This is a genomic window from Rhodococcus quanlei (assembly GCF_055231015.1).
Window position 1 is genome coordinate 1 of the sequence record NZ_JBUYWD010000023.1, and the last position, 57,317, is coordinate 57,317.

57 protein-coding genes and 1 pseudogene (1 of these 58 running past the window's edge) are annotated in these 57,317 nt (G+C 64.1%); 29 read left to right on the forward strand and 29 right to left on the reverse strand.

The window, feature by feature from the left end; genetic code table 11:
• Window positions 1–127: 127 nt before the first annotated feature.
• Window positions 128–256, reverse strand: a pseudogene (locus tag ACZI8Q_RS16585) (restriction endonuclease); the annotation flags it as partial.
• Window positions 257–377: 121 nt separating this feature from the next.
• Window positions 378–590: a hypothetical protein gene (locus ACZI8Q_RS16590; protein WP_463374664.1), complete on the reverse strand. Its 213-nt coding sequence runs from the start codon at window positions 588–590 to the stop codon at window positions 378–380.
• 71 nt (window positions 591–661) lie between these two features.
• Here ACZI8Q_RS16590 and ACZI8Q_RS16595 point away from each other — a divergent pair, with 71 nt between their 5' ends.
• Both ACZI8Q_RS16595 and ACZI8Q_RS16600 read left to right on the forward strand, forming a co-directional pair.
• Window positions 662–1,099, forward strand: a complete 438-nt coding sequence (locus tag ACZI8Q_RS16595; protein WP_463374665.1) for a DNA glycosylase AlkZ-like family protein — start codon at window positions 662–664, stop codon at window positions 1,097–1,099.
• Window positions 1,100–1,462: 363 nt separating this feature from the next.
• Entirely contained in the window at window positions 1,463–1,810 is a 348-nt protein-coding gene (locus ACZI8Q_RS16600) for a hypothetical protein (protein ID WP_463374666.1), read from the forward strand.
• A gap of 5 nt (window positions 1,811–1,815) precedes the next feature.
• On the opposite strand, the gene ACZI8Q_RS16605 is transcribed toward ACZI8Q_RS16600, so the two are convergent.
• Both ACZI8Q_RS16605 and ACZI8Q_RS16610 read right to left on the reverse strand, forming a co-directional pair.
• Window positions 1,816–2,121, reverse strand: a complete 306-nt coding sequence (locus ACZI8Q_RS16605; protein ID WP_463374667.1) for a type II toxin-antitoxin system PemK/MazF family toxin — start codon at window positions 2,119–2,121, stop codon at window positions 1,816–1,818.
• The gene (locus tag ACZI8Q_RS16610) at window positions 2,111–2,233 is read right to left on the reverse strand and encodes a hypothetical protein (protein ID WP_463374668.1); all 123 of its coding nucleotides are present in this window, start codon (window positions 2,231–2,233) and stop codon (window positions 2,111–2,113) included. Before ACZI8Q_RS16610 ends, ACZI8Q_RS16605 begins: the two co-directional genes overlap by 11 nt.
• Window positions 2,234–2,319: 86 nt before the next feature.
• On the opposite strand from ACZI8Q_RS16610, the gene ACZI8Q_RS16615 reads away from it, so the two are divergent.
• Both ACZI8Q_RS16615 and ACZI8Q_RS16620 read left to right on the forward strand, forming a co-directional pair.
• Window positions 2,320–2,571, forward strand: a complete 252-nt coding sequence (locus ACZI8Q_RS16615; protein ID WP_463374669.1) for a type II toxin-antitoxin system Phd/YefM family antitoxin — start codon at window positions 2,320–2,322, stop codon at window positions 2,569–2,571.
• Window positions 2,572–2,826: a Txe/YoeB family addiction module toxin gene (locus ACZI8Q_RS16620; protein WP_463374670.1), complete on the forward strand. Its 255-nt coding sequence runs from the start codon at window positions 2,572–2,574 to the stop codon at window positions 2,824–2,826.
• Window positions 2,827–2,841: 15 nt separating this feature from the next.
• On the opposite strand, the gene ACZI8Q_RS16625 is transcribed toward ACZI8Q_RS16620, so the two are convergent.
• Window positions 2,842–3,447, reverse strand: coding sequence for a YqgE/AlgH family protein (locus ACZI8Q_RS16625; RefSeq protein ID WP_463374671.1), 606 nt, complete (start codon window positions 3,445–3,447; stop codon window positions 2,842–2,844).
• A 7-nt stretch (window positions 3,448–3,454) separates the two neighbouring features.
• The gene (locus ACZI8Q_RS16630) at window positions 3,455–4,195 is read right to left on the reverse strand and encodes a TetR/AcrR family transcriptional regulator (RefSeq protein ID WP_463374672.1); all 741 of its coding nucleotides are present in this window, start codon (window positions 4,193–4,195) and stop codon (window positions 3,455–3,457) included.
• 134 nt (window positions 4,196–4,329) lie between these two features.
• On the opposite strand from ACZI8Q_RS16630, the gene ACZI8Q_RS16635 reads away from it, so the two are divergent.
• Entirely contained in the window at window positions 4,330–5,283 is a 954-nt protein-coding gene (locus ACZI8Q_RS16635; RefSeq protein WP_463374673.1) for an NAD-dependent epimerase/dehydratase family protein, read from the forward strand.
• Between the two features lie 21 nt (window positions 5,284–5,304).
• Entirely contained in the window at window positions 5,305–6,600 is a 1,296-nt protein-coding gene (locus ACZI8Q_RS16640) for an MFS transporter (protein ID WP_463374674.1), read from the forward strand.
• On the opposite strand, the gene ACZI8Q_RS16645 is transcribed toward ACZI8Q_RS16640, so the two are convergent.
• A complete protein-coding gene (locus ACZI8Q_RS16645) occupies window positions 6,517–7,074 on the reverse strand; it encodes a hypothetical protein (RefSeq protein ID WP_463374675.1) in 558 nt (185 codons plus the stop codon). The two genes, ACZI8Q_RS16640 and ACZI8Q_RS16645, sit on opposite strands and share 84 nt — an antisense overlap.
• Before the next feature lie 143 nt (window positions 7,075–7,217).
• Here ACZI8Q_RS16645 and ACZI8Q_RS16650 point away from each other — a divergent pair, with 143 nt between their 5' ends.
• Entirely contained in the window at window positions 7,218–8,720 is a 1,503-nt protein-coding gene (locus ACZI8Q_RS16650) for a DUF4185 domain-containing protein (protein ID WP_463374676.1), read from the forward strand.
• A gap of 17 nt (window positions 8,721–8,737) precedes the next feature.
• Here ACZI8Q_RS16650 and ACZI8Q_RS16655 read toward each other — a convergent pair whose 3' ends face one another.
• The 11 genes from ACZI8Q_RS16655 to ACZI8Q_RS16705 form a co-directional block, all read right to left on the reverse strand.
• Window positions 8,738–9,808: a sulfate/molybdate ABC transporter ATP-binding protein gene (locus tag ACZI8Q_RS16655; RefSeq protein ID WP_463374677.1), complete on the reverse strand. Its 1,071-nt coding sequence runs from the start codon at window positions 9,806–9,808 to the stop codon at window positions 8,738–8,740.
• Window positions 9,805–10,611 (reverse strand): ABC transporter permease, encoded by an 807-nt coding sequence (locus ACZI8Q_RS16660; RefSeq protein ID WP_463374678.1) that lies wholly within the window; start codon window positions 10,609–10,611, stop codon window positions 9,805–9,807. Before ACZI8Q_RS16660 ends, ACZI8Q_RS16655 begins: the two co-directional genes overlap by 4 nt.
• Window positions 10,608–11,366, reverse strand: a complete 759-nt coding sequence (gene modA / locus ACZI8Q_RS16665; protein WP_463374679.1) for a molybdate ABC transporter substrate-binding protein — start codon at window positions 11,364–11,366, stop codon at window positions 10,608–10,610. Before modA ends, ACZI8Q_RS16660 begins: the two co-directional genes overlap by 4 nt.
• Window positions 11,363–11,767, reverse strand: coding sequence for a TOBE domain-containing protein (locus tag ACZI8Q_RS16670; protein ID WP_463374680.1), 405 nt, complete (start codon window positions 11,765–11,767; stop codon window positions 11,363–11,365). Before ACZI8Q_RS16670 ends, modA begins: the two co-directional genes overlap by 4 nt.
• Before the next feature lie 94 nt (window positions 11,768–11,861).
• Entirely contained in the window at window positions 11,862–15,977 is a 4,116-nt protein-coding gene (locus ACZI8Q_RS16675) for a molybdopterin-dependent oxidoreductase (RefSeq protein WP_463374681.1), read from the reverse strand.
• A gap of 150 nt (window positions 15,978–16,127) precedes the next feature.
• Window positions 16,128–16,892 carry a VOC family protein gene (locus tag ACZI8Q_RS16680; RefSeq protein ID WP_463374682.1) on the reverse strand — a complete coding sequence of 255 codons (765 nt, stop codon included), beginning with the start codon at window positions 16,890–16,892 and terminating at the stop codon, window positions 16,128–16,130.
• Between the two features lie 103 nt (window positions 16,893–16,995).
• Window positions 16,996–17,676 carry an RES domain-containing protein gene (locus tag ACZI8Q_RS16685; protein WP_463374683.1) on the reverse strand — a complete coding sequence of 227 codons (681 nt, stop codon included), beginning with the start codon at window positions 17,674–17,676 and terminating at the stop codon, window positions 16,996–16,998.
• A 68-nt stretch (window positions 17,677–17,744) separates the two neighbouring features.
• A complete protein-coding gene (locus ACZI8Q_RS16690) occupies window positions 17,745–18,137 on the reverse strand; it encodes a hypothetical protein (RefSeq protein ID WP_463374684.1) in 393 nt (130 codons plus the stop codon).
• Window positions 18,138–18,539: 402 nt separating this feature from the next.
• Window positions 18,540–19,934, reverse strand: coding sequence for an HNH endonuclease signature motif containing protein (locus tag ACZI8Q_RS16695; RefSeq protein WP_463374780.1), 1,395 nt, complete (start codon window positions 19,932–19,934; stop codon window positions 18,540–18,542).
• Window positions 19,935–20,237: 303 nt separating this feature from the next.
• Window positions 20,238–20,882 carry a response regulator gene (locus ACZI8Q_RS16700; protein ID WP_463374685.1) on the reverse strand — a complete coding sequence of 215 codons (645 nt, stop codon included), beginning with the start codon at window positions 20,880–20,882 and terminating at the stop codon, window positions 20,238–20,240.
• Window positions 20,879–22,117 carry a sensor histidine kinase gene (locus ACZI8Q_RS16705; RefSeq protein WP_463374686.1) on the reverse strand — a complete coding sequence of 413 codons (1,239 nt, stop codon included), beginning with the start codon at window positions 22,115–22,117 and terminating at the stop codon, window positions 20,879–20,881. Before ACZI8Q_RS16705 ends, ACZI8Q_RS16700 begins: the two co-directional genes overlap by 4 nt.
• Before the next feature lie 120 nt (window positions 22,118–22,237).
• On the opposite strand from ACZI8Q_RS16705, the gene ACZI8Q_RS16710 reads away from it, so the two are divergent.
• Window positions 22,238–23,290 carry a hypothetical protein gene (locus tag ACZI8Q_RS16710; protein WP_463374687.1) on the forward strand — a complete coding sequence of 351 codons (1,053 nt, stop codon included), beginning with the start codon at window positions 22,238–22,240 and terminating at the stop codon, window positions 23,288–23,290.
• Here ACZI8Q_RS16710 and ACZI8Q_RS16715 read toward each other — a convergent pair.
• The gene (locus tag ACZI8Q_RS16715; RefSeq protein WP_463374688.1) at window positions 23,229–24,776 is read right to left on the reverse strand and encodes a CCA tRNA nucleotidyltransferase; all 1,548 of its coding nucleotides are present in this window, start codon (window positions 24,774–24,776) and stop codon (window positions 23,229–23,231) included. The two genes, ACZI8Q_RS16710 and ACZI8Q_RS16715, sit on opposite strands and share 62 nt — an antisense overlap.
• A gap of 51 nt (window positions 24,777–24,827) precedes the next feature.
• Between ACZI8Q_RS16715 and ACZI8Q_RS16720 the strand changes: the two genes are divergently transcribed.
• From ACZI8Q_RS16720 to ACZI8Q_RS16745, 6 genes are all read left to right on the forward strand, one after another.
• On the forward strand, window positions 24,828–25,364 hold the full coding sequence (locus tag ACZI8Q_RS16720; RefSeq protein WP_463374689.1) for an NUDIX hydrolase: 537 nt from the start codon (window positions 24,828–24,830) through the stop codon (window positions 25,362–25,364).
• Window positions 25,361–27,793 (forward strand): glycoprotein, encoded by a 2,433-nt coding sequence (locus ACZI8Q_RS16725; protein WP_463374690.1) that lies wholly within the window; start codon window positions 25,361–25,363, stop codon window positions 27,791–27,793. The genes ACZI8Q_RS16720 and ACZI8Q_RS16725 overlap by 4 nt, the downstream gene beginning before the upstream one ends.
• Window positions 27,790–31,722 carry a murein biosynthesis integral membrane protein MurJ gene (gene murJ, locus ACZI8Q_RS16730; protein ID WP_463374691.1) on the forward strand — a complete coding sequence of 1,311 codons (3,933 nt, stop codon included), beginning with the start codon at window positions 27,790–27,792 and terminating at the stop codon, window positions 31,720–31,722. The genes ACZI8Q_RS16725 and murJ overlap by 4 nt, the downstream gene beginning before the upstream one ends.
• A gap of 434 nt (window positions 31,723–32,156) precedes the next feature.
• The gene (locus ACZI8Q_RS16735; protein ID WP_463374692.1) at window positions 32,157–32,450 is read left to right on the forward strand and encodes a hypothetical protein; all 294 of its coding nucleotides are present in this window, start codon (window positions 32,157–32,159) and stop codon (window positions 32,448–32,450) included.
• A gap of 93 nt (window positions 32,451–32,543) precedes the next feature.
• Complete coding sequence (gene sigM, locus ACZI8Q_RS16740) at window positions 32,544–33,128, forward strand: RNA polymerase sigma factor SigM (RefSeq protein WP_463374693.1); 585 nt, start codon at window positions 32,544–32,546, stop codon at window positions 33,126–33,128.
• Window positions 33,129–33,207: 79 nt separating this feature from the next.
• On the forward strand, window positions 33,208–33,990 hold the full coding sequence (locus ACZI8Q_RS16745) for a hypothetical protein (protein WP_463374694.1): 783 nt from the start codon (window positions 33,208–33,210) through the stop codon (window positions 33,988–33,990).
• 5 nt (window positions 33,991–33,995) lie between these two features.
• Here the strand turns inward: ACZI8Q_RS16745 and ACZI8Q_RS16750 are convergent, their stop codons facing one another.
• Window positions 33,996–34,556, reverse strand: coding sequence for a TetR family transcriptional regulator (locus ACZI8Q_RS16750; protein WP_463374695.1), 561 nt, complete (start codon window positions 34,554–34,556; stop codon window positions 33,996–33,998).
• A 100-nt stretch (window positions 34,557–34,656) separates the two neighbouring features.
• On the opposite strand from ACZI8Q_RS16750, the gene ACZI8Q_RS16755 reads away from it, so the two are divergent.
• From ACZI8Q_RS16755 to ACZI8Q_RS16775, 5 genes are all read left to right on the forward strand, one after another.
• Window positions 34,657–35,649: an SDR family NAD(P)-dependent oxidoreductase gene (locus ACZI8Q_RS16755; RefSeq protein ID WP_463374696.1), complete on the forward strand. Its 993-nt coding sequence runs from the start codon at window positions 34,657–34,659 to the stop codon at window positions 35,647–35,649.
• Complete coding sequence (locus ACZI8Q_RS16760) at window positions 35,646–36,827, forward strand: NADH:flavin oxidoreductase (protein WP_463374697.1); 1,182 nt, start codon at window positions 35,646–35,648, stop codon at window positions 36,825–36,827. Before ACZI8Q_RS16755 ends, ACZI8Q_RS16760 begins: the two co-directional genes overlap by 4 nt.
• Before the next feature lie 68 nt (window positions 36,828–36,895).
• Entirely contained in the window at window positions 36,896–37,879 is a 984-nt protein-coding gene (gene trxB / locus ACZI8Q_RS16765) for a thioredoxin-disulfide reductase (RefSeq protein ID WP_463374698.1), read from the forward strand.
• Window positions 37,880–37,918: 39 nt separating this feature from the next.
• Complete coding sequence (gene trxA / locus ACZI8Q_RS16770; RefSeq protein WP_463374699.1) at window positions 37,919–38,242, forward strand: thioredoxin; 324 nt, start codon at window positions 37,919–37,921, stop codon at window positions 38,240–38,242.
• A 162-nt stretch (window positions 38,243–38,404) separates the two neighbouring features.
• Window positions 38,405–39,604 (forward strand): N-acetylmuramoyl-L-alanine amidase, encoded by a 1,200-nt coding sequence (locus tag ACZI8Q_RS16775; RefSeq protein WP_463374700.1) that lies wholly within the window; start codon window positions 38,405–38,407, stop codon window positions 39,602–39,604.
• Here ACZI8Q_RS16775 and ACZI8Q_RS16780 read toward each other — a convergent pair.
• From ACZI8Q_RS16780 to rsmG, 4 genes are all read right to left on the reverse strand, one after another.
• Window positions 39,550–40,314: a GNAT family N-acetyltransferase gene (locus tag ACZI8Q_RS16780; protein ID WP_463374701.1), complete on the reverse strand. Its 765-nt coding sequence runs from the start codon at window positions 40,312–40,314 to the stop codon at window positions 39,550–39,552. The two genes, ACZI8Q_RS16775 and ACZI8Q_RS16780, sit on opposite strands and share 55 nt — an antisense overlap.
• Window positions 40,314–41,438 carry a ParB/RepB/Spo0J family partition protein gene (locus tag ACZI8Q_RS16785; protein WP_463374702.1) on the reverse strand — a complete coding sequence of 375 codons (1,125 nt, stop codon included), beginning with the start codon at window positions 41,436–41,438 and terminating at the stop codon, window positions 40,314–40,316. The genes ACZI8Q_RS16780 and ACZI8Q_RS16785 overlap by 1 nt, the downstream gene beginning before the upstream one ends.
• Window positions 41,435–42,439, reverse strand: a complete 1,005-nt coding sequence (locus ACZI8Q_RS16790) for a ParA family protein (protein WP_463374703.1) — start codon at window positions 42,437–42,439, stop codon at window positions 41,435–41,437. The genes ACZI8Q_RS16785 and ACZI8Q_RS16790 overlap by 4 nt, the downstream gene beginning before the upstream one ends.
• 66 nt (window positions 42,440–42,505) lie before the next feature.
• Complete coding sequence (rsmG, locus tag ACZI8Q_RS16795; RefSeq protein WP_463374704.1) at window positions 42,506–43,192, reverse strand: 16S rRNA (guanine(527)-N(7))-methyltransferase RsmG; 687 nt, start codon at window positions 43,190–43,192, stop codon at window positions 42,506–42,508.
• Between the two features lie 928 nt (window positions 43,193–44,120).
• Here rsmG and ACZI8Q_RS16800 point away from each other — a divergent pair.
• On the forward strand, window positions 44,121–44,453 hold the full coding sequence (locus ACZI8Q_RS16800; RefSeq protein WP_463374705.1) for a hypothetical protein: 333 nt from the start codon (window positions 44,121–44,123) through the stop codon (window positions 44,451–44,453).
• Window positions 44,454–44,687: 234 nt separating this feature from the next.
• Complete coding sequence (locus ACZI8Q_RS16805) at window positions 44,688–45,026, forward strand: hypothetical protein (RefSeq protein ID WP_463374706.1); 339 nt, start codon at window positions 44,688–44,690, stop codon at window positions 45,024–45,026.
• Between the two features lie 439 nt (window positions 45,027–45,465).
• Here ACZI8Q_RS16805 and ACZI8Q_RS16810 read toward each other — a convergent pair whose 3' ends face one another.
• Genes ACZI8Q_RS16810 through rpmH form a run of 5 tightly spaced genes read right to left on the reverse strand, consistent with a single transcriptional unit; the run spans window position 45,466 to window position 48,045 of the window.
• Window positions 45,466–45,996 (reverse strand): Jag family protein, encoded by a 531-nt coding sequence (locus ACZI8Q_RS16810; protein WP_463374707.1) that lies wholly within the window; start codon window positions 45,994–45,996, stop codon window positions 45,466–45,468.
• 20 nt (window positions 45,997–46,016) lie between these two features.
• Window positions 46,017–47,165, reverse strand: a complete 1,149-nt coding sequence (gene yidC / locus ACZI8Q_RS16815) for a membrane protein insertase YidC (RefSeq protein WP_463374709.1) — start codon at window positions 47,163–47,165, stop codon at window positions 46,017–46,019.
• A 4-nt stretch (window positions 47,166–47,169) separates the two neighbouring features.
• On the reverse strand, window positions 47,170–47,487 hold the full coding sequence (gene yidD / locus ACZI8Q_RS16820; RefSeq protein ID WP_463374710.1) for a membrane protein insertion efficiency factor YidD: 318 nt from the start codon (window positions 47,485–47,487) through the stop codon (window positions 47,170–47,172).
• Between the two features lie 18 nt (window positions 47,488–47,505).
• Window positions 47,506–47,874 carry a ribonuclease P protein component gene (gene rnpA / locus ACZI8Q_RS16825; protein ID WP_463374711.1) on the reverse strand — a complete coding sequence of 123 codons (369 nt, stop codon included), beginning with the start codon at window positions 47,872–47,874 and terminating at the stop codon, window positions 47,506–47,508.
• A 27-nt stretch (window positions 47,875–47,901) separates the two neighbouring features.
• Window positions 47,902–48,045: a 50S ribosomal protein L34 gene (gene rpmH, locus ACZI8Q_RS16830; protein WP_077116220.1), complete on the reverse strand. Its 144-nt coding sequence runs from the start codon at window positions 48,043–48,045 to the stop codon at window positions 47,902–47,904.
• Between the two features lie 713 nt (window positions 48,046–48,758).
• On the opposite strand from rpmH, the gene dnaA reads away from it, so the two are divergent.
• The 8 genes from dnaA to ACZI8Q_RS16870 all read left to right on the forward strand — a co-directional run.
• Complete coding sequence (gene dnaA, locus ACZI8Q_RS16835; protein WP_463374712.1) at window positions 48,759–50,465, forward strand: chromosomal replication initiator protein DnaA; 1,707 nt, start codon at window positions 48,759–48,761, stop codon at window positions 50,463–50,465.
• A gap of 576 nt (window positions 50,466–51,041) precedes the next feature.
• A complete protein-coding gene (gene dnaN, locus ACZI8Q_RS16840) occupies window positions 51,042–52,226 on the forward strand; it encodes a DNA polymerase III subunit beta (protein WP_463374713.1) in 1,185 nt (394 codons plus the stop codon).
• A 58-nt stretch (window positions 52,227–52,284) separates the two neighbouring features.
• A complete protein-coding gene (gene gnd, locus ACZI8Q_RS16845) occupies window positions 52,285–53,172 on the forward strand; it encodes a phosphogluconate dehydrogenase (NAD(+)-dependent, decarboxylating) (protein ID WP_463374714.1) in 888 nt (295 codons plus the stop codon).
• A 10-nt stretch (window positions 53,173–53,182) separates the two neighbouring features.
• Window positions 53,183–54,427 carry a DNA replication/repair protein RecF gene (gene recF / locus ACZI8Q_RS16850; RefSeq protein WP_463374715.1) on the forward strand — a complete coding sequence of 415 codons (1,245 nt, stop codon included), beginning with the start codon at window positions 53,183–53,185 and terminating at the stop codon, window positions 54,425–54,427.
• Window positions 54,417–54,962, forward strand: a complete 546-nt coding sequence (locus tag ACZI8Q_RS16855; protein ID WP_463374716.1) for a DUF721 family protein — start codon at window positions 54,417–54,419, stop codon at window positions 54,960–54,962. The genes recF and ACZI8Q_RS16855 overlap by 11 nt, the downstream gene beginning before the upstream one ends.
• A gap of 100 nt (window positions 54,963–55,062) precedes the next feature.
• Entirely contained in the window at window positions 55,063–55,977 is a 915-nt protein-coding gene (locus ACZI8Q_RS16860; RefSeq protein ID WP_463374717.1) for a metal-dependent hydrolase, read from the forward strand.
• Entirely contained in the window at window positions 55,974–57,104 is a 1,131-nt protein-coding gene (locus tag ACZI8Q_RS16865) for a PDR/VanB family oxidoreductase (protein ID WP_463374718.1), read from the forward strand. Before ACZI8Q_RS16860 ends, ACZI8Q_RS16865 begins: the two co-directional genes overlap by 4 nt.
• A gap of 23 nt (window positions 57,105–57,127) precedes the next feature.
• Window positions 57,128–57,317, forward strand: partial view of an alpha/beta fold hydrolase gene (locus ACZI8Q_RS16870; RefSeq protein ID WP_463374719.1) — the beginning only. 695 nt of this gene lie beyond the right edge of the window; 190 of the gene's 885 nt are visible here — the first part of the coding sequence; its start codon is at window positions 57,128–57,130; its stop codon lies off the right edge, out of view.

Below are 57,317 nucleotides of genomic sequence, written 5' to 3' on the forward strand. Positions count from 1 at the left end.
CTGGTGTAGGAACTTGAATCATGACCGAAACGGTCGTGCCCGCCCCAATCCGCACTCTCCGTCGAGCCTCATCACGCACCGAAACAACAGTTCAGCAGGCATCACTCACGACTTTGCCGGGGCCCTGGTCATACCCCAATACCGACGAGATGAAGGGCATGATGAACGCATTCTTCGTCGCCTCCTCGGTTGCGATTGTCGACTTCGCCTCGCGAACCTTGTCCGCCAAGGCGTTGATGTTGTCGGCGAATCCCACGCCAGACCCCTCTCCTAGTTGGATGGCTATTGAACCACCCAACTCCGACAAAGGAAGCAAATCGAGACGAGTTGGATTCCCTTCGTTCCCGAGCGGGTTGGCACGATCGTCGTAACGACCGTCAGGAGGCGCGGCGGTACGCCGCGGCCAGCATTTCTGCACATCCGCAACCGATGAGGTCGGCGCAGTCGACGATCAGTTGGTGGCGGGCCTCGATCTCACGCAGGCACAATTCGTCCGTGCACTCGGCGGAGCCGTCGGTGTGCAGGATCAGCGTGCCGTGGCAGTGGTCGAGAGCCTCGGCTTCGCTGCAACGCTCGCATTCTCTGTTCACAACCCTCTTGGTACCACCGCTCACCGACACGTTCGGGGACGCGCGGGGGTGCGTCCCCTAGTGTCGGCTGCATGAGCGACACAGTCAGCGTCGACAGGGACCAGTGGCCCGGGTACCGCTGGCAAGGGCACGGCCTGGCCGAGCGCGCCGACGAAGGCTTCCTCGACGACCTGCTCGTACTCGGGCTGCAGGGCAGCCGCCAGTCGAGCGGGGAGCATGAGGCGTTCTTCAGGGTGAACGGACCCACGACCAAGACGCTGTACCGCGACTGGCAGGGAGCTGGCACCACCGGGATCAACGCTCTGTGGCACGAGTTCGGCGACAAGCTCGTCGAGGTCGGGATCGAGTCGAAGCGGTACGAACTGCCCGAGTCGCTGCTCGACGGGCTACGGACGGCGAAGCGCCCCAAGGGGGTCGCACTTGTGCCGCCGAATGACCCCTACCTCCGTCAGGTCGACCGCACACTCCTGGTGCCCGACTCGGTGCGTCGCTCCACGTCGACGGGGTGACTCGAGAGTCTGACGGGGCAGACGTTTTCACGTGAGACGAGTGCACAAGACCCATTGGTGTAGTAGATTCGTAGTTGTAACGGTATCGGTGGACTGGACGCACGGTGCTGGCCACATGTGGACCAGACACAACGTTGCCGTCGTCGAGGCCAACGAGGCGGTCCGAGACATCGATGCCCTGTGGTTCGACCCCGACCCTCGCAGCCAATCCGGTCGTGGAGTGCGGGTAATCGGCTACAGCCACAGCCGTCGTGCGATTATCACGGTAATTCTCGTGCACAACGGTGCCGACAGCTTTTGCGGCGCAAACGGTTGGGAGTCGAACGGCCCCGACCGGAGACGTTACGAAAGGGGCGAGTGAAGATGGGTGCCGAACGCGACGTACAGACGGTGCAGGACGAATCGGAGGCCACTTATGATCAGCCGCTTCCCGAGAGCGCCACGGGCGAGCGGCGGGGTCGGTCGATCGTGCAATCCGTGCGTCTTCACGAGGACGATTTCGCCGATATCGAACGCCTGGCCAGCGAGGCCGGCGTACCGGTCAGCGCACTCATTCGTGGGTGGGTCCTGGAGGGTCTGACCGCCGAACGGGGCACCTCACTACGGGATGCAATCGACCACCTCGCCAGTGAGGCGGAACGGCTCCGCCGGCTCGCGGCCCGACGTCGCGTGACCTCCGGAGCAACGGGCATAGCCAAAGGCTCGATGTAGTCGAGCTATAGATCTAGAACCAAGGCGAGGGCCTCGTCGACTCGCTGCATCTCGTCGATGGTGAGGAACCCGACGGGATCTGTGAGGCGGCCCAGGTCCACGGTCGCGAGTTGGTCACACATCACCAGCGTCTGTCGACCGGCGATGAGCGCTGGCGGCCGGAAGCTGGTCTCTCGTGCGCTGGTGCTCGTGAACGCGACGATCCAGGTACTGAGTGTGAGCCAGTCAGGCTGCACTACGACGGCGTACCGCCGACCCCTCTGCCCATGACCCTTGCCTCGCGCAGGCAGCCTGTAGACCTCACCCCTCATGCAGCGCGGCCATGTCCTCCTGGATGACCCGGACTTCGGCCACGTCAGCCGGATCGTCCTTGACTGCGCGCGCCTCTGCTGCAGCGATCCGGCGGCGTTCGTCGCGGCCCATCGCGGCCAGCGCAAATGGCAGCCATGCGGGAGGACTCCTGAATGGTACCGTTACCTCGTACCACTCCTTCGGAAGAGGTCGTCATCATGTCCATCAGCGCCAGTGAAGCGCGCAAGACGCTGTTCCCGCTCATCGAGCGCGTGAACGAGGACCGCACCGCTGTCGAGATCGTCTCCCGCAAAGGTAACGCCGTCCTCATGCCGGCCGACGAGTACGCGGCGTGGCAGGAGACCGCCTACCTGCTCCGATCACCCGCCAATGCCCGCCGGCTGCTCGATGCCTACGAGCGCGCCCGCGCAGGGAAGACCGAGACGCACGACCTCGACCGGGAGGAGTGAGTGCGGCTGGTCTGGGATGCGTCCGCCTGGGAGGACTACAAGCACTGGCAGACGACGGACCGCAAGATCCTCAAACGGATCAACACGCTCATCGACGCCTGCCTTCGCGATCCGTTCGCCGGAATCGGCAAGCCCGAGCAGCTGAAATACGGCGCGCAAGGAGCGTGGTCGCGACGCATCACCGAGGAGCACCGGCTCGTGTACCTCGTCGACGATGACGACCTGATCATCCTCCAGGCGCGCTACCACTACTGAGGACCTCAGACCGAATCAGTTGCGCTCCACGTCGATGGGGTGCGTGGCGAGCATGGCGAGCGGTAGGGGTTGACGACGCAGCACCTGCGCCCAGACATCCACGCGCGGCGGCGCCAACACGTCCGAGGCCAGCGCCGAAATGACCATCCAGTCCCCGCGCTGCAACTCGGAGTCGAGCTGGCCGTACGTCCATCCCGAGTATCCGGCGAACACACGGACACCCTCGACGAACGGTGCGACGACGTCGGGCTCGGAGTCGAGATCGACCATCACCACACGCCCGTGGACGCGTCGCAAACCCGGCACGCCTGTGGCGTCGGCACCGGTGCGCAGCGTCGCCAGACACAGTGCTGAATCGCGCTTGACCGGACCGCCGACGAACAACACCTCCGGCCGGGCAGCATACGAGTTCCACTGCGGAAGCACGTCGTGCAGCGTGGTCTGACTGGGCCGGTTCACGACGACACCGAGGCTGCCGTTCTCGTTGTGTTCGATCATGTAGATGACGGTGCGCCGAAAAGCAGGTTCGACCAGGTCCGTGGAAGAGACCAACAAACTTCCGGGGCGAACGGCCGGTTCGGCTGATGCTGTTCGGTCCTCGGGCTCTTCTGCGTACTCCACGGAAACATCATTCCACCGCGCTCCGGCCGATGGGGCACCCGACGCGACCGAAGTTTCGGACGGGATCGAATCCGGCGATCCCAGCGAGGACGCGAAGCTGGTGTTCGTACAGTTCGGAGGGATCGGTGAAGGTGTCGGAACCGTACTGTCCGAAAACCTCGAAGTTCACGGCCCCGAACAGCGACGACCACACCAGGACTCCGCGGGCGAGAAGCGGTGTCGGCAGGTCCAGGCCGATCTCGACTCGGATGCGCTCCAAGTCGGTACCCAGCGCGGGCGCCAGGTCGGCGTTGTCGATCGACAGTCCGCCTTCGCTGTGCGCCCGGCCGAGGATCTGAACCAAGGCCACCACAACACGTGTTCCTGGGCCGGTGGTCTGCTCACCGGGCGCGTCGTATCCGGGAACGGGGCTGCCGAACAGCAGCCCGTACCGGGCGGGTTCACGAAGCGCCCACGTCCGCACGGCTCGCGCGAGTGCGAAGAACTGGTCCACAGGCTCCGACGCCGCAGCCACCGCCGCCTCCACCTCGCAACCCAGTTCGTCGTATCCGTCCACGACCAGCAGGGTCAGGAGTTCGTCGCGACTCTTGACGTAGCGGTACACCGCCGACGAGACGACGCCGAGGTCACGGGCCACGGCGCGTAGCGACAGGGCGGCGGCTCCGACTTTCTCGAGATGCTCGCGTCCGATTCGGGTGATGTCGTGCAGCGTCTGTTCGCGGGCGCGTTCACGTGGAGTACCTGACACGTCTACAGAATGCCCCCTGTCCGAGAGCGGTGTCAACAAATGTGAGCACTGCTCTTGACACCACATCGGAGGGCGCGCATTCTGACTATCGAGAGCGCTGCTCTCATAACCCTCTTCACAGAAACGAGCGACTCATGACCAACCTCGAAATCGTCACCGGAGCCGGCCCCGTCGGCTGGACCATCGCCGAACAACTCGCCGAACAAGGCCACCACGTCCGCATCCTCACCCGCTCAGGAAGCGGACCGAAGCACCCCTCGATCGAACACCTGCAGGTCGACGTGTCCGATCCGAGCGCCGTCGCCGCCGCCTTCGCGGGCGCCACCACCGTCTACCACTGCATCCACGGCGACAGCTACAGCACAGCAGTATGGGAACAAACGCTGCCCGCAGCCGAGCGGACAGTGCTCGAGGCCGCAAGCCGCATCGGCGCCGTCGTCGTGTTCCCCGAAAGCCTGTACTCGTACGACGCGCGCATCCAGCCGATGACCGAGACGAACCCACGCAATGCGACCACCGGGAAACCCGGAGTACGCGCCCGCCTACTGGAAACGCGCGCAGAATCGACCACCCACACCGTCAGCGTCGTCGCATCGGACTTCTTCGGTCCGCAGGTTCGCACTGCCGCCGCGGGAGAGAGGATGGTGCCCACCATCCTCGACGGAAAGACCCAACGCGTACTCGGGTCTGCGGACGTCGCGCACTCGTTCACCTATGTACCCGACTTGGCCGCAGCAATGATCGCCGCTGCACACAATCCGTCCGCCTGGGACCGAGTCCTACACGCACCGACCGCGCCGGCATTGACGCAACGCCAACTGGTCGAGACGTTCGCCGCCGCGGGAGGTGTCACAACACCGAAGGTCTCCGCGCTACCCGGATGGGTGCTGCGGGGAATCGGTCGAATCCACGGCGGCACCCGAGAGATCGCCGAGATGATGTACCAGTTCGAGAAGCCCTTCGTCATGGACTCCAGCGCGAGCGAAGCGCTCCTCGGACTCTCACCCACACCCCTCGCCGACGCCGCCTCGGCGACCGTCCGCTGGTGGCGCGACCGGGAAGAGACCGCCCTACACGCAAGCGCCTGACCGCCCGATACAGTCGGCGGTGTGGAGCAACGGGCGGGTGGACGCGGAGCGGCCTGGCGCACCACCGTCGAGGCGCTGCGGCACTCACCGGGGCTGTACCGGCTCGTCACCGTCCGCTTCGCCAGCCAGTTCGGGGACGGCATGTTCCAGGCCGCCCTGGGCGGTGCCATTCTCTTCAATCCCGAGCGGCATACCGATCCCGCCGCCATCGCCGCCGGATTCGCGGTGCTCCTGCTGCCGTATTCGGTCCTCGGACCGTTCGCCGGGGCCCTGCTCGACCGATGGGACCGGCGGGCCGTGCTGCTGTGGGCGAACGTTCTGCGTGGCGCGTTGATCCTCGCCGTCGCCGCCCTACTCATCGGGGGCGTCGACGAATCTGCCCTGTTCCTGCTGGCACTGGCCGCGGTTGGCGTGAGCCGGTTCGTCCTGGCCGGCGTTTCGGCATCACTGCCGCGCGTCGTTCCCCGGAAATGGCTCGTACCCACCAACTCCGTACTCGCCACCGCCGGTTCGGCTGTCGCGGCGCTCGGAGCAGTCAGCGCGGTCACCGTCATCGGGATCGTCGGCGCAGGAGATCTCGGATCGGGAACAGCAGTAGCCGTGTCGGTGTCCGGCTCGGTGATCGCCGCGATCGCGGCCGGGGGATTTCGGCGAGGACTTCTCGGACCACATCACACCGAATCCGCTGCACCCAATGCGGTACGGGCCGTCGTTTCCGGATTGCAGACCGGTGCGCTCGCGGTCTGGCACCGGCCCGGAGTGACCACCGCGATGACCGGCATCGGCGCTCACCGCATCGTCTTCGGCGTCGACACCCTGATCATGCTTCTGGTCCTACGAGATACGGATCGTCACAGTTCGCTACCCGGCGGTTTCGCGGGCTTCGGTGTCGCACTCGCCGCCACCGCGGCCGGGATGCTGATCGCCGCCATCACTACACCACTCGTCATCCCTCGAATCGGACGCTCGCGCACGGTGGTCGGTGGCCTGATCGTCGCGTTCGCCGTGCAAGCCACCTTCGTTGCGACACTCACCCAGGCATCCCTGCTGGTCGGGGCGTTCCTCCTGGGGTTCGCCGGGCAATCGATCAAACTCACCGGTGACGCCGCCATGCAGATCGAAATAGACGACGACCGGCGCGGCCAGGTGTTCGCCCTGCAGGACACCGTGTTCAACATCGCGTTCATCGCAGCGATCGCGGTTGCGGCAACCGTGATCCCGCCGGACGGACGATCAGTGAGCCTGGCGTTGGGAGGGTCCGCCGTCTACGCCGCCGGCCTGATCGCCGTCGCAATCAACAGCCGGCGAAAAGTCTGAGTCCACAACAAAAATCGGTCGGTCCACCTTCACGGTGCTCGACGCGATGGACTCCGTCGACACCGGACGGACACCGAGACCCCCGGCCGGGTAGGCCGTGGTTCCCGGTTGTGCGGTATCCGGGCGTACGGTCTCGGGTGTCGATGTCCCCGGCTGCGGCATTTCCGGACGCGGCATCTGCGTGCTCAACTTTTCTGGACGGCGGTCCTCGGGATCCGGCACCTCCTGATTCCAGGTGCCCTCACCGGACGGATCGGTGAAGTACCTCGCCTCGTCGCCGACATCGAGGACGGAATGGTCCGCGACACCGTCGCCGTCGAAGTCCCACATCGCATCGTCTCGCCATCCGTCTCCGTCGAAGTCCAGTGCGACGGCGTCGAGCGACCCCGCGGTGCCCACACTCAGATCGGCGAGAGAGGTCCACGTGGTGGGGGCATCCACACCCGTACCGAACGAATACTCCAGAGGGTCCATACCGGTGTATGACGCGGGAAAGCCCAGGTCGGTTCCATCCCGGCCCGCGTCCGACTCGGGTGTTATCTTCTGTGCGGTCGACCGGTCACGTCTGGGCGGTCGCCGGAAACGGAGGGACAACAGTGGTCACGCGGCGGAAATCCATGAGAACGGCTGCCGGTTCGGCTTCGTGTGTGATCACAGTTCTCGCAGCATCCGTCGGCTTCGGGGCCGCCGGCGCGCAGGCCCTGCCTCCGGACTGGCTTCCCGTCAACTCCTGCGGCGAGGTCGGGTTCAACCCGGCCAAGGAACCACCCAGCGAGGGCGGACCCGTGCTTCCGACCATCCCGGAGACGATCAGGATTCCCCTCCCGTATCCGGAGTTCGTGCCGGTCCCTGAGCCGGGGCCGCCCGTCGACAACACCCGCGTTCCGCAAACACCGCTCCCCGAGAACCCCTGCGACAATCCCTGCCCGGACATCACCGACGTGCCGGACCAGGAAGGCGACCCCGGCTCGTCGGGATCATCGGGATCATCGGGGCTGCCGTTCCCGCGCATCGAGATCGAGCCGCAGCCCGAGACCATCCCGATTCCGATCCCTGGCGGTCCGGGACCGGAGCCGCAGCCGGCCCCCGTCCCCGACGTTCATCCGGCAGAGCCCGGCGTCCTCACCCCCGCCGTGGCGAGCCCCACGATCAACGATGTTCGGCTCGTCGAGCAGCTCACCGGACATGGATCGGAGAACCGCACCGACAAGCGGTGGCAGGTCGACGGCACGGACCTGGGGATCATGTGGGAGTCCGAGCCGGGTGAGATAGCCGTCGCCTTCGGCGACACCTTCGGCAACGACTGGAATCCGCCCGGCGCCAACGGCGAGGACTGGCGGTCCAACGTGCTCGGCTTCAGCTCGGATACCGACCTGTCCGACGGCATGACCATCGACAGCATGGTGCAGGACAGCCGGTGCCACGCCGCGGAGGTCATCGCCAGCCGCCACATCGAGAATTACGAAACCACCACCATTCCGACGTCCGGTTTCACGATCGGTGACCGCCAGTTCATGACGTACATGTCGGTCAAGCGCTGGAGCCTGATTCCGGGCATGTGGTACACGAACTACGGCGGCATCGCCTACTCCGACGACGACGGTCAGACCTGGACCAAGTCGCAGCACGCCAAGTGGGAGAACTCGTTCGGAGCCCGTTTCCAGGTGTCGGCGATGGTCCCGCACGGCGACTACGTCTACCTGTTCGGCACCCCCAACGGGCGGGTCGGCACCATCGGCCTCGGCCGGGTGCCCACGGATCAGGTGCTCAACCCGACGGCGTACCAGTATTGGTCCAACGGCACGTGGACCCCGGGTTCGCACAACCAGGCGACGCCGATCATGTCGGGTACCGCGAGTGAGCTGTCGGTCCGCTACGACGAGGTCGCGGGCATCTGGCAGATGGCCTACCTCGATCCGGCGCGCGGCGCCATCGTGCTGCGCGAGTCCCAAAGCCCGCAGGGGGCGTGGTCCGAGGGGTCGGAGCTGATCGACACGTCCGATTACCCGAAGGCGTACGGCGGATTCATCCACCCGTGGTCCACGTCCGAGGATCTTTACTTCACGATGTCGGAGTGGGACAGCTACAACGTCTACCTGATGCACGCCAGCCTGGGCTGACCTGACTACCCGGCACTTCAGTGTGCCGGGTGCAGGGCCACCTCGGTGGACTTCACCACGAAGTAGGCCGACATCCCCGGTTCGAGGTCCAGAGCGGCAACCGATGCCGCCGTCACGTCGGCGCTCAGATCCAGCCGGCTGTCCGTCTCTCCGCGCACCCGAATCACCGCTCCACGTGCCTCGAGTTCTCCGAGCGTCACGGGAAATACGTTGCGTGGACTACCTTCCGGGCTTCTCAGGTGGATCGCCACCGCACTCGGCGTGAACACGGCAACCCCCGACGATTCCGTATCGGCGGCATCTCCGGCCGTACCGGTCACGCAGGTGCCACCCACTGTTTTCAGCGTGTCGCCGTGTATGCGCCCTTCGATCAAGTTCAGGCCCGCCAGTCGGGCGGCGAACCCGCTCCTCGGCTTCGCCAGAACCTCGTGCACCGGACCGGATTCCACGATCTGGCCACCGTCGACCACCGCTGCACGATCGGCGAGCGCCAACGCGTCGAGGACGTCGTGCGTGACGATCACAGCGGTGCACTTCGACTCACGGAGCACCCGGCGCAGTAGCACCCGCAAGGCGGGTGCCGCGGTGACATCCAAAGCCGACATGGGTTCGTCCAGCAGCAGAAGTTGCGGGTCCGCAGCGAGCGCCCGGGCAACGGCGATACGCTGCGCCTGCCCACCCGAGAGTTGACGGGGGCGACGGTGTGCGAGATCTCCGGCATCGACTGCATGCAACCATCTCTGTGCGATCCGCATCGACTCGGTGCGACCGCGTCCCGCACTGCGCGGCGCGAACGCGACGTTGGCGACAGCGGTGAGGTGAGGAAACAGCAGTGCGTCCTGCGCCAGCATCGCCACTCCGCGTCGATGCGCTGCGATCGATACCCCTGCATTCGTGTCGGTGAGGGTGCGCCCGTCGAGCTCGATCCGTCCCTCATCGGGTGAGAGCAGCCCCGCGATCATCGACAATACGGTGGACTTGCCGGCTCCATTGGGTCCCAGCATTGCCAGTACCTCGCCCGGGGCGATCTCGAACCCCAGGTCGACCCCTCGTTTGTCGTGACGCACGTGTGCCGCCAGGCCGTTCATACCGCCGACCTCGCAACCCAGGACCGGGAGAGCACCACGATGGCTACGGCAACCACTACGAGCACGAGCGACAGCGCCACCGCCGCATCCGGATCGGTTTCACGTTGGAGATAGATCTCCAAGGGCAGCGTGCGTGTCACACCCTGCAAGCTGCCGGCGAAGGTCAGTGTCGCACCGAACTCACCGAGCGCACGGGCGAACGAGAGCACCGCACCGGAGACCAGGCCGGGTATCACCAGAGGCAAGGTCACCCGACGAAATACGGTGGTCGGCCCGGCGCCCAAGGTGGTGGCCACATCCTCATAGCGTCGACCGGCGGTGCGGAGGGCACCCTCGAGACTGACCACCAGGAACGGCAGCGCGACAAAGGTTTGCGCCAGAACGACGGCAGCGGTGGAGAACGCGATGTCCATGCCGGCGACCTCGAGGTATTCGCCGACCAACCCCTGTCGACCGAAGGTGTAGAGCAACGCAATACCCCCCACCACCGGAGGGAGGACAAGGGGCAGCAGGACCAACGACCGGATGATGTTCATCCCACGAAAGGATGTACGCGCCAGCACGATCGCCATGGGCACACCGACGACGATGCACACGAATGTGCTGGCAGTCGCCGTCTTCAAACTCAAAGACAATGCCGCCGTGGACGACTCGGAGGTGATCAGCTCGCCGAACCGAGACCAATCCACGACCAGCAGCATCGCCACCAACGGCAACACCACGAAAAGGCTGCCCGCGGCGGCCGGTATGTATATCCAGGCAGGAAGTCCCGCCCGAACACCGCCGCGAGACACGCCCGTCACGGCTTCTCGAAGCCCGCCTCGGCCAACACCGCCTGCCCTTCCGGACTCAGGACCAGATCGACGAAATTCTGCGCGGATTCCGCGTCGTCGGTGTTCTCGAGAACGGAGATGGGATAGGTGTTGACCGCGGATGCCGATTCCGGGAACGGAACCGCGGTCACGTCGTCTCCCGCACCCGCAGCGTCGGTGACGTACACCAGTCCGGCGTCGGCCTGCCCGGACGTCACCTTGGCGAGTACGTCCGTCACCGAAGACTCTTCACTGACCGGAGAGATGTCGACCCCGGAGGATTCCTCGACTCTCTGTGTCGCCGACCCGCACGGCACCTGCGGAGCACACATCACCACAAGGAGATCTTCGCGAGTCAAATCTTGGAAAGACTCGACCTGCTTCGGATTGCCCGGTGCTGTCACGATCGTCAAGGTGTTGGAGGCAAAGGTGCTCGGCGCGTCCTCACCCACCACTCCCGCATCGACCGCCTTGTCCATGTTCTTGATATCCGCCGAGGCGAACACATCCGCGTCCGCACCCTGATCCAGGCGCGCAACCAAGGTCGACGATCCGGCGAAGTCGAAGATCACGGACTCGCCGGGATTCTGCTCCTCGTACAGCTCCCCGATTTCGGTGAAGGGCTTGGTCAAGGAGGCTGCGGCGAAAACGGTTACCGGCTCGGACTGATCGCGTCCCGAACTGCAACCGGAAAGTGCGGCAACAGCAACCGCCGCGACCACGGCCAGGCTTCGATAGTGCTTCACTTGTTCCCCCCTGGGGTTTCGACGACGACCGTTGTCGATTTGACGACGGCCACGGCAACGCTGCCCGGTTCGAGTTCCAGTTCCCGGACAGCTTCGGTACTCATGAGCGACACGACCCGGAAAGGGCCGCACTGCATTTCGACCTGCGACATCACCTTGTCGCTGGTCACCTCGGTGACGATGCCGACGAAGCGATTTCGGGCCGAAGAATCCGAGACGAGCAGATCCGGGGACGGGCCGGAGTTCGAGCGTGCGAATGCCGCCAGGTCCCGACCATCGACCACCTTGCGACCAGAAGCGTCCTTGTCCACGGGAAGGCTGCCATTGTCTATCCACCGCCGGACGGTGTCATCACTGACGCCCAGCAGATCGGCGGCGTCACGAATCCGAAAAACGGTCACATTGGGATGATATGTCCGAAATTGCGGCTATATCAAGTTCTCACATCCGTGTTCACGGATTGTAAGATCGGTGGTCACCGATTTCGTTTCGTCCTCAGTACACGTCCCGTACGTAACGCTTGTCCGCCTGCAGCTGCTTCATGAACAGCTCGGTGTCCTCCTCGTCGAGGCGCCCGTGGGTGCGCACCACCTCACGTAGGGTGGCGTCGACATCCTTCGCCATCCGGCTGGCGTCGCCGCACACGTAGAAGTGTGCGCCCGCCTCCAGCCAGCTCCACACTCTTGCGCCGTGCTCACGAATACGATCCTGCACGTAGATCTTCTGTCGCTGATCCCGAGAGAAGGCGACGTCGAGCCGGGTCAGGAACCCGTCGTCCCGCATCGCTTCCATCTCGTCGCGGTAGTAGAAGTCGGTTTCCTCGTGCTGTTCTCCGAAGAACAGCCAGTTCTGGCCGGTGTGGCCGAGTTCCCTTCTCTCGTGCAGGAACCCACGGAAGGGGGCGATACCGGTGCCGGGGCCGACCATGATCATTGGTGTATCCGAGCGCGACGGTGGCCGGAAATGCACCGACTTCTGCACGAAGATCGGGATCTCGGCCTCCTCGCAATGGTCGGCGAGGAATGTCGAGCACACGCCCGTTCGGCTGTGTCCTTCGTGTTCGTAGCGGACAGCCGAGACGGTCAGCTGCACCTCACCGGCATCCGTCTTCGGGCTGGACGAGATCGAGTAGAGCCGCGGCTGCAACCGTTTGAGGACGCCCATCCATTCGTGAGCGTGCGCTTTCACCCCGAACTCGGAAATGACGTCCATCGCCTGCCGCCCCCACATCCATTGCTGCAGTGCAATTTTGTTGTTCGGCCGCAGTAACCTGGCAAGCTCGGTGTCGTGTGTCCGGTCAAGCAGGAACTTGAGTAGCTCAGGGGTGACCTTCACGATCTCGAGCTTGGTACGTAGCGCCTCCCGCAACGACATATCGGGGAGTTCGTCCGCAGATACGACGATATCGGCGTCGAGTCCGGTGGCCGCCAACCACTCGTCGACCACGGCGTCGCTGTTGACCGGCCACACGCCCAACGCGTCCCCGGCCTCGTAGACGAAGTTCGGGTCGCTCAGTTCGAAGCCGAACTGCCGCACATCCTTCGATGATCCCTCAGCACTGAGCTTCACGTTCTTGAGCAGGCGGCTGACCAGGGGCGCCTTCCGCGTGAACGCCGGTGCAGACTTCTTCATCGCAACCGTTGGTGTGGCGATCGGCGCCGCCGGAGATGCGTCACCGCCGTCGCTCAGCAGGTCCTGCACGGTGTCGAGCCACTGGCCCGCGGTCTCCTCGTAGTCGGGTTCGCAGTCGACGCGTGCGGTGATGCGGGTGGCCCCCAATTGCTCGAACCGGGCATCGAGGCGTTTGCCGTGCCCACAGAAGTCGTCGTAGTTGGAGTCCCCGAACGCCAGGACGGCGAACCTGGTGTCGGGGAGTTTCGGTGCGGCGTCACTGCCCAGCACGCTCCAGAAGGTGGCGCCGTTGTCGGGAGAATCGCCGTCGCCGAACGTGCTGGTGACCACGAGCAGAGTCCGAACGTCGGCGAGGGCGGCAACCTCGAAGTCGTCCATGTCGATGACCTTCGCGGCACGTCCCGACGATTCCAGTTGCTGGGCGCACGTGGTCGCGAATTCCTCGGCGTTACCCGTCTGGGAGGCCCGCAAGATGATGACCGGAGGCACCGCATCTGGCGCCTGCTGGTCCGCGCCGGGCTCCGGTGAACCTGCGCCGCCCGGTGTCCGCGAGAACAGACCGGCCATGAGTCCGTCGAGCCACACACGTTTCGCGCCCGAGATCGGGGCCGAACGCGGAAGCACCGGAACGCCCTCGATCTCCGTGGACTGCAAACCGGACAACATGCCCTCGATGTAGGTCCGCTCGTGCTCGTCGAACGTGGGTGAGGCCGAGCTCCCGAGTCCCAGAATCCGGCTCATCTCCGCGGCCGGCGTACCTGCCTTCACGGCAACGGTGTCCGAATCCTTCTTCGCCGAAGCAACTTTCGTCAGCGACACGGCGCATACCTTGAACTCGGGCTGAAACGACGTGTCGTCGACAGCATCGTTGGTGACTGCGTTGATGGACAGGTACTCACCGAAGCTGTCATTCCAATGAAACGGGGCAAAACAGTCGCCGACGCGGACCCGATCGGTGACGACCGCCGGCAGTACTGCCCGTCCACGCCGCGAGGCGACCTCGACCTGATCGCCCTCCTCGATTCCGGCGCCGTCGGCATCCTGCGGGTTGACCTCGACGAACGGACCGGAATCGAGCTTGTTCAGCTTGGTGACCTTGCCGGTTTTCGTCATCGTGTGCCACTGGTGCTGGAGGCGACCGGTGTTCAGGATCATGGGGTAGTCGTCGTCCGGCATTTCCGCGGCGGGCATGTGTGGGCGCGGGAAGAACGCCGCCTTGCCGGACGGTGTGGCGAAAGCCAGACGGGGCTGCGCGCCGTCGACTCCGGTCAGCAGGTTCTGGCTGACCCCGTCGTTGAGGTAGCGGATGGGGTTCCGGTCGGTGGTATCGCCGGGTGGGCTCGGCCACTGAACAGGGGTTTCGCGCAGGCGCTCGTAGCTGATGCCGCGCAGGTCGTAACCGGTCTTGGGATTCGACGCACGCTTGATCTCCTCGAATACTTCCTCGGCGGAGGAGTAGTCGAAAGCCTCGGCGTACCCCATCTCGGATGCCACTCGGGCGATGATCTGCCAGTCCGGCATCGCATCGCCGACGGGATCGGTGGCCTGTTGCAGGAGGGTGAGGTTGCGTTCGGAGTTGACCATCACCGACTCGGACTCGGCCCACAGCGCGCCGGGCAGCATGATGTCCGCGTACCCGTTGGTTTCGGTGTCGACGAAGACGTCCTGTGTGACAACGAGGTCAGCGGCCTCGAGCCCCTCGATCACCGTGCGCCGATTCGGCACCGTGGCAACGGGATTGGTGCAGATGATCCAGCAGGCCTTGACGTTTCCGGCCACCATCTGCTCGAACATGTCGATGGTTCCGGTGCCGACGTCGGTGCGCAACGTTCCGGCGGGAAGTTTCCAGAGGTCTTCGACGAACGCGCGGTCCTCGTCGACCAGCACCGAACGCTGACCCGGCAGGCCCGGACCCATGTAGCCCATCTCGCGACCACCCATGGCGTTCGGTTGGCCCGTCAGCGAGAACGGGCCGCTGCCCGGTCGGCAGATGGCGCCCGTGGCGAGGTGCAGGTTGCAAATGGCGTTGGTGTTCCAGGTGCCGTGAGTGCTTTGGTTGAGTCCCATCGTCCAGCAACTCATCCAGTCGGCGGCCTCACCGATCCACCGGGCGGCCTGCCGGATGTCGTCGGCGGCGAGCCCGGTGATGGCCGAAACGGCGTCGGGGGAGTAGTCCTCGAGGAACTCCGGCATCACCTCCCAGCCCTCGGTGAACTCGGCGATGAACTCGGGATCGGTGTGCCCGTTCTTCACCAGTTCGTGCAGCAGGCCGTTGAGCAACGCCAGGTCTGTGCCCGGGTTGATCTGCATGAAGAGGTCGGCCTTGTCGGCGGTGGCGTTACGACGGGGGTCGACGACGATCAGCTTCGCACCCGCCTTCACCCGGTCGAGCAGTCGGAGGAAAAGGATGGGGTGACAGTCGGCCATGTTCGCGCCGATGACGAAGAAGACGTCCGCCTTGTCGAAGTCCTGGTACGAACCAGGCGGGCCGTCGGCACCGAGGGACTGCTTGTAACCGGCTCCGGCGCTGGCCATACACAGACGCGAGTTGGACTCGATCTGATTGGTGCCGACGAACCCCTTGGCCAGCTTGTTGGCCAGGTATTGCGCCTCGATCGACATCTGCCCCGACACGTAGAAGGACAGTGCGTCCGGGCCGTGCTCGTCGAGCAGCGCCTTCAGCCGGGCCGCTGTTTCGCGGATCGCCTCGTCCACACCGACCTGAGTGGGTGCTGCGCCACGCTCGGTGCGCAGGTAGCCGGACTCCATCCGGCCGTCCGCTGCGAGCATCTCCGCGCTGGTCGAGCCCTTGGTGCACAGCCGACCGAAGTTGGTGGGGTGGTCCTTGTCACCTGCGGCTTTGAGGACTTTCCGGCGTCCGGTCTCCGGATCGGTCTCCACGTCGAGGACGATTCCGCAGCCGACACCACAGTAGGAGCAGGCAGTCTTGACCGCGGACGTACCGGGTTTCTGCTGCATCGGCTGCTCCTCACTGGCGGGCGGACGCCGTTCACGCAGCGCCGCGCCTTCGTCCATGCTGCCGTTGCATGTGTTTCGTTCGGATTAACCCCGGTGAGCGTTCGATGACGTCTGGAGCACCTGCGGAAGAGAAGGCCGGTGAGAAGGCGGCTACCTCGGCGAACCCACGGTGAACTTCGCACCGAACGGGTCTGTGACCTCCGCCATTCGGCCATATTGCATGTCCTCGGCGTCGCTCGCCGTACCCCCGTGTTCGCGGGCGGCCGCCACAGCGGCATCGGCGTTCTCTACCTGGAACAACGTGCCCCAGGACGACGCGGGCGCTTCGGGGACTCCCACGATGCCGCCGATCTCGTGGCCGTCCGGCCTGCGGAGGAAGGTGAAGTCCACGCCCTCCTCGAGATCGTCGTTTCCATCCAGTGTGAAGTCGAAGACGGCCGTGTAGAAATCACGGGCCGGTCCGGGGTTGGGTGTCACGAGATCGTTGCGGAGCAAGGCTCCCGGCTCGTTCACCAACTCGCATCCGACATGATCGCGCCCCTGCCAGACGCCGAACTGCCCACCCGACGGGTCGCGGAGAATAGCCATTCGGCCCTCGCTCATCGCATCCATCGGGTCCACCAACACGACTCCGCCGGCATCGCGGGCGCGGGCCACCGTCGCATCGACGTCGTCGCTTGCCAGGTAGACGTTCCACCAGAATGCAGAGGCGTCCGGATCAGGATTGGGCATGATCGCGGCGACGTCTTTGCCACGCAGCCGACACATCGTGTAACGCCCGGACTCCTCGGGACCCACGTCGAACTCCCAACCGAAGACCCCGCCGTAGAACGACATCGCCTTGTCGAGATCGGGGATACCGAGGTCGATCCAGGTTGGTGTACCGAGAGGTTGATTGGTGGTGACTTCACTCATCGTGGCTCCTCAGTTGTCGGCTACCTCATCGACACTAAGCGCGGGGTCCGACAGGGGTGGACGGATTTACGGGCGCGGCAGGAACGGTGCTGCGCTTGGGCCGTCAGGATGCCGGGCCATCCTCCCAGACCAGGTTGTGAAGACGCATTGCTGCGATCAAGTCGGGGTCGTCCGCCTCGACGGGGCTGCGGTCCAGCGGGGTGACTTTGCTGCTGACCGGTCCGTCACCGGGGCGTTCGTACAGTGCCCAGAGCACCAATCCGTCACCATGCCTCGACTCGAACTGGATCCCGGCCACCGGAGTACCTGTGGGTGCGTTGAGGGTGTTTATCCACTGGGAGATCGCCTGGGTGAGCGCGCGAGGTCGGGCGTCACGGAGGGCCGCCGTATCGAGGTCGTCGAGTCCGTGTCGGATCGCGTCGGCGAGGAAGCGGTTTCGCAGGGTTGCTACTGATTCGGCGTCGCCGGGAATGACGAACCACCCATTGATCACACCGCTCCCAATCACTCGGTTCGACATCCACGACCGTGGGATTCGGCCCGGAGTGATGGTCGGGACTTCATGCTCGTCGTCGACGATCTCTTCGAGGGCGGCGCTCAACTCCTGACTTTTGCGGGCAAATGCCAGGACTTCGAGATAGCACGCGAGACGGGTTGAGCCCACGTACAGGGTCCGCCACACCCCCGCGGGATCGTCCCAGCGGCCGGTGAAGCGGCCGTCGGTCGCGTACTCCCATGGGGTCGACTCCCATGAGGTGGGTGGGAAACCGACGCGATAGGCCACGGCCCCTTCTGTGTGGACACTGCAGACGTTGCCGCGGCTGGTCGAGATCAACGCTCTAATAGACGGGTTCACCCCACCGCAGCGAACTGCCGTGCGGCCGCGAGGACCCTAGGACCGACGTCCGCCAGCTCGCCCTCGCGAAGCAGCAACGCCGGTGGCTGATCGTCGAGGATCGGGTTCAGACCTTGAAACCACGCCTGCGCCACAGCAGCAGTGTCGCGTTCGGTGATCAGGCGTGCGGCCCGATAGGCAATGCGGAGCCGCTCGACGTCGGTCTCGTTGTTGATGGTTCGGGTGCCGTCAGCCCACTGACGCACAGCTCGGGTTTCCTTCACCTTCCCGAGGTAGGCGACGAGCTTGGCTCCGAGCAACCAGCGCAACTCTGTGACCAGCTGCGATTGCGTCATGCGAGCAGCGTCGTTATACGCAGCGAGATCGGGTCGTGGGTGTGCCGTGGTCATGGTGATCCACCTCCTGATCACATGGTAAATCACACGGTGAGTAACGCCTACTTTCCCGAGACCGCGTCGCAACAGCACCGTCGTGGCGGGGCAATCATCTCTCGATGTGCTAACAGCGTGGGTGCGGGATTACCACGTCGACCGCCTGGCAAGCAGTTGCCGAGTCGCGGTCGTCACCAACGGGCTGCTGCTGGCGGTCGTGGTCACCGAGGCCTCCATCCAGGACCGTGACAGCGCGATAAGGCTGCTCGCCGCCGTGCGGGAGAAGTTCTCTACGATCACCCTCATTTGGGCCGACCTGGCACCCGAAATCACACACCGAACTGCCCGCCCGACGGATCCTTCAGAATGGCCACCCTCCCCTGGTCCATCACGCGGCGAGTGCGCAGATCTCGTAGCTCGCTAGGGGACGTCTTCGTCGTCGGAGGTTTCGGTGATCAGTTCGTGTGGGTGGTGGCGGTGGTTGATCCGTGGCCGACGGGAAGGGTCGATGTGCCGTGGCGGGGTCCAGGTGGTTCGTCGACGTGATCGGTGGGTGGCCCATCCGTTCTCGGAGTCGTTGACGAGGGCATGGCAGGCGTCGCAGGCCAAGGTGAGGTTGTCGATGTCGGTGCCACCACCGCGGCGCCAGTCGCGGACGTGATGGACCGCGCACCGGGTGGGTGGGGCCACGCAGCCGGGCCGGGTGCAGCCGGCGTCGGCGGCGATGAGCGCGAGCCGCTGATTGACGGACGCGAGACGGGAGGTGCGGCCCAGGTGCAATGGCCGACCGTGATGATCGAACACCGCCAGCACCGGATGCGATCGTTCGGCGAGCGTCAACGCGTCGACGATGGGCAGCAGCCCGCCGGTGGCGGTGGTGGCCACCCCGCCCGCAGCTTTCTCGAGTTGATCGAGGGTCATGGTGATGATGGTGGTGGCCGGCAGCCCACGGTGGGCGCCGAGCACCCCGGAGGACAGCACGGTCCGCAGCATCGCCGCCAATGCGTCGTGGTTGCGTTGCCCGGTGGTGCGGGTGTCGCGGGCGGCGGCGGCCGCCAACTGCTGGCGGTCGATACCGGGCTGTTCGGCGTCACCGACTGGGGAGTGCGGGTCGGTGGGGTTGTTCATGCCGGGACGTGCCCACTTCTCCAACACCGGGTCCAGGAGGGCCCGGGTGGTCGGGTCGAGTTCACCGGAGATCTTCGACATCAACTCCGAGTCCTGTGCGGACACGTGCAGACTGCGTCTGCGCGCCCGATCGCGGTCGTCGGTGAGGCTGCCGTCCGGATTCAGATACGCCAGCAACCTGTGCCCGGCGTGTTCCACATCTTCCGGTGTGCCGCCGCGGGCACAGTCGGCCAAAATCCTCTCCGCCGTCGCGAGTTCGGAACGGGAGATGTTGCGGGGCACCTTCCGCAGGGTGCGGCTGACCGCACGCAGGTGATCGTTGCCGATCGCTCCGTCGGCCCTGGCGGCCGCCGTTTCCGGAAGAGCCGCAGCACACGCCTCGCCGCCCACCGTGTGCCAGGTCCCGGCATCACGGGCGCGGGACACTCGTGCCGACGCCTCCGACGCCGACACCCGAATCACGTCCACGAGCAGTTTGTTCGGGCTGTTGTAGCCCAGACGCGCGGGAACAGACCTTTCGACGGTGTCGACGACCAGCCGATCCGACACCGCACCCAACCGGCGAACCGTTTCCTCGAGTCGGCGGATGGTCTCGACCACCTCATCATCGGACAGTGGCGTGAGATCGCCGTCGAGGAGGTCACCGGCCGCACAGCCGAGAACATCCAGACTCGCCGCGATACCCATACCCACCCCCCAATCCCTGAATCGAACCTGTGTTCGAAAGCCTACCTCGCAGGTCCGACAGGCGCCGGGTTTTCACAGAGACGACACAGAAGGAGGAGGGCTGGCCGAATACGGTTCTCGTCCACCAAGTGAGGTAGTAGCAAGGGCATTCCAGGTCAGGACAAGTGTGAGTGCGTGATCGGGGTGTCGAGCGTGGTGGCGTAGCGCGGCGGCGATGTTGTCCCAGCCCGCGGGGCGGAGCAGGCCGATTGCAGTATTGCGGCAGGTGGCCATCACACGGGTGCATGTGCGGTGCGGTACGAATCAGGCACCCGGACGTACGAATCCCGATTCGTAAGCACGAATGACGGCCTGCGTTCGATCGCGGGCACCCAACTTGGCCAACACATTCCCGACGTGTGTTTTCACGGTCTCGACTCCGAGGAACATCTCGGCGGCTATTTCCGAGTTCGACAGTCCCCGGGCCATCGAACGCAGCACCTCCTGCTCCCGACCCGTCAAACCGCCAGCACCCTCGACACCCATGTGTGACCCCACATTGGCGACGAGCGAGCGGATCGCTTCCGGGAACAGCAGTGACTCCCCGGCGAACACGGTGCGGACGGCCTGCACGATCTCGTCGGCGTCGGCCCGCTTGAGCAGGAAACCCGACGCGCCCACCCGCAGAGCGTCGTACACGTACGAATCGTTGGCGAAGGTGGTGACCACCAGTACCTTCGGCGGCGTACTCGAGGCACTGATCAGATGCCGGGTGGCGTCGATACCGTCCATCAGCGGCATCCGAACGTCCATCACCACCACGTCCGGATCATGCCGGTTCACGAGATCGAATACCTGGGTGCCGTCCGACGCGTCGGCAACCACCTCGATCTCCGGTTCGGAGTCGAGGATCGCCCGAAACCCCGTACGTACCAGTGGATCGTCGTCGACGATCAACGTCTTGATCACGCGCTCTCCCAAGGAAGCATCGCCTCGCACAGCCACACACCGGGCTCGGCACGACCAGAGCGGAATTCCCCGCCCAACAAGGTGACTCGCTCACGCATCCCCGTCACACCGCGACCCTTCCGATCGGCGGCGACCATCTTCCGCACGCCGTTCGTGACGGCAATCCGTACGCATTGTTGCGTCACGTCGATACTCACCTCGATCGACTGCGCGTCGCCATGCCGAATTGCATTGGTGAGACTCTCCTGAACCACGCGGTACGCCTCACGCGAGACGGTAACGGGCACCGTCGCACGATCACCATTCATCGTCACCCGAACGTCCGCACCGGCAACCACGAACAGTCGCTCCACCGCGGTGAGATCGGGAGTTCTTGCTCCCGTGGGGTTTTCGTCACCGGTACGAAGTATCGCCAGCACGCCGTCGAGTTCGTCCAGGGCTCCGCGTCCTGTTGTCTCGATGTGCCCGAGGGCTGTTCGCGCGAACTCAGGGTCGTCGTCGAGTACTCGGCGCGCTGCCGCAGCCTGCATGGTTACCGCCGTCAGCGCGTGGCCGATCGAATCGTGCAGCTCCCGCGCCAAACGGTTGCTCACCGCCAGCGCCTTCTCCCGCTCCTGCAGGTCGGCAATCCGATCGGCAGGTGTCGGGCCCAGGAGGACGGGTGCAACACGAGCCAGCGCCCACCCTCCGGCAACCATGGCGTAGAGCGACACGAGAATCGAGGCGACGCCGCCCACCACGGCAAGTACCTGGTCGGCGGCCGTGTCGATCGTCCACCCCATCTGCTCGAGGGCGGTGATCGTGTTCGTGTCACTCGCCTCGAACGGTGTCGCGATCAGTCCGACGCCGGTGGGTATCCCGTACAGCACCACCAGGGTGACCACCGAACCCAACAGCAGCACGAACCAATACCAGGCCGCCGTTCGGCGACGAGTCGCCCAGTCATGCACGGCCGCCGGAGGCGGGCCCGGCAGATGCACACCCAACAATCCGCGGGCCGCAACGATGGACAAGGTGCGAACGGGCGGAACGAGAACGATTCCGAACGCAATAGCGAACGCCAGCAACACCAACAGCAGCAGCGGCACACTCTGATCGCCCGAACCCTCACGGATCACCACCACACACATGGCAACCAGACCGGCATAGGGGAGCAGCAGCACGAAACCGAGCATCAGGTGCACTGCACGCAAATACGTCACGCCACTGACCAGCGGCGCAACCAGCCTTCTCACGGTATCCCGCACCCTCGCATCATCGCAGGAACGCACCCTCATGCGATTCCCCCACGCGGGGGAGGGCAATTCACCCCGGCTCGGGATACGGAAAACCGCCATCCACACGACGCTGAGATCATGACAATCCTCGACAACGGATACACGCACCGACAGCTACCGACAAACTGGCAACCAGCGACCCGAATATTCCTGTGCCTGTGCACGATCCTTGCCACCTTGCCGTACCTGACGTTGAAAACCCTGTGGCTCACCGGAAGCGACATCGGCGTCACCGATCCCGAATTCCTCGACGACCCGGTGGTTCACGGTCTCAACCTGGCCACCGCAGGCATGGACGCCATCGCGGTCGTCATCGCCGTTGCGTTCGTGAGTCGCTGGGGAATGCGGACCCCGGCGTGGCTGCTGCTCCTGCCCGCGTGGGTGGCCGCCGGACTACTCACGCCCATCGTCGTCGCGGGACCGCCGAGCGCGCTGTTCGCAATGTCCGGGGATGCCGCTCAGAGCAACCTTCCGCTCGAGGCCTGGGTGGCCCCGATCGTCTATGCCGGCTTCGGCATCCAGGGCATCTCCCTGACCGGAGGCTTTCTCTTCTACGCGGTAGCGCGGTGGGGGTATCTGCTGCGCGGGCACCTCATACGGCCGACTCGCGGTGCCGTGCAATCGATGCTGTCTCAGATCAGTCTCCTCGTGGCGGTGATCGGCGTCGCCGTCGCGGCCACTTCACTCGCCTGGGCGTGGGGCGTGACGTGGGGAGTGCCCGCCGACATGCAGGACGCGCGCACGGCGACCACCACCATCGTCGGGACCACCCACGCTCTGTTCGCGGCCGCAGCGGTGGCCGCCACCCTCGCACTCGTCCACGGCTCAGCACCCGGCCTCACCTACCGAGCCACTGCGGTGACCGCCTGGGTGGGAAGCGCCGCCATGTTCGCGTGGGGGCTGTGGGGCCTGATCAACACGCTCACCGCGTCCCCGCTCAGCGCCGAGTCCGCGGACGGGTTTGCGCTGTTCAATCTGCACGCCCTCGCCCAGACCTTCTCGGGATTGGTCCTGGGAATCGTGGCTCTGGCGGCGGTGACCGCACGGGCCGACCGGCTCCACGCTGAAATCAGCTCTTCGGCTGCTGCGCCCACCACGACAACAACTCGGCTTCCGCTTCGTCGCGACTGAGCGGACCTCGATCGAGCCGGAGCTCCTTGAGGAACTTCCACGCCTTGCCCACCTCGGGGCCGGCGGGAATCCCGAGAAGCTCCATGATCGCGTTCCCGTCCAGATCCGGGCGCACCCGCGCCAGATCCTCCTGTGCGGCGAGCCTGGCGATCCGCTCCTCGATGTCGTCGTACGTGGCCTGCAATGTCGCCGCACGGCGCTTGTTGCGTGTCGTGCAGTCCGCACGCACCAGCTTGTGCAGGCGCGGCAACAGCGGGCCCGCATCGGTCACGTACCGGCGCACCGCCGAATCGGTCCACTGGCCCTTGCCGTACCCGTGGAACCGCAGGTGCAGGAACACCAACTGCGATACGTCGTCGACCATCTGCTTGGAGTACTTGAGGGCGCGCATCCGCTTGCGCACCATCTTCGCCCCGACCACCTCGTGATGATGGAAGCTGACGCCGCCGCCCGGCTCATTACGTTTTGTGTCCGGCTTGCCGATGTCGTGGAGCAATGCCGCCCAACGCAATACCAGGTCAGGGTCGGATTCCTCGAGGTCGATGGCCTGTTTCAGCACCGTCAACGAATGCCAATACACGTCCTTGTGCTGGTGATGCTCGTCGATCTCGAGCTTCATCGCCGGCACCTCGGGCAGCACCCGCTCGGCCAGACCCGTCTCGCACATCTTGTTGATGCCGTCGATCGGGAACTCCCCGAGAATCAGCTTGTCCAACTCGACCTGTACCCGCTCGGCACTGATCCGGTCGATCTGCCCCGCCATGTCGATGATCGCCCGATGCACCCGATCGCGGAGCGTGAACCCGAGCTGCGAGACGAATCGCACCGCGCGCAACATCCGCAGGGGGTCGTCGGCGAACGACGTCTCCGGCGCGGACGGCGTGTCCAGCTGGCCCTTCAGCAGCGCATCCATGCCGTTGAGCGGGTCGACGAATGTGTGCGAACCGTCCGCGTCGATACGAACGGCCATCGCATTGACGGTGAAATCTCGCCGAACCAGGTCGTCCTCGAGCTTCGAACCGAACTCGACCACCGGATTACGGGACACCCGGTCGTAGGCATCCGCCCGGTACGTGGTGATCTCGATGTCCTGGCCGAACTTACGCGCACCCACCGTGCCGAACTCGATCCCGACGTCCCAGACCGTGTCCGCCCACCCCTTCAGCAGGGCCTGAACCTGCTCCGGACGTGCATCGGTGGTGAAATCGAGGTCGGTACCCAGACGTCCCAGGATCGCGTCACGGACACTGCCACCGACCAGGTACAGCTGATGACCCGCCTCGGCGAACAGCGCGCCGAGAGGAGTCAGCACATCCGACAATTGTCGCAACGTCACCGCGGCCGCAGCCAGCAGGCGCTCACGCCGTTCGTCGTCGACGACAGCGGACGAGGCGTCGGAGCCGGGGGGAATTGTCACGTCCAAGGAGCTTACCGACGCCCGCAAACCGCCATGTACGCACACATCCGTCCCTGCTCGCGCGGGCATCGTCGCGTGTGGCGTTCGAGGGACACCCGCAAGCCCTCTACTATCGATTGAGTGTCTGCCGCCGATCGTGCCAACAGGAGCCGCCGCAACTCGCGGCGGCGGTCCGGCGTCGGCTCACCCGCAAAAACTCGGCTGCGGACGGTTCGTGAAACGTCTGCCGGTGGCCTGGTGGTCAATGGTTTGGGCGGTCCTCGCGAGAACCTGTGCGCAGCCCTGATCGGACGCACCGATCGCCGCGGCAGACTGTTGTGGTCCCTGCCCAAGGGGCATATCGAAAGCGGCGAAACCGCCGAACAGACCGCAATGCGGGAAATCGAGGAAGAAACCGGCATTCGGGGGAGTGTGCTGGCCTCGCTCGGCAGCATCGACTACTGGTTCGTCACCGAGGGCCGTCGAGTTCACAAGACCGTGCACCACTACCTGCTCCGCTTCCTCGGCGGCGAACTGTCCGACGAGGACGTGGAGGTCACCGAGGTTGCTTGGGTTCCGCTCACCGAACTCGCCGCCACACTCGCGTACGCAGACGAACGTAAACTCGCCCAGGTCGCCGACGAACTCATCGCCGAAATGAATGCCGGGGCCGGATGAGGCCGGTCCTGAGCCGCGCCGGTGCCGCCATCATGACCGCACTCGCGGTGTCACTCGTCCCGGTCACGACCGCCCCCGCGGCCTTCGCGGATCCCGCCCGGACGAGTCACCCCGTCCAGGCGCAGGAGCCGGTCCGCGGCGGCAACGACACCGAAGAGCCCGAGTTCCTGCACCTGACCATCGACGACGTGACGCCCGAGTACGTCACCACCTCGAGTGAGCCGACCGTCACGGTCGAGGGTTCGGTCCGCAACGTCGGCGATCGTCCGGTCGAAGATGTGAACGTCCGTCTCCAACGTGCCCCAGAAATCACCGATAGCCCGCGGTTGCGGTCGGTGCTGACGGCCGGCCAGTCCCGATTCGACACCGTCGGTCAGTTCGATGTCGTCTCGGAGCGTCTGGACGAGGGCGAGACGCAGGATTTTTCGCTGTCCCTGCCGCTGCGCTCGGACACCGGGCCGTCGCTCGACATCACCGAACCCGGCGTGTTCCCGATGATGGTCAACGTGAACGGCACACCCGAGTACGGCGGACCCGCACGACTCGACGACGCCCGGTTCCTCTTGCCGGTTCTCGGCGTGCCCGGCAAAGGTGGCCTCGGTGGGGGCACGCCACCGGTCCCGCCGGACATCTCGAGTCCCGTCGAAATGACGATGTTGTGGCCGCTGGCCACCGAACCCAAGCTCGCCGCGGGCATCCCCGGTTCCGTGGGCGACCCGGTCCGATTGGTGGACGACGAACTCGCACGCTCGCTGAGCGAGGGTGGTCGACTCGACGAACTGGTCTCGGCGGTCGAATTCGCAACCCGAGACGACACCGACCCCGAACTCGCCGAGACTCTGTGCCTCGCCATCGACCCCGACCTGCTCATCACGGTCGAGAACATGACCCGCGGCTACCTGGTGGTCGACGACCCTCGACAGCCGACCGGTGCCGCACATGAGGGCACCGGCGCCGAGGCGGCCGCGCAGTGGCTCGAACGCGTCCGGGCGTTGGCGCAGGACATGTGCACCACCGCTGTGCCGTTCGCGCAGGTGGATCTCGCCGCTCTCACCGCGGTGGGCAACCCCAAGCTCACTGCCGCCGCACTCACGGCCCCCGCCGACATCGTCGACAACATCCTGGGTGTGCGCACACTGCGCAACCTGGTGTGGAGCGATTCCGGGGTGATGGACACAGCCACCGCCGCAACGGTCCGGCGCGAGCAGGATGTGACGGCACTCGTCGCCGCCAATGCCGTGGACACGGATCCTCCGTCGACCCTCACGGCGAGCTCTCGATCCGAGGGCGACCAACCCGGTGATACCGCCAGGATTCTCGAACCAGTCCCGCCGCAGCAGGGGAAGTCGGCGGCCGGAGCAGTGGACGCCCTGCTGTTCGATCCGGCCGTGGCAACGGCACTGGCCGCGGTCGGTGAGACTCCGCAGACACCCTCCTACACACCGACCTCGCAGCGCTACAAGTTGACGAGCGATTCGCAGACCGCGCGCCGCCAGGACGCCCTCGGTGCCGTCGCATGGTCCGCGCTCAATCCGCCCGAAACCGGCGAAACGCCCGAACAACGATCGCTGATGGTGGTGCCGCCGCAGTTGTGGACGGCCGACCGAGACGATGCTTCCGCGATCTTGTCGGGCGTGTCGTCGCTGCTGCGTTCCGGATTGGCCGAACCGCGCCCGTTGGATGCGGTGATCGCGGGGCCCCCCGACATTCCCGGTGTCACGGAACTCGATTACCCCCATCAGGCCCGTGAAGACGGCACCGCCGAAGACGTACGCCTGGCCGCGGCCGATCAGTTGCCGCGCATCGAATCGTTCCAGGCAGCCCTCGTCTCCGATCCCCAGGGCATCCTGACGCCCGCCAGGTTCACCGCACCGCTGCGCGAGGATCTGCTTCGCGCCATGAGCCTCGCTCATCACCGTGACGCCGAGCAGGCACGCGCGCAGGACGCTGCCCACAACCGCGTCACACAGGTACGGGACGCGATCGACCGCATGGCGGCATCGGTGTGGGTGGTCTCGCCCGGCGGTGTCTACACCCTCGCTTCCGAGGAGAGTCCGTTGCTCCTCGTCGCCCGCAACGACCTGCCCATCGGTATCGACGTCCACCTGCATGTCGACGCACCGTCCGGGGTGAAGATTACCGACATCGGAGCCACCACGCTCCCACCACGGGGTAGCCGGACCCTCACCGTTCCGGCCCGGATCGACGACACCCGCAAGCTCGAGGTGCAGTTCTCCTTGACGACGGCCGATGGCCGGGCGCTCGGCGAGCCGACCACCGCCACCGTGCGGTCCAACGCCTATGGACAGGCTTTGGCCATACTGACCGCATGTGCCGGCCTGTTGCTGCTACTCCTCGCAGGCCGTCGCCTGTGGCATCGTTTCCGGGGCCAACCAGACCGAGCCGATGAAGGGTACGAACGTTCATGACCGGGAACCACCCCGAGCAGGACCGTCCCGTTTCCCGCTCTCATGCCCCCTTCCGCCCCCGAGCCGGCGGTCGGGAGCGTGGGTATCACGACCCTTTTCAGTACGCGGCAGACGATGCTCCCACCGTGCAGTTCGCTGCGATCCGCACCGATCCGCACCCCGAACCGACCCCGGAACCCGACTCGGCGACCGACCAGCCCGACGAGCCCGGGACACGACGGAACCCCGGGCTCCTCGCTTCGACCGGTTCGATCGCGATCGCCACCCTGATCAGCCGCATCACCGGGTTCGCGAAGCAATTGCTGATCGTGACCGTCCTCGGTGCCGGCATCGCCAGTTCGTTCACCGCGGCCGCGGTGATCCCGAACATGATCGCCGAACTGCTTCTCGGTGCCGTACTCACCGCAATCGTCGTTCCGGTGCTGGTCCGCGCCGAACGTGAAGATCCAGACCAGGGTGTCGCCTTCATCCGCCGCCTGTTCACGGCCACGCTGGTGCTTCTCGGGGCGGGTGCCCTTCTCGCGACCGCTGCGGCGCCGATCCTCGCGCAGATGCTGATTCCCGACGACGGTGAAGTCAGTACCGCGCTCACCACAGCGTTGGCGTATCTACTGCTACCCGCCATCGTGTTCTACGGACTGTCCGCGCTGTTCACAGCCATTTTGAACACCCGGCAGGTGTTCCGGCCCGGCGCTTGGGCGCCGGTTCTCAACAACCTGGTCGTGCTCGCCGTGCTGGTGATCTACCTGTTGACGCCTGGCGAGATCACGCTCAACCCGGTCCGCATGTCGGATCCCAAACTGCTCACCCTGGGTATCGGCGTGACGCTCGGTGTGGTTACCCAGGCCGCCACCGTCTTCCTGGCAGTTCGCCGCGAAAAGATCGACCTGCGTCCGCTGTGGGGGCTCGACGACCGGTTGAAGCAGTTCGGCGGGATGGGCATCGCCATCATCTTGTACGTCCTGCTCAGCCAGGCCGGTATGGTCGTCGTGTACCGCATCGCCTCACAGTTCGACGAGGCCGGGCCGGTCATCTACAGCAATGCATGGGCGATCCTGCAGCTGCCGTACGGCGTGCTCGGCGTGACGGTGCTGACCGTCATCATGCCAAGGCTGAGCCGCAACGCAGCTGCCGATGACACCCCCGCCGTCGTCGACGATCTGTCCGTCGCCACCAGGCTCACGATGATCGCGCTCGTCCCGGTCATCGTGTTCCTCACCTTCATGGGGCCACAGGTCGGCGAAGCGCTGTACGGCTACGGCAACTTCGGTTCCTCCGACGCCAATCGGCTCGGTGAGGCCGTCAGCTGGTCCGCGTTCACCCTCATCCCGTATGCCATGGTGCTGATCCACCTGCGCATCTTCTATGCCCGAGAGAAGGCGTGGACTCCTACCTGGATCGTTCTCGGCATCACCACCGTCAAGATCGCCCTGTCCGCGGCGGCACCGGCGCTGACGTCCAACCCCGATCAGGTCGTGATCCTCCTCGGCGCAGCCAACGGATTGGCGTACATCACCGGTGCGTTCATCGGGGGGTTCCTGCTGCACCGCAGTCTCGGAAACCTGCAGATGGCGAACGTCGGCAAAACCGTGTGGACCGTTGCCGTCGCGTCCGTCATCGGCGCACTCGTCATGCTGGGGGTCGACCGACTTGCCGGGCTCGACAGACTCACGGATGCGCTCGGCGGCCCGGGTTCGATGGTGCGGGTCATCCTCGACGCGGTTCTGATGCTGGGACTGACGTTCATCATCATGTGGTTCGCCAAGATCCCCGAAATCCTTGCCATCACAGTCACCGTCGCCCGTAAGGTGCGTGCGCTGCGTGGACACACCGAGCCGGAACCCGATGTCGATCCGCTTCTCGATGCGCAAACCGAACTCATTCCGGTGATTCGAACCGGGCAGGACGTGCAGGATGAACACTCGGGACTCCCGTACTCTGGAAACCCACGGGAAGGAATGCAGCCCGGGCAAGGTCGGAGTTGGGCATTCGAAGGTGAAGGAGTGAGGGTGAGCGACGACGACGTGCCCGGCGGCAAGGCTGCCGGAGGTTCTGCGGTGCAGGCATCCGAACGCGACGCGGCCCAGCGCTCCGGTTCGAGCAAGTCCGCCGATTCCAGCAAGCCTGCCGAATCGAGCAAGCCTGCGGGAGCGGACGAAACCCCTCCGACCACGGCAACTGCACCGACCACGGCAACTACACCACCCAAGGCGGTACCGCCTCGCTCGGCACCGTCGGCCCCCGCGCCTCCCGAGGCCCCCCCGCGTCCCGAGGCCCCTGCGTCGGGACGTGACCACACCGTCGATACCGGCGTCATGCCGATCGTGACGGGTCCCGGCCGCAGCGAGGCGCCCCGGCCCGGTGCTCGTGGCCCCAAGCTGATCCCCGGCGCCTCCGTGGCAGGCGGTCGTTACCGTCTCCTCACCCCACACGGTGGTGCCCGCGGTCTGCAGTTCTGGCAGGCACTCGACATCAAACTCGACCGCGAGGTGGCGCTGACCTTCGTCGACGCCGAACAGCAATCGAGTTCGAACGGTCCGGAAGGATCGCAGGCCATCCTGTCGCGGACCCTCCGCCTGGGCAGAATCAATCAGCCCGGCCTCGCACGTGTTCTCGACGTGGTCCGCGGTAGCTCCGGTGGCATCGTCGTCGCCGAATGGACACCGGGCCGCTCACTTCGCGAGATGGCCGATACCAAGCCCTCTCCGATCGGTGCGGCAAAGGCGATCCGTGCGCTCGCCGCCGCCGCCGAGGCGGCTCATCGGGCGGGTGGGGCGTTGTCGATCGATCATCCCGACCGGGTTCGAATCAGTATCAACGGCGACGCCGTGCTGGCGTTCCCCGCCACGCTCTCGGACGCCGATTCCAGCTCCGACGTGCGCGGACTCGGCGCCATGCTGTACGGCCTCATCACCGCAAAGTGGCCACTCCCCGAGCCTGCGACCCCAGGTCAGTCGCCGGATCACAAGCCGGGCAGCGTCGGTGGCATGCGCTTCGCGGACCGGGAATCGACAGGGGCACCCGTCAGCCCCCGCGTGATTCGGCCCGAGGTGCCCTTCGAGATCTCTGCGGTCGCACTGCGCTCCCTCGAACCGGGCAGTGGCATTCGGACCGCCGCAACCATTCAGCACATCCTCGACCAGGCGTCCGTCGTCAACGAGAAGACGGAAATGATCCCGGCACTGCGACTCGGCCAGCGCGCTCCCGGTGCCTCCGGTCACGCCCTCGCCGATCCCGAGGCAGTCGAAGCCGAGAAGAAGAAGTCCAACCAGATGCTGGTCGCATTGGCGGCGCTGTCGGTGGCCACCGTCGTGGCGCTGGCGCTGCTCGGATTCTGGTTGGCGAACTTCCTCACCGGTAGCGGATCGGACGCACCCCTGACCGAGCAGACCAACATCGGGCTCACCGGTGTACCCGAGGAGCCTGTTGCGGGCACCGAAGACGGCGAGAACACGGGCGGCGAACCTGCTCCGCCCGCCGCGGCACCCGGTCCCGACGTCGTACCGGAGGGCGCGGTCGTCTTCTCGCCCCAGGGAACCCCGGACAGCCCCGCAGACGCTCACCTGGTCATCGACGGTGACCCTGCCACCACCTGGAGCACCGACGCCTACTTTCAGCCGTTCCCAGCGCTCAAGAACGGTGTGGGCCTGATGGTGACACTGCCCGCTCCCACCAAGATCGCCGAAGTGAGCATCGACTCTCCGACACCGGGCACCCGGGTGGAGATCCGTATCGCCCCGACCCCCGATGCGGGGCTCACTCAGACGCAGGTGGTCGGGGCGGCGGAATTGCGCAGCGACGTCACGAACGTTCCGGTGCAGATGGACGGCGCCACGCAGAACGTTCTGGTGTGGATCACCGACCTGTCCACTGAGGGCGGGCAGAACCAGTCCGCCATCGGAGAAATCCGATTCAAGGCAGCCGAGTAGGACGAGGACGCTCAACCCTCCGTCAGGCGGGGGTCCGACAATCGGACTGAACAACGGCGGCGGAAACGGCAACACCGCGGTCGGCAACGGCGGCAACGCACGCTCCGGCGATGCCACGACAGGAGCGACCACTGGCGGAGATGGCCTCGGCGGCTGGGGCTTCGGAGGCGACGGGACGGGCGGTAACGGTGGAAACGCCGCCGGCGGTAACGGCGGCACCATCAAGGAAGCGCCGGCACAGGAGAGTGGCGGCGGAAGCGGAATCATCTGCACCGTTGGTGGATTCCTGCCATTCCCGATTCCTGCCATTCCCGATTCCTGGCTGCTGATCCAGGAGCCGAAGACTCTGCCAGGGGCCAACTTCGGACCCCTCGGAGGCCCCTGGCAGGGCTCCACATCCTCGTCGATCCGTCCCCGCTCGCAAGGAGTTACCTATGTCCCAGACCAAGAAGTTCACCATTCAGATAATCGCCTTCACTGCAACTACCCTGATCTTCGGCGCCGGAATCGCGAGCGCAGAACCCAGCGACAACCACGCGATAGACAGCCTCAGCGGGGAAGTGCCGGATACAGTTCCCACCCCGGCAACGTCTCCGCCTCCTGTCTTCGTCCATATCCCCGGTATTTCACTGCCAGGAATTTCTGTCGGTGGCACCACGGTCGGTACGGCCGGCGTTGCTTTCCCAGGCGCAGAGCTCGAGCTACCGGATACGCCAGAGTTGCCGTGACCGCACACCACCACCCCCTCCGCTTCGGCTTCCGCGGAGGGGGTGGGATCAGTCCGACTCACCAAACGTCGATCCGTGAGCTAGTATCCGCCCGTGTACTTCTACAGGGGGGAGGGCGGCGAGGACGAACCGTCCGACATCGAATTGCTCAACGCCCATGTCGCGGGTGATCCGCATGCTTTCGCTCAACTCTTCCACCGACATCAGAATCACCTGTGGCACGTCGCGAAGCGCACCAGCTATTCGCCGGAGGATGCGGCGGACGCTCTGCAGGACGCCATGCTTTCGGCGCACCGGAACGCCTCGTCGTTCCGGCGGGATGCGGCCGTTCGTAGCTGGCTGCACACCATTGTCGTCAACGCCTGCCTCGACAAAATTCGGCGTGCCAAGGCCCGGCCCACGCAGCCGTTGTCACCCGACGAGGATGTCCATCCACCCACCCGCCGCGACGAAACAGCGGCGGTGGAAACCCGGTTGATGATCCAAAAGGCGCTGCACCGGCTACCTGACGAGCAGCGCCTCGCAGTCGTGACCGTCGACATCGAGGGGCACCCGGTGGCCGACGCCGCCCGGATTCTCGGGGTGCCGCCGGGCACCGTGAAGAGCCGGTGTGCGCGTGGCCGCACGAAACTGGCGGAATTGCTCGAATATTTCCGCTACGACGGGAACCGATCGTGAACCTGCCGCGTCAAAACACAGTGAAGGCATGCGAGCAGCCGGGCGCGACACGCGCCGACATACAGGGGGAGGAGTGGTGATGGCCGGCGAAGACGACTTTTCGGCACGTCCGTACTCCACAGACCTGCTTTCGGATCTGCATGCGGGCGTGCTTTCCGAGTCGGACAGCGCACGGCTGTGGCCGCAGGTCCGCAATGATCCCGATGCGATGCGTGTCATCGACCAACTCGACGCACTCACGATGGAGTTGTTCGAGTTGGGTCGCGACGAGACCGGCGAGACACCCATTCCCGACAGTGTCGCGGCCAGGATCGACATCGCGCTGAACAACGCTTCTCCTACGGACGCACCATCCGCGGAACCGGGCGCACAGGTAGAAACCGACACACAGGTAGAAACCGACGGTGTCATCCGATTCCCGCGTAGGCGTCGCGTGTGGGCCATCGCGGGCGCGAGTACCGCTGCCGTTGCCATGGTGGCCGCCGGTGTCTTCCTCCCAACGGCAATCACCAGCGGCGACCCTTCCGGTGAACAGACCGTCGCACTCTCGAGCACCACCCCGGAACCCACGCCAGACCTGAGCTTCGCAGGTGAACCTGACCCTGGCGAGATGATGACATTGATGGGTTCACGCAACCTCGGTCCACTCGAGAGTCCGGAAGCTCTCTCCAATTGCCTACAGGCCAACGGAATTGACGCCTCACGGTCCGTTCTCGGCTCCGGACAGGTAATGGTTCGAGGACGTGCGGGGACCGCGATTCTGCTCGCCGGCCCACAGCCACCGCAGATCACCGCACTGGTTGTCGGAAATGATTGCGGTGCAAATAATCCCGACACGATCTCGCGCGACGACATAGGGTGACCGAATCAATCGACTTCGGGCAGCACAGAAGTGAGAAGTGTGAGAACTCGGTCACGAAGTTCCGGTGAATCATCTTCTTCGGCAACAAGACTCGTGAACAGTGCGGCACCGGCGCCGAGCACCAGCAATGCTTTCGCCGTGACGAGCGTGGATTCGTCGTCTCCGGCGAACAACGCGGTACTCGGGCCACTGAACCCCTGCCACAAAGCGGTTCTCAGATCCGCGTGATCGCGGATTGCCGCAAGTAGTCCCGGTGCGGCAGCACGTACTTCCGGCCTGGCAAAAAGTTCAGAACTCCCGGTCACCACCCACCGAATCCACCCCATCCGGTCGGTGCCCTCGAAGGGGCCCAGGTCGGGTGTTGCACCGAGGATCGCGTCGAGGACCAGATGGGCTTTCGACGGCCATCGTCGCGCCATGGACGCCCTGCCCACACCCGTCCTCGCCGCGATCGCTCGCAGGCTCAGCTGTTCCCATCCCACCTCGATCAGCATGTCCCGGGTTGCGGACAACACTTCTTCGTCGATACGCGGGTCGCGCGGTCTACCCGATCTGGTCACGTTCATCACCTCGAATTGTGTGACAAATAGGTAGGGAACGCTATATCGTCCATTTACGAGTCCACTGGCATCGTAATAATTGACATCACACGGATTGGTCGCAGAGATGAGAGTTGCTGTCACCGGGGCAACCGGATACGTCGGCGCGCACACCGCCGCGGCGCTGTTGACACACGGGCACACCGTGCGCCTCCTGACACTTCCCGGCGAGCCGAACGTGACCGCACTGTTTCCTGAGCAGTTGGTCGCCGAGCACGCAGATCGAATCGAGGTCATCGAAGGCGACATTCGTGACGCGACCGCGGTCGAGAGACTCCTCGAAGGCGTCGACGCACTGCTGCACGCCGCCGGCATCGTGGGCACCGACGACAGCCGAGAGCAGCTGATGTGGGAAGTGAATGTGCAGGCCACAGCGCTGATTCTGTCGAAGGCCGCGATGCTAGGGCTCGACCCGATCGTTCATGTGGCGAGTTTCAGCGCACTCTTCCCATCACCCGATCCCGTGATCGGCCCGGACAGTCCCTCTGCACTCGCAAGCAGCGCATACGGCCGGACCAAAGCGGCCGCGGACCGCGTGGCCCGCGGACTGCAACAGACCGGTGCGCCGATCGTCATCACCTATCCGGCGAGCGTCGTCGGACCCGGACTCGGCAGCCGAGGCATCACCGAACAAGGCTGGGAAACGATCCTGAGACTGGGAATTGCACCCAGCCTGCGAGGTGGGATGCAGATGATCGACGTACGGGATGTGGCAGCAGTCCACGCAGCTGTCATGGTTCCCGGCCACGGTCCTCGTCGCTACATCTGCGGTGGTGAGCTGATCTCGTTCAACACCATGGTCGACATCCTCGAACGCGAAACGGGCAGCAGGATTCGTCGAATCCCACTACCAGGAAGGCTGTTTCGTGCCATCGGCTCTCTCTGCGATGTCCTGCGTCCTGTACTGCCGACATCAGCGGGGCTCAGCCACGAAGCGGCCCGGCTGTTGACCTCCGCCGTACCTACCGACGATTCGCTGACACGATCCGACCTGGCACTCGAATGGCGATCACCAACAGACGCCCTCGCCGAGTCCGCACGAAACGGGGTTCCCGCATGAAGCCGTTCGAGACCGCACGACTCGGTCCGCTGACCCTGCGCAACCGATTCGTCAAGGCCGCGACGTTCGAGGGCGTCATGCCCCGAGGAGAAATCACCGACGACCTCGTCGACTTTCACGCAGAGGTCGCCCGCGGAGGTGCCGCCATGACCACTGTGGCGTATTGCAGCATCTCGAAAGCGGGCCGCGTCCACGCCAACACTGTCGTCCTCGATCGAGACCGCGTACCGGGCCTACGCAGACTCACCGACGCGGTTCACGCAGAAGGCGCTCTGGCCTGCGCACAGATAGGGCACGCCGGGCTGGTGGCCAACACCTTGTCCAACAAGTCCAAGACGCTCGCGCCGTCCACCCGATTGAGTCCACCGGCGATGGGACTCGTGCGCGGAGCCACCCTGGGTCAGCTCGACGAAATCGTCGAGCAGTTCGCATCTGCCGCCTGCAATGCGGTCGATGCGGGTTTCGACGCGCTCGAAGTGCACCTCGGCCACAACTACCTGCTCAGCTCGTTCATGAGCCCGAATCTCAACAAGCGCCGCGACCGTTACGGCAGCAACACCCGTGGCAGGGCAGAGTTCCCGCGCCGCGTTCTCGGACGCATCAGGGAAACCGTGGGGGATCGGGTAGCCGTGACCGCCAAGTTCAACATGGCCGACGGCGTCCCGAAGGGGCTGTGGCTCGACGAAAGCCTGCAGATCGCCCAGTGGCTCGAGGCAGACGGGCATCTCGACGCTCTTCAACTCACTGGTGGCAGTTCGCTCCTCAATGGCATGTACTTCTTTCGTGGCGAGGTACCGATGGCCGAGTTCGTCGCATCCCAGCCCAAACTGGTGGGCTACGGCCTGAAGATCTATGGCCCCAGGATCTTTCCCACCTACCCGTTCGAGGAGGCCTTCTTCCTCCCGATGGCCCGCCAGTTCCGTGAGGCCTTGTCCATGCCGCTCATATTGCTCGGCGGCATCAACCGGATCGATACCGTCGAATCTGCGCTGGAGGAGGGATTCGAGTTCGTCGCCATGGCGCGTGCCCTATTGCGCGACCCGTATCTCGTCGAGAAGTTTCGCGGGCACGAGGCTCGAGAGGGTCTGTGCATCCACTGCAACAAGTGCATGCCCACCATCTATCGCGGCACGCACTGTGTCATCCGCGATACCGGGGTCGGGAACAACACCCTCTAGTCTGGTGTTGACCCAATCGTGCACCTGCACGAAGGCACATCATCACCACTGACTATGGGAAGGCCCGCATGACCACTCCGTCGACGGTTCACGAACTCATCATCGTTGGCTCCGGACCTGCCGGGTACACCGCAGCCGTCTACGCAGCTCGCGCAGAACTCGAGCCACTGCTGTTCGAGGGTACCCAGTTCGGTGGCGCCCTCATGACCACCACGGACGTCGAGAACTTCCCCGGCTTCCGCGACGGAATCATGGGCCCCGACCTCATGGAGCAGATGCGTGAGCAGGCCAAACGCTTCGGCGCCGACATCCGCACCGAGGACGTCGACGAAATCGACCTTTCCGGCCCGATCAAGAAGATCGTCGTCGGCGGAGAGACCCACGAAGCCCACGCCGTGGTCCTCGCGATGGGCGCCGCTGCCCGCTACCTGGGCATTCCCGGCGAGGAAACCCTCCTCGGGCGCGGTGTCAGCGCCTGCGCCACCTGCGACGGATTCTTCTTCAAGGACCAGGACATCGCCGTCATCGGCGGCGGCGACTCGGCAATGGAGGAGGCCACCTTCCTCACCCGCTTCGCCAAGAGCGTCACCCTCGTGCACCGTCGTGACGAGTTCCGCGCCTCGCGCATCATGCTCGAGCGCGCCAAGTCGAACGACAAGATCCGGTTCGTCACCAACGCCACCCCGCTCGAGGTTCTCGGCGAGAACAGCGTGACCGGCCTGCGAGTGCAGGACACCGTTTCGGGTGAAGAAACCACCCTGCCCGTCACCGGCGTGTTCGTCGCCATCGGCCACGACCCGCGCAGTGAACTCGTCAAGGGACAGGTCGACATCGACGACGAGGGTTACGTGCGGGTTCAGGCCCCGACCACCGCCACCTCGCTCGACGGTGTCTTCGCGGCCGGTGACCTGGTCGACCACACCTACCGCCAGGCCATCACGGCCGCCGGAACCGGCTGTTCGGCCGCAATCGACGCCGAGCGCTGGCTCGCAGAGCGTGGCGACATCACGTCCAACACCGTCGCCGCCGCGGGTGCACCCGTCGACGCCTGACCCTCGTCTGCTCTTCCTCTCACCGATTAGGAGAATCCCGTGTCGAATACCGTCACCATCACCGACGATTCCTTCAAGCAGGACGTTCTCGCCAGCGACAAGCCCGTTCTCGTCGACTTCTGGGCCACCTGGTGCGGCCCCTGCAAGATGATCGCCCCGGTTCTCGAGGAGATCGCCGGCGAGAACTCGGACAAGCTGACCATTGCGAAGCTCGACATCGACGCCAACCCCGGCGCCGCTCGCGACTTCCAGGTCATGTCGATCCCGACGCTGATTCTGTTCAAAGACGGAAAGCCGATCAACACGATCGTCGGCACCAAGGGCAAGGCTGCCCTGCTGAAGGAGCTTGCCGACGTTCTGTGACGAGGACCATGCTCTCGTCACGGGCGTGAGAATCCGGGTCCCTGTGACAAGCGGGGTCCCGGATTCCCTCTTTAGTGGCAACGTCTGAGAGAATCTTTCGATATGCCCGTCCCGCACCAGCGGAAACGGACAGTATCGCCAACCGCACGAGAGGCTTGGAGAATGCATCGACTCCGTCACGGCGATCACGGCGCTGCCGTCGCGGAAATACGAGGCACGCTCTCCAACCTCGGCTTCCTGCACAACGGCGTCGCCGACACCCGACGTGAGGCCGCCAACGGCTCGCACTGGACCTCGCCCGACGCGATCTTCGATCATCATCTCGACAGTGCAGTACGGGCCTTTCAGCAACAACGGGGCCTCCTCGTCGACGGGGTGGTGGGCCCGGCCACCTATCGATCCATCAAAGAAGCCTCATACCGCCTCGGCGCACGAACTCTCATCTACCAACTGTCCGCACCGTTGTACGGCGACGACGTCGCCGCCCTCCAGACTCGGCTTCAGGATCTCGGTTTCTACATGGGCCGGGTCGACGGCTACTTCGGCCCGCAAACCCACGAGTCGTTGAGTTCGTTCCAGCGCGAGATAGGGATCGCGTCGGACGGGATCTGCGGACCCGACACGCTTCGCTCGCTCGAACTGCTCGGCACCCGGGTCACCGGTGGCTCCCCACATGCGATCAGCGAGGAGGAACTGGTTCGCCGGTCCGGTCCGCAGTTGAGTGGTAAGCGGATCGTCATCGACCCGGGACTGGGTGGTGAAGCCACCGGAGCTGTCGTACAGGGTCCCGAAGGTCTCGTATCGGAGGCGGAGATCCTCTGGGATCTCGCGAGCCGTCTGGAAGGTCGCATGTCGGCAACCGGCATGGAGACGTTCCTTTCACACCCTCAGACGTCCAATCCGTCGGAAGCCGAACGCGCCTCCACCTCGAATGCATTCGACGCGGATCTGATGATCTCGTTGCGCTGCGCCTGCAGTTCCAGCCCCGCCGCGAACGGTATCGCCAGCTTCCATTTCGGGAACTCGCACGGGTCCACGTCGATGATCGGTCAGGTTCTGAGCAGCTTCATTCAGCGTGAGATCGTTGCGCGAACCCAACTGCAGGACTGCCGAACCCACGGCCGCACTTGGGATTTGCTGCGTCTGACGGATATGCCGACCGTCCAGATCGACCTCGGGTACCTGACGAACAGCGCGGATTCGGCCGTTCTTTCCAGCGCACGCGCCCGTGACGCCATCGCAGAGGCCATCCTGGTGTCGGTGAAGCGGCTGTACTTGCTCGGGCAGGACGACCAGCCCACCGGGACTTACACGTTCGCCGAACTGCTCGCCGAAGAGCTGTCTGCCGCCGATCGCACCTGAGTCGCGGCACTCACACCAACGGGCGCACGAGAGTCCGCCTTCTCGTCGATCTCCACCATGCTCAGCGCCGCAGATTCGAGCAACTGCTCGAGCGCAGCCTCCACGTCTTCCTTCCATCCGATATCGCTGTCGATTTCGAGGCGCATCCGAGGGAAACGATGGTGGGGCGCAACAACTTCGAATCCGAACTCCGCGAGAAAGTCGGACCGGATCATGCATTCTCCGGGGGAGCACTGCAGTGTTGCCGTCGCCGAAGCCACATCGGAAGTCGTGCGGTCTTCGCCGGCGTCGGTGAGCCCGAATGCCTCCAGCGCACGCACGCCACGCCGCACCAGATCGGCCACCACCGCACGAAGGAGAGTGGCCCCCAGGTCCTGCTCCTCAGCAGCCGGCTCGAGCCGAACACTGGTGAGGAGCACGGCATCTGCGCTGACGGGTGCCGTAGGAAACAGGTGAGCCCGGGGGACCGTGTGGGGTGGCGCATACAGTGCGCTCCCCACCGGCTTGCCGTCCATCACGGCCACCTGACCGCACGACCCCCACTCGAGCATGACCATCGACAGCCATGCTTCCTTCTCGAACTCCTGATCGCAGAAACCCCGCGAATCATCAACGGCCGCCGGGTCCATCTCCCAGAAAACGCAACGCCTCGCATGGCCGGACAGTTGATCCAGCCCGTCCAGGGTGAGCGAACTGACGTGAGTGGACATCACTCGGGTTCCTGCGCCCCCATCATGTCGACGATCCGCTGCAAGTCGTCCACCGAGCCGAACTCGACGACGATCTTGCCCTTCCGTTTGCCGAGGCTCACGGTGACACGGGTGTCGAACGAATTCGACAGCCGCTCGGCCACGTCCTGAAGACCCGGCATCTGAATCGGGCGTCTACGCTGCTGCGGCTGTTGCGTGTCCCCGTCACTGCGGTTCGCGAGCGTCACCGCCTCTTCGGTTGCACGAACCGACATACCCTCTGCGACGATCCGGGCAGCAAGCACTTCCTGGGCATCCGCACCGGATTCCAAGGACAGCAATGCACGAGCGTGGCCCGCCGACAGCACGCCCGCTGCCACACGACGCTGCACGGGGATCGGCAAACGCAGCAGACGAATCATGTTGGTGACGACCGGACGTGAGCGTCCGATCCGCTCGGCCAGTTCCTCGTGCGTCACCTCGAACTCTTCGAGAAGCTGCTGATATGCGGCGGCTTCTTCGAGGGGGTTCAACTGCACACGATGAACATTTTCGAGAAGAGCGTCGCGGAGCATTGCGTCGTCGGCGGTCTCACGAACGATTGCTGGAATCGTCTCGAGCCCGGCTTCCCGGCTCGCCCGCCACCGGCGCTCACCCATGACGAGCTGATACTTGCCATCCCCGATCGGACGCACCACGATCGGTTGCATCAGACCGAACTCGCGAATCGAGTGAACTAACTCGGCGATCGCTTCGTCGTCGAACACCTGGCGCGGCTGCTTCGGATTGCGTTCGATGCTCTCGGGTGCTAGTTCGCGGTATACCGCACCGCCGGGGGAGGAGAGGGTTTCGTTGTCCTGGTTGCTGTCAGTGGTATCGGCGGCAGAACTCGGACCGTTGCCGGCGGTCTCGTCCTTCGCGCCGTCCGAGGCACCATCGCCGTCCGAGGCACCATCGCCGTTCGAGGCACCATCGCCGTTGGGTGCCGGCTTGGTCATCACGTCGGCAGGAGTTGGCATGCTCCGCGTGTCTGCCCCGATCACAACGTCGGCCGCCGCATTACCGAGACCAGGACCGGCTGCCGGCCCGGTCGGAATAAGAGCGGCCAACCCTCGGCCGAGTCCACCCTTACGCGTCTGGCTCATCTTTTCTCCTGCGTCGAGTTGGCAGCTGTACGTGCCGCGAGTTCGCGGCCCGCATCCAAATAGCTCATTGCCCCACGAGAGCCGGGGTCGTAGTCGAGGACGGTCATCCCGAAGCCGGGCGCTTCCGACACCTTCACGCTGCGGGGGATCACTGCCTTCAACACAGCGTCACCGAAGTGGCTTCGTACTTCGTCGGCGACCTGGTCCGCCAGCTTGGTGCGTCCGTCGTACATGGTCAGCAGCACCGTCGAAACGTGAAGTTCGGGGTTCAGGTGCGACTGCACGAGTTCGATGTTACGCAGCAGCTGCCCAACGCCTTCGAGTGCGTAGTACTCGCACTGGATCGGGATCAGCACTTCTTTGGCCGCCACCATCGCGTTCACGGTGAGCAAGCCGAGGGACGGCGGGCAGTCGATAAGGATGAAGTCCGCATCCACGTCGCCGAGCGCCTCGGACGTCAGCGCCGCCTTGAGCCGGCCTTCACGGGCCACCATCGATACCAGTTCGATCTCGGCGCCTGCGAGATCGATGGTCGCGGGAATGCAGAAGAGCCGTTCACTGTGAGGGCTCTGCTGAATCGCTTCCTTCGCTGTCACGTCCCCCAGGAGAAGCTCGTAACTGGAGGGGGTACCCGACTGGTGTGCCACACCGAGAGCGGTACTGGCGTTGCCCTGGGGGTCGAGGTCGACGACCAGAACCGTGAGTCCCTGCACTGCCAAAGCAGATGCCAGGTTCACTGCCGTGGTCGTTTTCCCGACGCCCCCCTTCTGGTTGGCGATGGTCAGGACGCGACGTTCAGGCGGCTTCGGCAGTGACACCGAACCCGGATGAAGCACTTGACTCGCCCGGTGCGCCGCGGCTCCGATCGGGGTTTCGTCCACCGAAAGGCTGGCATAAGGGACTGTGAATCCGTCCTCCTCATTCAGCGACTGGTCGGATTGACGGTCGGTTTCACGTGAAACTGTTTCACGTGAAACGGCGGATTCAGGTCCACCCGACATTGACTACTCCTTCTGTTGGAAAACATTGGCCGCTCTGCATCCGCACAGTGCCTTCTCGATGGCAACTCATCGACGTCGCCCACGTCGTCGTGGAAGGCGTTCGGCACGCACCACAACGGTAGCCGTTGGAAGTAGATCGCCCCCGCACTCGACCACGTCCACCTTGCCAGCACCCAGACGCGTAAGGGAAGCACGGTCACGAGAAATCTCTTCCGCGGCGCTGGAACCTTTCAACGCAAGCATTCTTCCATGCTCGTGAACCAGGGGGAGTGACCATCTCGCCAACTTTTCCAGCGGAGCGACCGCGCGTGATGTCACTACATCTGCGCCGCCAACCTCCTTGAGAACGCCCGACTCTTCCGCACGTCCACGCACCACCAGAACGTCCAACCCATTCGTCTCCACGAACTCGGCCAAGTAGACCGATCGCCGAAGAAGTGGCTCGACCAATGCAACCCGTAGATCCGGGCGGGCAATGGCGAGGGGGATGCCAGGGAGGCCGGCCCCGCTACCGACGTCGACTACTGACTCACCCTCGGTAATCAGTTCGCCGAGCACGGCACAGTTGAGAATGTGTCGTTCCCACAGTCGGGGGACCTCACGCGGCCCGATCAGTCCGCGCTCCACACCGTCCGTTGCCAGCGAGTGATAGTAGCGTTCCGCGATGTCGAAGCGGTCGCCGAACACCGTCCGAGCCGTCGCGAAGCTATCCCATTGAGTCGGCTCTACGCCATTCGGTTCCACGTGAAACATCCTCCGTGAACATCGCGAAATCAACAAACCAGATGCTGTTCATTATCCGCCTCCATGCTCAGAATATTCGGGTATCCCCGGCGAGTCGGGTGTGCGTCATCCCTCATAGCCCAAGAATTCCGCAGCGGGGGAGGGGAGGGGCTGACACGAAACGGGATCCCGTGTTTCACGTGGAACAAGAATGCGGAATATTTGCTGTCACAGTGACAAAACGGGTGCGGGTGATTGTCCATCCCTCAACAGTTCCACTTCGGGTATCTCGGCAACGTGGCGAGCCTCTCACGGAACGTGTTCAGGATCGAGAATCGGCGTCGGCCATTCGCGACGTTTCACGTGAAACACGAAGCCCTGCCGCCGTGGTCGCCACTTGAGGACTCAGGTTCGTGGCGGAACGACATCCAACTATCGAACCCTACGATTTCGGGTCGCCCTGCCATTTCAGACGACCACATTATACTCTGAGAAGCACTCGGTGAGCCGACCGAGTACCTCATCTCCGATATCGCACAGTTGCGGGTGTATCGCGGGATGGACATGTGAGTCGTGGTTGGCGCCGTGCTCGTTCACGGAAGCCGGCCGTGTTCCCCCCCTCTCGACACTGCATGGAGAACTACATCAGCTGGGCATGGACAGCCGTCGACTCGTTGTCGACGATGTCTCAGGACATCATGGACAGTTCTGGAGCCACTGCCGCCCTATCGCTTGGACGGTAGGTCGATACCGGCATCCACGACGTTGTCGACCCGACGAACCACCTGACTTCGACGGTCCGTTAGGGGTCGAACACCCTCCGCAGTGCGGGGTATACCTACCAGTCTCCGTCACGCCACCGAGCCGTGGCACAAGGTCAGATTCCTGTCTCGGTAACGCTCGCCGGGGCGGATCCGACGAACAGGGCGAGACGAGTGGAGAAGGGATCGCGATGAAAGTGGCACGAATTGGGGCGGCCGGAGCAATCGCCGTTGCCTTGGGAACCATGCTGACGCCGACAGCCGGCGCACAGGACTTCGGCGACTTCGGCCAGTACGGTCCGTGCAGTGAGCGGTTTCGGCTCCCGTGGGAGCCATCGTCACCCACCACGAACGTCGTCGTCAGTCCGTTCGGTAGGGCCGAGATGTATTGCGCTTCATGGCACGGCATCACCCACATCTACCAACTCGACCCGTGGGGCAAGAAGCACAGAATCAACATGGCCACAGTCGATCTGGGGAGTATCAACCCACCACTGGGTTTCTACGTGTGGAATCCGGCGACGTTCTGATCGAACGTGTCAGACCCGCAATAGCGGTGCCGCCTACGGTAGATCCTCGACGGCGACCGATCGAGTGTCTGACGAATGGACATGCCACTCGGTACTGATGACTGTTTTGACGATGCTCCACCACGGGCGTCCGACAATCCGGTTTCACGTGAAACCGAGTCAATCGAGTCCAGTGAAGGTTGCTCCCGCCATCCCTCACTTACCCGGGGCTGCTATTCGATCGAACCAGCAGTCGTGTCCGCGACCGTGCAAGCAGCAAACGGCAAGAAGGTCAACGTCGCCGGCTTCTCCGCCACCCACTCGATCTCTCGAACAACGGCGGTGCTCGAAACTCTCGGATTCGATCCGTTCCCGTCCCGGGCGACGGTGTACCGGATCCTCCTCGATCACAGCCAGATCGTCGCGCAGCCGCTGAAACGCCCCAAAACCAGTCGGCTCGAATATGCCGACCCAGTCGGGTCGTGGCAGATCGACTGCAGGAATACGACCGGTCCACAGCAAAAAGGTCTGCATCCTGCAGACAGTCGACGCCCATCTCCGGTTGGACGTCGGCACGTTCGCCGCGGTCAGTAAGAACGGGGCCTAAGGCTGGCAGGCTCTCGAACCAACCTCGAACTCGGTCAGGATTCGCGGGCAGGCTCACACATCGACATCCTCGAGTTCGACGGATATTCGATTTCCCTCGGCCGATCGGTAGGATTTCAACCACCCGCCACACGGTCCCATGAAGTCCTGACACAGCACATCGCTAGTCACCGAGGACCGGCTCTATAAACATCACAGTGACAAATCATCCATGGGTATTCCATTGGTCTTTGGATATGCCAAATATGGGCAAAGTGGAACACCAACTTCAACTTCATCGCGCTGGCTTGGTAAGTGGGGGAGGGAAGCGGGCGCCAGTTTCACGTGAAACAACGGATGCCTCGCGCAAGGGTTTCAAACGAGCGCTCAGACAAAGAAGTGGGACCCCGGAAGTATCCAGGGTCCCCACATTCTCAGTTGCGTGATGTCAGTCTTTGACTACCACCACGTACCGGGACGGCTCCGCGCCTTCACTCTCGCTCGACACTCCGTCGACAGCCGCAACTGCATCGTGCACGATCTTGCGTTCGAACGGGGTCATCGGACGTAGCGCCTCCCGCTCACCGCTGTCGAGAACGCGCTTCGACGCGGCGGTACCGAGTTCGGTCAGTTCCGAACGAAGATTTGCGCGCCAGCCGGCGATGTCCAGCATCAGTCGGCTACGTTCGCCCGTCGACTGCTGTACAGCCAACCGCGTCAGCTCCTGCAGCGCATCGAGCACCTCACCCTTGCGGCCGACCAGCTTGCTCAGGTCCGCACCGCCGTCGATGCTCACCACGGCCCGATCACCCTCGACGTCGAGGTCGATGTCGCCATCGAAGTCCAGAACATCCAGAAGCTGCTCGAGGTAATCGCCGGCAACCTCACCCTCTTCGATGAGATCGTCGTCGGCGTCCGCATCCGTAACCAACGCGTCGTTCTTGGCTTCTTCTACTGCGGTATCCGGCTCACTTGCCATGAGATTCTCTTCTCCTGAAATCAGCGCCGTTTGCGCTTGTTGGACTTGCCGCGATTCTGCTGGGGACGATTCTGTTTCTGCTTCGCCTGCCCGGAGTTCGGCTTGGGTTTGGGCTTCGGCTTGTCGGAAGCTGCCGACTTGTCGGAGGTCTCGGTACCGGTGGTCTCGGTGGTCTCGGTGGTCTCAGCCGAATCGTTGTCGGACGGCGCAGACGACCCATCCTTCAGCCCGGATGACGGGGCCTGCGCGCCCTTCTTCTTGGCCTTTGATGGACGTGCGCCGGGCTTCGGTGCATTGTCGGCACGTCGTTCGAGTGCCGCAGCCTTCTTCTCTTGTTCCTCAGCATCGATGCGGCGGAACACGATGTGCTGCTGCGCGTACGTCCACACGTTGTTACTGACCCAGTAGAGCAGGATGGCGATGGGGAGGAACGGTCCACCGACGAGTACACCCAGCGGGAACACCCACAGCGCCAGCTTGTTCATGATCGCCGACTGGGGGTTGGCGGCCGCCTCGGGACTCTGGCGAGCAACCGACGCACGAGAGTTGAAGTGGGTGGCGATGCTGGCAATGATCATCAGCGGAATCGCAACCATGGCGATGTTCAGCATGCTCGGAATCGGGCCGTAGTCCGCGAAAGCCTGCAGCTGTTCCGACGGCATCGTGATGAACGCCGAGATCGGAGCTCCGAAGAGTCGTGCACTCAGGAACGACTGAACGTCGTCGACACCGAAGAAGTAGTTGGGGGTGTTGGCGTTCTCCTCCACCGACATGCCCAGCTGGCCGAATCCGGTACCGGTGCGGTTGAACGAACGGAGCACGTGGAACAGACCGATGAACACCGGTGCCTGCGCCAAGACAGGGAGGCAACCCATGATCGGGTTGAAGCCGTGCTCTTTCTGCAGCTTCTGCATCTCGAGGGCTTGACGCTGGCGGTCGTTCGAGTACTTCTTCTGCAGCGCCTTGATCTGGGGCTGCAGTTCCTGCATCTGACGGGTGGTGCGCACCTGCTTGACGAATGGCTTGTAGAGGATTGCACGCAGGGTGAAGACCAGGAACACCACGGAGAGTGCCCAGGCGATTCCGTTGTCGGGCCCGAGGATGAAGCCGAAGGCCTTGTGCCACAGCCAGAGAATTCCGGACACCGGATAGTAAATAATGTCGAGCACGGCTCTATGTACTCCTCTGTTCGTCCACGTTCGCCAGAGCGCTTGGATGGAAACTTATCCGACCGTCTCGGCGGGGCGGGACCGGATCCCACCCACCAGGGTGCCAGGGGGCACACTTCGCCAGGCGGACCACTGTCAAAAACAGGCCCTTGATCGCACCGTGCGTTCTGAGTGCCTCGACCGCGTACTCACTGCACGTGGGCATGAATCTGCAGGTAGGCAGCCTCAGAGGAGACACATAGGTGCGGTAGAGCTCGATCCCGAAGATCAGCACGCGCGCCGGAACCGTCCGAAGGGACGAAAGATCGGGTGCGCTGTTCATACTGATGTACCCACGGATTCATCTCACGTGCTCGAGAAGGTTCATTCGGCGCAACACGCCGCGAACCTGTTGGTCCAACTCATGGCTGTCGGCCTTCGCAGCACCGGGAAGTGCGCGAATCACGACATCTGTTCCATCCGGCACGCTGTGCACCAAGTCCACGCAGATATGACGAAGCCGGCGTGCGACTCGATGTCGAATCACCGCCGGCCCGACAGCCTTACTCACAACCAGTCCGAATCTGGGACCACCGGTTCTCACCAACTCACCTGTGCGAGCGTGATCGAATGCGTGCACGACGACGTCGCGTCTACCGCTCCTTCGACCGCGCTTGACCGTCAGCGAGAAATCAGAGTGCCGACGCAGGCGGTTCGGCTCAGGCAACATCCCGAGCTCCCGATCCCAGCATCGGAATCAGGCGGTGAGAGATGCGCGGCCCTTACGACGACGCGACGAAACGATTGCACGACCCGCGCGGGTCCGCATACGAAGACGGAAGCCGTGAACGCGCGCGCGGCGTCGGTTGTTCGGCTGGAACGTCCGCTTGCCCTTGGCCACGGTCAACACTCCTCGAAGTTCATCGACGCCTCCCGGCGTCATGGATCTAGCGATTACGAAAAACTACTTACCCAACAGTGCAGAGGTCCGATCCGACTCCGGCATCAAGCCAGCACGAACCGGTCACCTCACCAGAGGGTGACTGTTCGAGAGTACTGATCGCACCCTGGCAGGTCAAACTCGTTCACCGGCGAATTCGCACCGTATCGGCAGTTGACGACAGTACCCGACACGCCGATTTCCTACGAATGCTTGCACTGAGCGCCCGAGTGTGCCAAACCGCTGTGAAGTTCCCGACACCTTGCCGGCGTTATCCGCATCGCCACGCCGATGATCCGGATCGGGTGCCTCCGCCTCGATTTCACCGTTCTCATCTGCCCATACGTTTCGATTCATCCACAGGGTTGCGCCGATACCCGATTCTCGCCACTCCAGAGCGATACTGAGAGAAATTTCTCCGGGGGTCGAAGCCGTATCCGCTGCCGTCGATCCCCATCCTCTCTCCTGTTTTCGCAGGTAGAGCACTCAAGCATCAAGCAGGTCCTGCGTACAGTTCTCCGCTTCGATGCCGAGAGCCCCGTTTGTCCACATCTGTGGATAATTGTGTGGAAACACTGATCAGATGGCATATTCTCGTATGCCGGTACGGGGTCGATCCCGCACCGTGAACCCCGGACGGTCATCCGGGAACGAACCCACGGGAGAGGAACTACGTGAACGAAGATCCGAATGCGCTGGCACGGGTCTGGGTCGACGTCGTCGCAGAACTCACGTCTTCCAACCCCGGGGGAGATCTCCCGCCGCTGAGCCGTGGGCAGAAGGCCTGGCTCGCGTTGGTGAAACCGCTCACACTGACGCAGGGGTTCGCGCTGCTGTCCGTTCCGTCGTCGTTCGCCCAGGAGGCGATCGAGCGTGACCTTCGCGAACCGATCCTCCATGTACTCGGCCGTCATCTGGGCGAACAAGTGGAAGGCCTCGGTGTGCGCATTGCGGCCGCCCCTGCCGAACCGGAACCCGAACAGACCACCCCGGAACCTACCGAGGTTCGGGCGCGGTCCAACGATTCCGCCTACCCGGACGACACCGACACAGGTCGGCGACGGCGACTCGAGCCAACAGTCCCGAATTCCGACCCCTATTCCCGCCGGTCGTTCTCGGATTCCCCCTACTCCGAGACTCCTCAGTACGGTGGCCCGCGCTATTCGGATTCCGCCTACTCCGCCCCCAGCTATCCAGAGCCCGCCTACGCGGACCGACAAGGCGCCGACAGCGACCTGTCCGACTCCGAAGAGGTCGACGACGACAGCGAAGCACTCGCGAGTGTTCACGAATCGTGGCCGTCGTACTTCACCAGGCCGCCGAGTGGTCCGAGCCCCAACTCGACCGGGGCCGCCAGCCTCAACGCGAAGTACACCTTCGACACCTTCGTGATCGGATCGTCGAACCGGTTCGCACACGCAGCCGCCGTCGCCATCGCCGAGGCACCCGCACGCGCCTACAACCCGTTGTTCGTGTGGGGCGCGTCCGGCCTCGGTAAAACGCACCTGCTGCACGCAGCCGGCCACTACGCACAGCGACTGTTTCCCGGAATGCGGGTCAAGTACGTGTCCACGGAGGAATTCACCAACGACTTCATCAACAGTCTTCGTGACGACCGCAAGGTGGCGTTCAAGCGCCGCTACCGAGAGACGGACGTGCTGTTGGTCGACGACATCCAGTTCATCGAGGGCAAAGAAGGTATCCAGGAAGAGTTCTTCCACACCTTCAACACACTGCACAACGCGAACAAGCAGATCGTGGTGTCCTCCGACCGGCCGCCGAAGCAGTTGGCAACTCTCGAGGAACGTCTGCGTACGCGCTTCGAGTGGGGTCTCATAACGGACGTTCAGCCTCCCGAACTCGAGACTCGAATCGCCATCCTCAGCAAGAAAGCCCGGATGGATCGACTCGAGGTGCCCTACGACGTCCTCGAGCTGATAGCCAGCCGTATCGAACGCAACATCCGAGAGCTCGAGGGTGCGCTCATTCGTGTGACCGCCTTCGCGTCACTGAACCGACAGCCCCTCGACCTCACGCTGGCCGAGGTGGTTCTCCGCGATCTGATGCCGGATACGGCCACCGTCGAGATCAACGCGGCCACGATCATGGCGGTCACAGCGGAGTACTTCAACATGTCGATCGACGACCTGTGTGGCCCGGGTAAGGCCAGGCCACTCGCACAGGCACGCCAGATCTCCATGTATCTGTGTCGCGAGCTCACCGACCTGTCTCTCCCGAAGATCGGCCAGACGTTCGGCAGAGACCACACCACCGTCATGTACGCCGACAAGAAGATCCGCAAAGAGATGACGGAGCGTCGCAAGATCTACGACCAGGTGCAGGAACTCACCGCTCGGATCAAGCAGCGCTCCAAGCGCTGACAACTCCTCGAGCGGTGCCTCGAGATACCGCTCGAGGCACCGCTCGAGGCACCGCTCGAGATACCGCTCGAGGCCTCTCTCGAGATGGCACTGCCTATCCATCTCTGCGACACACCGCAACGACACGCCGTCGATCGTGCTTGAAAAAAGACACTCACACCTGTGGACAACTGTGGGGATGGGGTGGAATTCCTGTGGACCGCTCGAGGACAAAATTGAACAACCTCGAGTAGTCCACATCCCCCTCGAGTTGGTCCTCGAGTTGGTCCTCGAGTTCTCCCCAAGTCTGCACTCGCGTCGACCTGTGTTTACCGGCCTCGCTCCACAGATTCCACAGGACCTAATAGTACTTCTGAAATCTCTTTCCTAGAACTTCTTTGAAAACAGCGTTGGGGAGCGATCCGGTGCACAGGACGATCCGCCGTCCTCGAGAACGTGCTCGTTCGGCTTTCAAGATCGCGCTCGAGGGCATACCGTTATGCATCGCTGCACTGTGCAAGACTGCTGTGCTGTGGTTGGGCATTCATGCCTGTACACAGCTGACGAATCGTGCCTACCGAGAGGAACACCCCGGCGATGGAGCTTGGAAACCTGAAGTTTCGCGTATCCCGGGAAGAATTCGCCGACTCGGTGGCGTGGGTCGCCCGAAGCCTGCCGTCCCGTCCTCCGGTGCCGGTTCTCGGTGGTGTGCTCCTCGATGCCTCTGAGCAGTTCCTGACGGTTTCCGGGTTCGACTACGAGGTTTCGGCGCAGGTTCGTGTCTCGGCCGAAGTCGCCGACACCGGACAGGTCCTGGTCTCGGGCAAACTTCTCGCGGACATCACCAAGGCGTTGCCGAACAAGCCGGTCGACGTGGTGCTCGACGGCACCAGGGTGTTGATCAACTGCGGTAGTGCCAAGTTCTCCCTGCCGACGATGCCGGTCGAGGACTACCCGCAGCTCCCTTCGTTGCCGCAGCAGACCGGGTCGATTCCCGCAGACTTGTTCTCCGAAGCCATCAGCCAAGTCGCCATCGCGGCCGGCAAGGACGACACCCTGCCGATGCTCACCGGCATTCGCGTGGAAATCGAGAAGACCACCATCGTTCTCGCTGCCACCGACCGATTCCGTCTCGCGGTTCGCGAGATCGAATGGATGCCCACCGCCGACGAGACTTCGGCCGCAGTTCTCGTGCCGGCGAAGACGCTGTCCGAAGCAGCCAAAACTCTTGCTGGAGATGCCAATTCGCCTGTAGAGCTGGCGCTCGGTTCGGGAAGTGCGGTCGGTAACGACGGTCTCCTGGGAATCGTCAACGGCGGACGTCGCACCACGACGCGACTTCTCGACGCCGAGTTCCCCAAGTTCCGTCAGTTGCTCCCGCCGTCGCATACAGCGTTGGCGACCGTGGAGATCGCGTCGTTGACCGAAGCGATCAAGCGTGTCGCCCTCGTCGCCGAGCGTGGTGCGCAGGTGCGGTTGCAGTTCTCCACGGAGGGACTACTTCTTTCCGCTGGTGGCGATGATGCCGGCCGGGCCGAGGAGGGGCTTGACGTGGTCTTCAGAGGCGAACCGCTCACCATCGCGTTCAACCCCGGATACCTCATCGACGGCCTGTCGTCACTGCACGCCGAACAGGTGTTGTTCGGGTTCACGACACCGAGTCGACCAGCGGTTCTGCGACCGGCAACCGAGGAAGAATTCGAGCCGGACGATTCGGGCGCGTTCACCGCACCGGACAGTAATTACACGTATCTGTTGATGCCGGTTCGACTTCCCGGCTGAGCGGAAACCCACGGCTGAGCGAAACCCACGAAAACCCCACGAGCGGACGGAGATCACGGTGCAGATCGGATTGGTCGGACTCGGAAAGATGGGCTTCAACATGCGTGAGCGTCTGCGCGCGCATGATCACGAGGTGGTGGGTTACGATCCCAGGCCCGAGGTGACCGACGTGTCATCGCTCGCCGAACTGGCGGGCGCGCTCGCGGCACCGCGCGTGGTGTGGGTGATGGTTCCCGCCGGCACGATCACACAGGACACCGTCGAGGAGTTGTCCACCGTTCTGGAGTCGGGCGATTTGGTGATCGATGGTGGAAATTCTCGGTATACAGACGACAAGGCGCACGGCGAACTCCTCGCCGAAAAGGGCATCGGCTATCTGGACTGTGGTGTGTCCGGTGGCGTCTGGGGCCTCGAGAACGGCTACGGACTGATGGTCGGTGGCGCCGAATCCGATGTTGCCCGGGCTCTTCCGATCTTCGACGCACTGCGCCCGGAAGGTGAGCGCGCCGACGGATTCGCGCATGCCGGGCCGATCGGAGCCGGCCACTACTCGAAGATGATCCACAACGGTATCGAGTACGGCCTGATGCAAGCGTATGCGGAGGGCTACGAACTGCTCGCCGCGGAAGATCTCGTCACCGACGTGCGCGGTGTGCTCCGGGCGTGGACGAAGGGCACGGTTGTCCGCTCGTGGCTTCTGGATCTGCTGGTGAAGGCACTGGAGGAGGACCCGCATTTCGACGCGATCTCCGGGTACACCGAGGATTCCGGCGAGGGTCGGTGGACGGTTCACGAGGCGATCGACCATGCGGTTCCGGCACCGGTCATCAGTGCTGCACTGTTCGCGCGTTTCGGTTCCCGCCAGGAGGATTCGCCGGCGATGAAGGCTGTGTCGGCTCTGCGTAATCAGTTCGGTGGGCACGCCGTCAAACCTGCGGACGACTGACGGGTCATAGGTGTTCGTTCGCGCACTCTCGCTCCGGGATTTTCGGTCGTGGGACACGTTGGGTATCGACCTGGGCCCAGGATGCACCGTGTTCGTCGGCCCCAACGGTCATGGGAAGACCAACATCCTCGAGTCGTTGGGGTATCTGTCCACGCTGTCGTCGCATCGGGTGTCCTCGGATGCGCCGATGATTCGCATCGGACGGTCCCAGGCTTTCGCTTCCGCGACGGTGGTCAATGCCGGTCGTGAGTTGTCGGTGGATCTCGAGTTCCATGACGGAAAGTCCAACCGGGGACGGATCAATCAGTCTCCGACGCGGCGACCGCGGGAGATTCTCGGGATTTTGCAGACTGTGATGTTCGCGCCCGAGGATCTGTCTCTGGTCCGGGGTGACCCGGGTGATCGGCGGCGTTTTCTCGACGAGTTGTCGTCCACGCGGCGTCCCCGTATGGCGGCCGTGCGCGCGGATTACGACAAGGTGCTGCGTCAGCGATCCGCTCTGCTCAAGACGGCAGGTGGGGCATTGCGGCGCGGGACACGGTCGCAGGAGGGCGCGAGCGCGCTCGCCACGTTGGACGTGTGGGACTCTCACCTGGCCACTCACGGTGCACAGCTACTGGCCGGACGGCTGGCACTGATTCACGAACTAGCACCCTATGTTTCGGACTCGTACCGTTCGTTGGCGCCCACGTCTCGGGCCGCTCGCATCCGCTATCGGTCGAGTCTCGGGGACTCTCTGCCGCCCGAATATCGCGATCCGGAGCGGGCGCCGGAGCCCGACGACCACGTTTTCCTTCGGGAGCAGTTCGTGAACGAGCTGTCGGCAATGCGGTCGCGGGAGATCGAGCGCGGGGTGTGCCTGGTGGGTCCGCACCGTGACGACCTGGAGTTGGAATTGGGGGACGCTCCCGCGAAGGGGTTCGCCAGTCACGGCGAATCGTGGTCGTTCGCGTTGTCGTTGCGGCTCGGTGCGTTCTCGCTGCTGCGGTCCGACGGCACCGACCCGGTGCTGATGCTCGACGATGTTTTCGCGGAGTTGGACCGGTTCCGGCGGAAGGCATTGGCCGAGGTGGCAACGTCGGCCGAGCAGGTCCTGATCACTGCCGCGGTTCCGGAGGACATCCCCGAGGACTTGCGCGCCACCCGCTTCGGGGTGCAAGCGCATGACAGTGCCGACGGTCGCGTCTCGCGTGTTACCCCAGAATATGTGACTTCAGACCGCACGACTCCAGGGGAGGTCTCGCGTGACGAGTGAGAACCCGGACGTACCGGACCAGGAACTGAAGGGTGTCGATCTGGCCCGCAGAGCTCTCGAGGAGGCTCGTGCTGCCGCGAAGGCCAGCGGACGGTCGGTGGGGCAGGGGCGCCGTTCCGGCGGCATTCGTGCACTCCGTTCCCGGCGCCGTCGAGGCTGGTCCGGAGCAGGACCGGACGATCGGGATCCCCAGCCGCTCGGCGCATTGGCGAATGCGATTTCCAAGCAGCGCGGCTGGACCGGGCACGTGTCCGAGGGAACGGTCATCGGCCGGTGGGCACAGGTGGTCGGAGAGGACATTGCCGCTCACGCCGAACCGACGAGTTTGCGCGACGGCGTGCTGAGCATCTCGGCCGAGTCGACCGCGTGGGCCACTCAATTGCGCATGATGCAGTCGAACATCCTGGCCAAGATCGCGGCATCGGTCGGCAACGGTGTCGTGAAGAGCCTGAAGATCACCGGGCCGACCGCACCCAGTTGGCGGAAGGGTGAACGACACATCCGCGGACGAGGCCCTCGGGACACCTACGGGTAGGGCTAGATTTACCTATTACTCAGTGTTACAGTTAACCTGAACGGCAGGGTGAACTGTGTCACACGCAACCCTTCGGACGGCGTGGACGAGGAGTAATGACATGACAGTCTCAACAGGATCGGCGGGATCTGCGCGCGCGAACGAGCCCGATCATCTCGTGTTGCAGGCGCGCAATGTCGAGTTCGACTGGACGAACCTTCCGATGCACTGGATCCCGGGCGATCCGTTCAGCACTCACGTCCTCAACGTGCTGCACCTGCTGCTCCCGGCCGGCGAAGAATGGTTCGTCGATACGTTCAAAGAAGCACTCCCCCTGATCGAAGACGAGCAGTTGCGTGAGGACGTCATCGGATTCATCGGTCAGGAAGCGATGCACGCAAAAGCACACTCGGGCGTGTTGGTTCACCTGAAGGAGAAGGGGCTCGATCCGACGCCCTTCACCGAGCAGATGGACTGGACCTTCGACAAGATCCTGGGGCAGCGACCGCTGACGGGGGGACGCGCGCGCAATCACCTCATCGAACGCCTCGCTCTGGTGGCCGCGATCGAGCACATCACAGCGTTCCTCGGTGATTGGGTTCTCAACGCGGAAGGGCTGGACCGTGCCGGGGTGCATCCGACCATGCTGGACCTGTTGCGCTGGCACGGAGCGGAAGAGGTCGAGCACCGCAGCGTGGCCTACGACGTGATGCGCTATTTCGACAAGCGTGAGCTGCGCAGGATACGAACGCAGATCATCGTGACACCGATGATCGTCTGGCTGTGGGCGCGCGGTACCCGCTACCTCATGCGTCACGACCCCGAACTCATCAATTGGGCACCGCACCGGCGCAAGCCGCACTGGTCGGACTTCTATGCTGCGGGCAAGCGTGGCGTTCTTCCGACGGGGCGGGACCTAGTGGTGCGCATGTCTACCTACTTCACTCGCTCCTATCATCCGAGCAACGAAGGTTCCACCGCACAGGCGGTGCGGTACCTCGCGAGCTCGCCTGCGGCACGAGCGGCGGTGCGATGAACCTCGGAAAAGTCCGTGAGCTACTCACTCCGTTGCCGAGACACCAGGCCCCCCTGGACATCCAGGGCAGGGTCGACAGTGCGGGCAAGCCCCGTTCCGACCGGGCTATGCGGATCACCGAGGCGGTGGCCGACAAGTATCTGAGAGTGTTGTCCGCCTACGAATACGATCCGGCGGACGCCGGACACAATCCGGACACTGCTCTGAATCTCGTTCTCGCGGAGCGCAAGACCGTCGCCGAGGACGACAACGTGGTGCAGTTGAGTTTCCGGTCCGTCGACGGCGCAGATCTTCCTGCCTGGCAACCGGGCTCGCATCTGGACTTTCATCTTCCGTCCGGTCTGAGGCGGCAGTACTCACTGTGCGGTGACCCCGCCGACCGAGACACGTACACCGTTGCGGTCCGTCGGATCGTGGACGGCGGCGGTGGGTCCCTCGAAATGCATGCTCTGACCGTGGGCTCCGAGGTCACGGTGCGCGGACCACGAAACGGATTCCCGTTCGTGGGCATCGGCAGTGCGCTGTTCATCGCCGGTGGTATCGGCATCACTCCGATCCTTGCCATGGTGCGCGCTGCACGAGATCTCGGGATGGATTGGCAGCTCGTCTATTCCGGACGGTCCCGCGAGTCCATGCCGTTCCTCGAGGAGATCGAAAACTTCGAACCGGAGCGTGTGTTCGTGCGGTTGGACGACGAACACGGACTGCCCTCGGCCGCGGATCTCCTCGGCCGTGCCCCGGAAGGCGGAGCGGTCTACTGCTGCGGGCCGACTCCGATGCTCGAGTCCGTGCGGAACCACTTTCCACAGACGCGCTCGACCGCATTGCACTTCGAAAGATTCGGCGAACCACCGGTGGTTGACGGCAAAGAGTTCGAGGTGCAGCTCGTGAGCACCGGTCAGGTTCTGACCGTTCCGGAGGACGAGAGCGCGCTGAATGTGGTGAAGAAGGAGCTGCCCGGCGTCGGATACTCGTGCCGGCAAGGCTTCTGCGGAACGTGCCGGGTGAAAGTCCTCGCCGGAACACCGGATCACCGCGAGACCCGACTCACCACACAGGAACAGGAGAGCGAGATGTTGATCTGCGTCTCCCGAGCCGACGGCGGGCGTCTCGTACTCGACCTCTGAGGGGCTACATGAAGGAACACCTGATGCACACTGCCCATCACACCGTCTCCAACGGGGCGATCGACCTTGCCGTGTTCGAACGCGGCAATCCGAACGGACCCACCGTGGTCATGGTGCACGGTTGGCCCGACACCCACGAATTGTGGACCGGGGTGTCACAGCACCTCGAATCGGCATTCCGGTTGATCTCGTACGACAGTCGCGGAGCTGGTG

Excerpts from the sequence above, each read along its gene's own strand:
- ACZI8Q_RS16615 (WP_463374669.1), top strand. The coding sequence starts at position 2,320 with ATGTCCATCAGCGCCAGTGAAGCGCGCAAGACGCTGTTCCCGCTCATC.
- ACZI8Q_RS16710 (WP_463374687.1), top strand. The coding sequence starts at position 22,238 with ATGACAATCCTCGACAACGGATACACGCACCGACAGCTACCGACAAAC.
- dnaN (WP_463374713.1), top strand. The coding sequence starts at position 51,042 with ATGGAGCTTGGAAACCTGAAGTTTCGCGTATCCCGGGAAGAATTCGCC.
- ACZI8Q_RS16680 (WP_463374682.1), bottom strand. The coding sequence starts at position 16,892 with ATGAGTGAAGTCACCACCAATCAACCTCTCGGTACACCAACCTGGATC.
- yidD (WP_463374710.1), bottom strand. The coding sequence starts at position 47,487 with ATGAACAGCGCACCCGATCTTTCGTCCCTTCGGACGGTTCCGGCGCGC.
- ACZI8Q_RS16735 (WP_463374692.1), top strand. The coding sequence starts at position 32,157 with ATGTCCCAGACCAAGAAGTTCACCATTCAGATAATCGCCTTCACTGCA.
- ACZI8Q_RS16810 (WP_463374707.1), bottom strand. The coding sequence starts at position 45,996 with ATGGCAAGTGAGCCGGATACCGCAGTAGAAGAAGCCAAGAACGACGCG.
- ACZI8Q_RS16610 (WP_463374668.1), bottom strand. The coding sequence starts at position 2,233 with ATGGGCCGCGACGAACGCCGCCGGATCGCTGCAGCAGAGGCGCGCGCA.
- ACZI8Q_RS16635 (WP_463374673.1), top strand. The coding sequence starts at position 4,330 with ATGACCAACCTCGAAATCGTCACCGGAGCCGGCCCCGTCGGCTGGACC.
- ACZI8Q_RS16650 (WP_463374676.1), top strand. The coding sequence starts at position 7,218 with ATGAGAACGGCTGCCGGTTCGGCTTCGTGTGTGATCACAGTTCTCGCA.
- ACZI8Q_RS16715 (WP_463374688.1), bottom strand. The coding sequence starts at position 24,776 with ATGCCCGCGCGAGCAGGGACGGATGTGTGCGTACATGGCGGTTTGCGG.
- ACZI8Q_RS16595 (WP_463374665.1), top strand. The coding sequence starts at position 662 with ATGAGCGACACAGTCAGCGTCGACAGGGACCAGTGGCCCGGGTACCGC.
- ACZI8Q_RS16865 (WP_463374718.1), top strand. The coding sequence starts at position 55,974 with ATGAACCTCGGAAAAGTCCGTGAGCTACTCACTCCGTTGCCGAGACAC.
- ACZI8Q_RS16790 (WP_463374703.1), bottom strand. The coding sequence starts at position 42,439 with ATGTCGGGTGGACCTGAATCCGCCGTTTCACGTGAAACAGTTTCACGT.
- ACZI8Q_RS16745 (WP_463374694.1), top strand. The coding sequence starts at position 33,208 with ATGGCCGGCGAAGACGACTTTTCGGCACGTCCGTACTCCACAGACCTG.
- ACZI8Q_RS16600 (WP_463374666.1), top strand. The coding sequence starts at position 1,463 with ATGGGTGCCGAACGCGACGTACAGACGGTGCAGGACGAATCGGAGGCC.
- ACZI8Q_RS16695 (WP_463374780.1), bottom strand. The coding sequence starts at position 19,934 with ATGGGTATCGCGGCGAGTCTGGATGTTCTCGGCTGTGCGGCCGGTGAC.
- ACZI8Q_RS16655 (WP_463374677.1), bottom strand. The coding sequence starts at position 9,808 with ATGAACGGCCTGGCGGCACACGTGCGTCACGACAAACGAGGGGTCGAC.
- ACZI8Q_RS16860 (WP_463374717.1), top strand. The coding sequence starts at position 55,063 with ATGACAGTCTCAACAGGATCGGCGGGATCTGCGCGCGCGAACGAGCCC.
- ACZI8Q_RS16690 (WP_463374684.1), bottom strand. The coding sequence starts at position 18,137 with ATGACCACGGCACACCCACGACCCGATCTCGCTGCGTATAACGACGCT.
- ACZI8Q_RS16760 (WP_463374697.1), top strand. The coding sequence starts at position 35,646 with ATGAAGCCGTTCGAGACCGCACGACTCGGTCCGCTGACCCTGCGCAAC.
- trxB (WP_463374698.1), top strand. The coding sequence starts at position 36,896 with ATGACCACTCCGTCGACGGTTCACGAACTCATCATCGTTGGCTCCGGA.
- ACZI8Q_RS16775 (WP_463374700.1), top strand. The coding sequence starts at position 38,405 with ATGCATCGACTCCGTCACGGCGATCACGGCGCTGCCGTCGCGGAAATA.
- murJ (WP_463374691.1), top strand. The coding sequence starts at position 27,790 with ATGACCGGGAACCACCCCGAGCAGGACCGTCCCGTTTCCCGCTCTCAT.
- rsmG (WP_463374704.1), bottom strand. The coding sequence starts at position 43,192 with ATGTTTCACGTGGAACCGAATGGCGTAGAGCCGACTCAATGGGATAGC.
- ACZI8Q_RS16755 (WP_463374696.1), top strand. The coding sequence starts at position 34,657 with ATGAGAGTTGCTGTCACCGGGGCAACCGGATACGTCGGCGCGCACACC.
- ACZI8Q_RS16785 (WP_463374702.1), bottom strand. The coding sequence starts at position 41,438 with ATGAGCCAGACGCGTAAGGGTGGACTCGGCCGAGGGTTGGCCGCTCTT.
- ACZI8Q_RS16605 (WP_463374667.1), bottom strand. The coding sequence starts at position 2,121 with ATGAGGGGTGAGGTCTACAGGCTGCCTGCGCGAGGCAAGGGTCATGGG.
- ACZI8Q_RS16750 (WP_463374695.1), bottom strand. The coding sequence starts at position 34,556 with ATGAACGTGACCAGATCGGGTAGACCGCGCGACCCGCGTATCGACGAA.
- ACZI8Q_RS16725 (WP_463374690.1), top strand. The coding sequence starts at position 25,361 with ATGAGGCCGGTCCTGAGCCGCGCCGGTGCCGCCATCATGACCGCACTC.
- ACZI8Q_RS16645 (WP_463374675.1), bottom strand. The coding sequence starts at position 7,074 with ATGGACCCTCTGGAGTATTCGTTCGGTACGGGTGTGGATGCCCCCACC.
- rnpA (WP_463374711.1), bottom strand. The coding sequence starts at position 47,874 with ATGTTGCCTGAGCCGAACCGCCTGCGTCGGCACTCTGATTTCTCGCTG.
- ACZI8Q_RS16675 (WP_463374681.1), bottom strand. The coding sequence starts at position 15,977 with ATGCAGCAGAAACCCGGTACGTCCGCGGTCAAGACTGCCTGCTCCTAC.
- ACZI8Q_RS16780 (WP_463374701.1), bottom strand. The coding sequence starts at position 40,314 with ATGTCCACTCACGTCAGTTCGCTCACCCTGGACGGGCTGGATCAACTG.